The organism is Cupriavidus sp. UYPR2.512 (assembly GCF_000379565.1).
GTDB lineage: Bacteria > Pseudomonadota > Gammaproteobacteria > Burkholderiales > Burkholderiaceae > Cupriavidus.
In genome coordinates this window covers 56,272-108,926 of the sequence record NZ_KB902909.1, presented here as the reverse complement: position 1 = coordinate 108,926, position 52,655 = coordinate 56,272, and the positions used below count along the sequence as shown (strand labels likewise).

Sequence of the window (52,655 nt, the reverse complement as noted above, 5' to 3'; positions counted from 1 at the left end):
CATCGCCGCATACGTTCACGGCCAATGTGTCGCTGGTCTCGGACTACCGCTATCGCGGCATCAGCCAGACCAACCTGCGCCCGGCTATCCAGGGTGGCTTTGACTACGCCCACGAAAGCGGCTTCTACGTGGGCAACTGGAACTCCAGCATCAGCTGGCTCGAGGATGCCAACCCGGCGGTNTCGGCCCCGGTCGAGATGGATTTCTACGGCGGCTTCAAGAACACCTTCAAGGTCGCCGGCACCGAATTCAACTATGACCTGGGCGTGCTCCAGTACTACTACCCGGGCGGCTACAACAACCCGCGCCCTTACACCACGGAACTGTACGCCGGCATCGGCTGGGGCCCGGTCATGCTCAAGTACTCGCACGCGGTCACCAACCTGTTTGGCTGGGCCGACAGCAAGAACAGCTACTACGTCGACCTGAGCGCCAATGTCCCGCTGAATTTCTGGGACCTGACGCTGAACGCGCACGTCGGCTACCAGGGCGTCACGCACAACAGCGACGCCTCGTACACCGACTGGAAGATCGGCCTGACCAAGGACCTGGGCAAGGGCTTCGCGCTGGCGCTTGCCTATGTCGACACCAATGCCAAGGAAGTGGCCTATACCAGCGCCAACCGCGGACGCTACCTGGGCAAGGCCGCGGCCTGGGCCTCGATCACCAAGACTTTCTAATCATTGCCGCAGGCCGGGCGGGCAGCGCCGGCCTGCCCCGAGGAGAAATCGGATGAAACTCATCATCGCAGTCATCAAGCCGTTCAAGCTCGACGAAGTGCGCGAAGCGCTGTCGGACGTGGGCGTGTCCGGCATCACCGTGACCGAAGTGAAAGGCTTCGGCCGCCAGAAGGGCCACACCGAGCTGTACCGCGGCGCCGAATATATCGTCGACTTCCTGCCCAAGGTGAAGATCGAGGTGGCGGTGCCCGACGACGTGGTCGAACGCGCCATCGAGGCGGTCGAGAAATCGGCCCGCACCGGCAAGATCGGCGACGGCAAGATCTTCGTGGCACCGATCGAGCAGGTCATCCGCATCCGCACCGGCGAGACCGGCGGCGATGCCCTGTGACCCGAGACAGCATAAGACAAGAGGTTAATCACATGAAAACCTGGTTCAAGCGATTCCTGACGGCCGGCGCGATGGCGCTGGCCATCGGCACGGCGGGCGTGGGCATCTCCACGCCGGCCGCCGCACAGGACAAGCCGGCCGCCGAGGCATCTGCCCCGGCTGCCTCCGCTGCCCCCGCTGCAGCCGCTGCCGAAGCCTCGGCGCCGGCTGCTGCCGCTGCGCCTGCCGCGGCCGCACCGGCCGCCGCCCCCGCGGAAGCCGCCGCCGCGCCGGCCGCACCGGCGCCCAACAAGGGCGACACCGCCTGGCTGCTGGTTTCGACCGCCTTCGTGATCCTGATGACGCTGCCCGGCCTGGCGCTGTTCTACGGCGGCCTGGTGCGCTCCAAGAACATGCTGTCGGTGCTGATGCAGTGCCTGGTGATCTTCTCGCTGGTGGCGCTGCTGTGGGCGATCTACGGCTACAGCTTTGCCTTCACCGAGGGTAACGCCTTCTTCGGCGGCACCGACCGGCTCTTCATGAAGGGGCTGACGGTCGAGGCCGTGGCTGCCACCTTCAGCAAGGGCGTGGTGGTGCCGGAACTGGGCTACTTCGCCTTCCAGTGCGCCTTCGCCTGCATCACCTGCGGCCTGATCATCGGCGCTTTCGCCGAACGCGCCAAGTTCTCGGCCGTGCTGGTGTTCGTGGTGTTGTGGTTCACGTTCTCCTACATCCCGATGGCCCACATGGTCTGGTTCTGGCCGGGTCCGGACGCCTACCCCGATGCCGCTGCCGGCGCCGCCGCGACCGCCAAGTCGGGCTGGCTGTTCCAGAAGGGCGCGCTCGACTTCGCCGGCGGCACCGTGGTGCACATCAACGCGGCCGTGGCTGGCCTGGTGGGTGCGTATATGTTCGGCAAGCGCATCGGCTTTGGCCGCGAGGCGATCCGTCCGCACAGCCTGACCTTCACCATGGTCGGCGCTTCGCTGCTGTGGTTCGGCTGGTTCGGCTTCAACGCCGGCTCGGCGCTGGAAGCCAACGGCTCGGCCGCACTGGCCTTCGTCAACACGCTGCTGGCCACCTGCGCCGCCGTGCTGGCGTGGACCTTCGGCGAGTGGATCGGCAAGGGCAAGCCGTCGATGCTGGGCGGTGCCTCGGGCGCGGTCGCGGGCCTGGTGGCGATCACCCCGGCTGCCGGCTTCGTCGGCCCGATGGGCTCGATCGCGATCGGCCTGCTGGCCGGCCTGCTGTGCCTGTGGGGCGTGACCGGCCTGAAGCGCATGCTGGGCATGGACGACTCGCTGGATGTGTTCGGCGTGCACGGCGTGGGCGGCATCCTGGGTGCGCTGATGACCGGCGTGTTCGCTTCACCCAGCCTGGGTGGCACGGGCATCTACGACTACGTGGCCAACAAGGTGGCGGACGACTACTCGATCGCCGGCCAGCTGTGGATCCAGTTCGAAGGCGTGCTGACCACCGTGGTGTGGTCCGGCGTGGTCGCCTTCGTGGCCTACAAGCTGGTGGACATGCTGATCGGCCTGCGGGTGCCGGAAGACGAAGAACGCGAGGGCCTGGATATCACCTCGCACGGCGAGACCGCGTATGAAGTCTGATCGCAAAAGTGTTGTGCTGGAGAGCTGATTGGGAATCTTCTCTCAGGAGTTTTGCCCGGCCGCGTGCCGGGCTTTTTCTTGTGCCGGCATTGCACGCAAGTGCAGACATTTGATGCCCTTCGGGCGATGCCAAGAGGGCCGGCGAGGCTCCCGGCAGGGTTTCCGGGGGGCCTTGCGAAAACCCGCAAACTCAGTGCCAGAGCGGGCTAGCGGGCGATCACCCCGCGCCTCGCGCGGGTTTTTCGCAAAGTGCTTAACTCCGATCTTAAAAAGCTTCAATTGTCTTTAATGTGCTGAGAACATACATTGCCAGTGAGGCAGTTTCCTCCACCTGCAGAACGCTCCCCGTATCTGTCAGGCCATTTAAGAGCGCGGCATCGCCGCGCTTTTTTTTGCCTGTGCGGCCGGCTCTTTATTTTCGCGCCGCCCATCCCCATATCGTTATCCCTCAGGCCCGGCCGTGCATATCCTTATAAGGGGGGGTGCCAGCGCCTGGTTGGCCGTTCCTCTACAATCGGGGCGAACGATTAAGACGACGATTTATAGGATGGATATGGTCCCGCATCTCATCACCGCGCTGAACGGTCCGCTGCTCGAACTGGAAAAGAAGATCCTGGACGCCACGCCGTCCATCGAGCGCTGGTTCAGGCTGGAATGGCAGGAGCATACCCCCCCGTTCTACTGTTCGGTGGACCTGCGCAATGCCGGCTTCAAGCTGGCGCCGGTCGATACCAACCTGTTCCCGGGCGGGTTTAACAACCTGGCCCCGGAAATGCTGCCGCTGGCAGTGCAGGCGGCGATGGCGGCGATCGAGAAGATCTGCCCGGACGCCAAGAACCTGCTGCTGATCCCTGAGCGGCATACCCGCAACATGTTCTACCTGCAGAACGTGGCGCGGCTGTCGCTGATCATGCGCCAGGCGGGCCTGAACGTGCGCCTGGGCTCGCTCTCGGAGGAAATCACCGAACCGACCCCGATCGAGCTGCCCGACGGCCAGACCCTGGTGGTCGAGCCGCTGGCGCGCCTGGGCACCAAGGGCCGCCGGCTGGGCCTGAAGGACTTCGACCCCTGTTCGATCCTGCTGAACAACGACCTCTCGGCCGGCATCCCGCCGATCCTGGAAAACATCAACGAGCAGTACCTGCTGCCGCCGCTGCACGCTGGCTGGTCCACCCGCCGCAAGAGCAGCCACTTTGCCGCCTATGACGAGGTGGCCAAGAAGTTCGCCAAGCTGATCGACATCGACCAGTGGATGGTCAACCCGTACTTCGCCCGCTGCTCCGGCGTGAATTTCCACGAACGCGTGGGCGAGGAAGAACTGGCCGACGCGGTCGAGGGCGTGCTCAAGAAGGTGGCCAAGAAATACCGCGAATACGGCATCAAGGAGACCCCTTACGTGGTGGTCAAGGCCGATGCCGGCACCTACGGCATGGGCATCATGACCGTGCGCGATCCGTCCGAGGTCAAGGGCCTGAACCGGAAGGAGCGCAACAAGATGAGCGTCGTCAAGGAAGGCCTGGAGGTCAGTGACGTCATCATCCAGGAAGGCGTGCACACCTTCGAGAAGGTCAATGAAGCGGTGGCCGAGCCGGTGGTGTACATGATCGACCGCTACGTGGTTGGCGGCTTCTACCGTGTGCACACTGGACGCGGCAACGACGAGAACCTGAACGCGCCGGGCATGCATTTCGTGCCGCTGGCGTTTGCGCCCAACGGCATCCCGGACAGCCACGCCAAGCCTGGCGCCGCCGTGCCGAACCGCTTCTACATGTATGGCGTGGTGGCCCGGCTGGCGCTGCTGGCGGCGTCGCTGGAACTCGAGAAGACCGACCCGAACCCGATTATCTGAGCCGCCACCATGCGCATCCTCTTCATCACCGATCCGCTGGAGACCTTCAAGACGTACAAGGACTCCACCTACGCCATGATGACCGAGGCCGCCGCGCGCGGCCACGAGCTGTACTGGTGCCTGCAGCCGCAGTTGTCGCTGTCGGGCCGCACGGTCGAGACCGTGGCCACGCGGCTGCACCTGACTGGCGAGACCAGTGACGCCGATCACAGTGCCTGGTACCGCGAGGGCAATCGCGCACTGGAGCCGCTGTCGGCCTTCGACGCGGTGCTGATGCGCAAGGACCCGCCGTTCGACATGGAGTACGTCACCAGCACCTGGCTGCTGGAGCTGGCCGAGTCGCAGGGCGCGCGCGTGTTCAACAAGCCGCGCGCGATCCGCGACCATTCCGAGAAGCTGGCCATTGCCCAGTACCCGGAATACATCACGCCGACGCTGGTCACGCGCGACCTGGCGCGCATTCGCGACTTCCACGCCGAGCACCGCGACATCATCGTCAAGCCGCTCGACGGCATGGGCGGCATGGGCGTGTTCCGCGTCGGCGCGGACGGCATGAACCTGGCCGCGATCGTCGAGACGCTGGGCCAAGACGGCGCCCGCACGCTGATGGTTCAGCGCTATATCCCGGCGATCAAGGACGGCGATAAGCGCATCCTGCTGATCGGCGGCGTGCCGGTACCGTATTCGCTGGCGCGCGTGCCAATGGCCGGCGAAGTGCGCGGCAACCTGGCTGCCGGCGGCACCGGCCGCGCGCAGGAACTGAGCCCGCGCGACCGCGATATCGCCGAGGCACTGGCGCCGGGGCTGTGGGAGCAGGGGCTGCTGCTGGTGGGCCTGGACGTCATCGGCGACTACCTGACAGAAGTCAATGTGACGAGTCCGACCTGTTTCCAGGAGATCACCCAGCAAACCGGTTTCCATGTCGCGGCGATGTTCATCGACGCGCTGGAGCACGCCGTGGACGCTGCTGGCCGCTGAGCCTGGCTGGCAGCGGGCGCGCGGGGGCCGCCTGCTACAATCGGGGCAATCCAACGGATTCACCATCATGGCAGGCATTCTGATCATCGCGCACACCCCGCTGGCTTCGGCCCTGCGCGATTGCGCCGCCCACGTCTACTGCGGCCAGCCGCAACGGCTGGAAGCCATCGACGTCCTTCCCGATGCCGACCCCGCCGTCGTGCTGGCCGAGGCCAGGCGCCGGCTGGCGGCCATCTGCGAAGACAACGGCGCGCTGGTCCTCACCGATATCTTCGGCGCCACCCCCGCCAATATTGCCGCACGCCTGGCCGAGCCGGGCCGCGTGCGCGTGCTGGCCGGCGTCAACCTTCCGATGCTCGTGCGCGCGATCTGCTACCGGGGCGAAAAGCTCGACCAGCTTGCCACCAAGGCCCTGGCCGGCGGCTCGCAGGGTGTGCTGCAGGTCGGCACCACGACTGTCCAGAACCAAACCGCAAACCATCCCGACAAATATGCTGCAGAGGGACACCACCATCATCAATAAGCTCGGACTGCATGCCCGCGCTTCCGCCAAGCTGACCCAGCTCGCCGGCAACTTCGTCAGCCAGGTCAAGATGTCCCGCAATGGTCGCCAGGTCGACGCCAAGAGCATCATGGGCGTAATGATGCTGGCCGCCGGGATCGGCTCGACGGTGACCCTCGAGACCGAGGGCCCCGACGAGCAGGAGGCGATGGACGCGCTGCTGGCGCTGATCGCCAACCGCTTTGGTGAGGGAGAGTGAGGCCGGCAGCCTCGACCCGAATTCTTAAACGTTCCTGACGGAGCGGTACATGCCTTTCGCCTTGCACGGCATCCCGGTCTCGCGCGGCGTCGCCATCGGGCGCGCGCACCTGCTTGCGCCCGCGGCGCTGGACGTGTCGCACTACCTGGTCGATGAAGACCAGCTTGACGCCGAGGTCGAACGGCTGCGCGCCGCGCGCGCCGCGGTGCGGGCGGAACTGGTCGCGCTCAAGCGCGACCTGCCGCGCGACGCACCCGAGGAGCTGGGCGCGTTCCTGGACGTGCACGCGATGATCCTCGACGACGAGGCGCTGGCGCGCGAGCCCGAGGCCCTGATCCGGGGCCGCCGCTACAACGCAGAGTGGGCACTTACCACGCGCCTCGAAGAGCTGATGCGCCAGTTCGACGAGATCGAGGATGAATACCTGCGCGAGCGCAAGGCCGATATCCGGCAGGTGGTCGAGCGCATCCTGAAGGCGCTGGCCGGGGCCCCGGTGCTGGTGCCCGCGCCGGTGCCGGCGCTGGCCGCCGACGGCGAGGCCGCGACCGGGGTGATCGTGGTGGCCCACGATATCTCCCCGGCCGACATGCTGCAGTTCCGCCATACCATCTTCCACGGCTTCGTGACCGACATGGGCGGGCGCACCTCGCATACCGCCATCGTCGCGCGCAGCCTGGACATCCCGGCCGCGGTCGGTGTGCAGAGCGCGAGCGAGCTGATCCGCCAGGACGACTGGATTATCATCGACGGCGATGCCGGGCTGGTGATCGTCGACCCGACCGCCATCATCCTGGAAGAGTACCGCCACCGGCAGAGCGAGCGCGCGCTGGAAAAGAAGCGCCTGCAGCGGCTGCGGCATACCCCGGCGGTGACGCTGGACGGGCTGGAGATCGACCTGCTGGCCAATATCGAGATGGCCGAGGACGCCGGCGCGGCGCTGGCGGCCGGCGCGGTCGGCGTGGGCCTGTTCCGGTCCGAATTCCTGTTCATGAACCGGCGCGACGAGCTGCCGGGCGAAGACGAGCAGTTCCAGGCCTACCGCGGCGCGGTCGATGCCATGCATGGGCTGCCGGTGACCATCCGCACCATCGACATCGGCGCGGACAAGCCGCTCGATGCCCGGGGCGACGGCCGCAGCGATGACTTCGAGACCGCGCTGAACCCGGCGCTGGGCCTGCGCGCGATCCGCTGGTCGCTGTCCGAGCCGGGCATGTTCCTGACCCAGCTGCGCGCGCTGCTGCGTGCTTCGGCCTTCGGCCCGGTGCGGCTGCTGGTGCCGATGCTGGCGCACGCCAGCGAGATCGACCAGACCCTGGCGCTGATTGCCAAGGCCAAGCGCCAGCTCGACGAGCGCGGCGAGGCCTACGATCCGGGCATGAAGGTCGGCGCCATGATCGAGATCCCGGCGGCGGTGCTGCTGCTGCCGCTGTTCCTGCGCAAGATGGACTTCCTGTCCATCGGCACCAACGACCTGATCCAGTACACGCTGGCCATCGACCGCGCCGACAACGCGGTGGCGCACCTGTTCGACCCGCTGCACCCGGCGGTGCTGCAACTGGTGGCGCGCACCATCCGCGAGGCCAACCGCGCCGGCGTGCCGGTGGCCGTGTGTGGCGAAATGGCGGGCGACCCGTCCATGACCCGGCTGCTGCTGGGCATGGGGCTGCGCGAGTTCTCGATGCACCCGGCACAGCTGCTGCGGGTCAAGCAGGAGATCCTGCATGCCCACTGCGAACGGCTCGAGCCGCTGGTCGACCAGGTCCTGCAGGCCTTCGATCCGGAGGAGCAGGCGACGGCCCTGCGGCAGCTGGCACGACCCTAAAGCGATCAGGGTTTTCTGATGCAGCCAGGCGGCTGGTGCAGCACTTTCATAAGGTGGAAAGTGCCGCCCCAGCCGCGTTCTTTTTCCCTCCTGTGGCGTCTACCCGACCTCTCCAAATGTGGCTTAATGGGAATTGTTATCATTATTGATCTCTGATATTCTGACGTTCATTCGCAGTGGCATGCCGGTGCCACGCGCCTCAACGGAGGGACTTGTGTACGTCTGCATCTGCAACCAGATCACCGATCGTGAGATTCACGGTGCCGCGCACCTGGGCGTCGAGACCCTCGACGAACTGGCTGAAACGCTTGGCGTCGGCACGTGCTGTGGCCGCTGCCGCGAATGCGCGCAGCAGGTGTTGCAGGAAGGCGTGGCAGCGGTGCGCAACGTCACCGTGGCGACCCTCGCCAACATCCAGGTTGTGGAGATTTCTTCCTGTTCCGCATCGGGCCCATGTACCATAATGGACACTCGGGACCCGGCAGTCGCGAACGACCGGCGCAAGGCGCTGGTGGCCTGAACGCGCCCATGAACTGAAGATCCAGTTCACGGCGCGTTTTTGCGCTTTTCCTTTTTCACTGACTGCACGGCGCCATTGGCGCCGTTTCGTGTTTTTGCGCGGGCCCGGTGCAACAGGAGCCGCCAATGAAAGGTGACAAGAAGGTCATCCAGCATCTGAACGCCCAGCTCAAGAACGAGCTGACCGCGATCAACCAGTATTTCCTGCACGCCCGCATGTATCGCCACTGGGGCCTGAAGAAGCTCGGCGACGTGGAGTACAAGGAATCGATCGGCGAGATGAAGCACGCCGACCGCCTGATCGAGCGCATCCTGATGCTGGACGGCCTGCCCAACCTGCAGGACCTGCACAAGCTGCTGCTCGGCGAAGACACGCCCGAGATGCTCAAGTGCGACCTGAAGCTCGAGCAGACCGCGCACGGCACCGTCAAGGAAGGCATTGCCTACTGTGAATCCGTGGGCGATTATGTCAGCCGCGAAATCCTGGTCGATATCCTCACCGATACCGAGGAACATATCGAATACCTGGAAACGCAGCTGGACCTGATCGACAAGGTCGGGCTGCAGAATTACCTGCAGTCGCAGTTGGAGCCGGGCGAGCAATAAGCCGGTCTCCGGCGTGGCCGCTCTTCATGAGCGGCCCGCCCCAGCGCGCGGCGCCATTCGGCACCGCCTTGTTGCTCGCCTGTTGGCAGTAACCCTTCTCATTCCGATTCCTGTTCTTCATCCAGGCGTCCCTGGCGGGCAAAGGCTCCTGTCCCGCCACGGCGCCGCGCGGAGCTCACCCTATGACCAGTCCCATCCGCCTGACGCAGTACAGCCACGGCGCGGGCTGTGGCTGCAAGATTTCCCCGAAAGTGCTCGACGTGATCCTGGCCGGCAGCGGCGCGCAGCATCTCGACCCACGTTTGTGGGTCGGCAATGCCTCGCGCGACGATGCCGCGGTGTATGCGCTGGATCGCGCCGACGGGCAGCGCGGGGTGGTCTCCACCACCGACTTCTTCATGCCCATCGTCGACGATCCGTTCGAAGCCGCGTTCCTGGCCGAATGCCAGCGGCTCGGGCTGGCACTGGCTCCTATTGGCGAGATGGTGGCGCGTGCCGCGCTTGCCGTAGAGATTCAGTGATGCGCCCTGACACCGCCGACTTCCGCACCCTGTTCCTCAGCGGCGTGGCCATGCTGGACGTGCGCGCGCCACTGGAATTCGCGCGCGGGGCCTTCCCCGGCGCGGTCAACCTGCCGCTGATGGACGATGCCGAGCGCCACGAGGTGGGCCTGTGCTATGCGCAGAAGGGCCAGCAGGCGGCAATCGAGCTTGGCCACCAGCTGGTGTCGGGCCTGCGCAAGGCGGCGCGGATCGCAGCCTGGGCGGAGTTCGCGCGGGCGCATCCGGACGGCTACCTGTATTGCTTCCGCGGCGGACTGCGCTCGCAGCTGGTGCAGCAGTGGCTGCGAGCGGCCGGTGTCGACTATCCGCGCGTGACCGGCGGATACAAGGCGATGCGCGGCTTCCTGATTGAGACCATTGATGTGGCGACTACGCAGCAGCAGTGGTTCGTGCTTGGCGGCCTTACCGGCACCGGCAAGACCGATGTGCTGGCCGACGTGCCCGCCGCGATCGATCTCGAAGGCCATGCGCGGCACCGCGGCTCGGCGTTCGGCCGGCGCGCGCTGGCACAGCCGACGCAGATCGATTTCGAGAACGCGCTGGCCATCGATCTGCTGCGGCATATTGACGCAGGCAGCCGCGCGCTGGTGGTGGAGGACGAAGGCCGCTTCATCGGCAGCCGCAACGTGCCCAAAGTGCTCACACAGCGCATGCAGGCCAGCCCGCTGGTATGGCTGGAAGCGTCGTTCGACGAACGCGTCGAGCGCGTGCTGCGCGACTACGTGCAGGGGCTGGCGGCGGAGTTCATCGCGCGGACGGGCAGCGCGGAAGGCTTCGAAGCCTATGCCGCGCGCCTGCGCGAGGCAATGGCCGGCATTTCGCCGCGGCTGGGCGGCGAGCGCTACGGCAGGCTGTCAGCGTTGCTGGAACAGGCGCTGGCACGGCAGCTGGAGTGGGGCGAGGTGGAACTGCACCGTGGCTGGATCGAGGTGCTGCTGCGCGAGTACTACGACCCCATGTACGCATTCCAGAGCGAGCAGCGTGAGGCCCGCATCGTGTTCCGCGGCGACCGTGCCGCCGTCACCGACTGGCTGCGGGCGCACACAGTACGGCAAGCCTGAGCATCGTGCTCAGTGCCCGGCGCAGACCGGGCAATCCGGCGTGCGGGCCAGCCGCATCGTGGTCCATTCCATCGACAACGCATTGACCATCAGCAGCCGGCCCGCCAGGCTCTCGCCGACACCGGCGAGCAGCTTGAGCGCCTCGGCCGCCTGCACCGTGCCGACCATGCCGACCAGCGGCGCGAACACGCCCATGGTGGCGCAGGCCACTTCCGGCGCGGGTTCGGCCGGCGGGAACAGGCAGGCGTAGCAGGGCGCGTCGGGCTGGCGCCGGTCGAACACGCCGATCTGGCCATCGAAGCGCAGCGCCGCGCCTGACACCAGCGGCACCTTGTGGCGCACGCAGGCGGCGTTGACTGCCTGGCGCGTAGCGAAGTTGTCGCAGCAGTCGAGCACCACGCCGGCCGTGGCGACGAGCTGGTCAAGCTCTGCATCGCCCACGCGCGCGGGCACCGTCACGATCTCCAGTCCCGGGTTGATGCGCAGCATGCCTTCGCGCGCCGAATCCACCTTGGGCCGGCCCACGTTGGCGGTAGTGTGGATGATCTGGCGCTGCAGGTTGGTCAGGTCGACTTCATCGTTGTCGACCACCGTGATGCGGCCGACCCCGGCCGAGGCCAGGAAGGGCAGCGCGGCCGCGCCCAGGCCGCCGGCGCCGATTACCAGCGCATGGCCGGCCAGCAGGCGCCGCTGGCCCTCGATGCCAAGCTCGTCCAGCAGGATGTGGCGCGAATAGCGCAGCAGTTGTTCGTCGTTGAGGCCGTCATTCAGGCCGTCGTTCTGGTCGTCGTTCATGATGGCTGGCGCAGGGCTGGTGCGGCGCTTCGTGTTGCGGTGAGGGCGGCAGGGGGCAGGGCCGGGCAGGTCACGCCTGGCATTGTGCTCCAACTTGCTTTCCCATGCCGAGCGGGCGGGAATGAAAAAAGCGGCCCCGCAGGGCCGCTTCTGGTGTGGCGCCGGCCCCGGCTTCAGGGTGCCTTGCCGGTCGGCGTGCCCAGCGGCTCGCCGATCGGGGCGCTGGCCGGCGGCTGCTTGGCGGGGGCCGGTGCCGCCGGCTTGGCTGCCGGAGCGCTGGCGCCCTTGGCGCCGCTCTTGCCCGCAGGCTTCGCCGCCTTGCCGTTGTCGGCCGGCGGATTGGTTTCCAGCTTTGACTTGGAGCGCTTGACCGGCTGGCCGTTGAGCTGGGCGATGGCCTGCTGCAGCATGAAGTCGTCGGCCGAACCGAATTCCACCGGCTTCTTGCGGCGGTCCTTCTCGCGCTCTTCCGGTGACTTCTTTGCGTTATCTTCTTCCAGGCGGCGCAGCTCTTCCACGCGGCGCTGCTCGCGCTCGGTCATTTCCGGTTCTTCCGACTCCTGCTTGTTGTGCAGGTGGCGCTCGGTGTCGATCTCGCGCGTGATCAGCGCGTCGTCCGGATCGCCTTCGGGGTTCTGGTCGACCGGGATGTCCGGACGGATGCCCTTGGCCTGGATCGACTTGCCGCTCGGCGTGTAGTAGTACGCGATGGTCAGCTTGATGCCGGTGTCGTTGGTCAGCGGGCGCACGGTCTGCACCGAGCCCTTGCCGAAAGTGGTCTTGCCCATGATCTGCGCGCGGTGATGATCCTGCAGCGCGCCGGCCACGATCTCGGAGGCCGAGGCCGAGTAGGCGTTGGTCAGCACCACCATCGGGATCTTCTTGTAGATCGCGGGCAGGCCCTTGAGCGGATCATCTTCCAGCGACGACAGGCGGTAGTTGTTGTACGAGGCCTTGTACACGCGCTTGGCATCGGGCACCTGGCCGTTGGTGGACACCACCGTGGCGTCTTCCGGCAGGAAGGCCGCGGCCACGCCGACCGCGCCCTGCAGCACGCCGCCGCCGTTGTTGCGCAGGTCCAGCACCAGGCCCTTCATGTTGGGGTTCTTCTGCGCCAGCTCGGCCAGCTTGCGGGACAGGTCGGAGATGGTGCGTTCCTGGAAGCTGGTCAGGCGGAGCCAGCCGATATTGTTGTCCAGCATCTTGGCCTTGACCGACTGCACGCGGATCTCGGCGCGCGTGATCGAGACCGGGAAGGTGCGTTCCTCGCTCTTGCGGTAGATGGTCAGCGTGACCTTGGTGCCGGGCTCGCCGCGCATGCGCTTGACCGCCTGCTCCAGCGGCAGGCCGCGCACGGGCTTGTCGTCGATGCGGGTGATCAGGTCGCCCGGCTGGATGCCGGCGCGGAAGGCAGGGGTGTCCTCGATCGGGTTGATCACCTTGACCAGGCCTTCTTCCTGCGAGATCTCGATGCCCAGGCCGGCAAAGCGCCCGCGCGTGCCTTCCTGCAGTTCCTTGAAGTCTTTCTCGTCGAGGTAGGACGAATGCGGGTCGAGGCTGGCGACCATGCCCTTGATGGCTTCGGTCAGCAGCTTCTTGTCATCGACCGGCTCCACGTACTCGCGCTTGATCTGCCCGAAGATATCGGCCATCAGGCGCAACTGGTCCAGCGGCAAGGGCCCCGATGAATTCTGGGCGGTCGCCGAAATCTGCAGCGTGGCGAGCACGCCGGCGACGAGGCCGACAGAAACTAGGCTGATGTTCTTGAGCGTCTTGCGCATGAGGGCTGCCTGAACGTGTACTCGAAGTACTGGTGTACGGTAGGGAGATTATGCCGGCTGCGGCCGCCCGGCGCCGGGCGATTTGTCCGACAGTATAAGTGCGTGTGGTGAAAAGGGCCTGTCCCGTCCCTTCTCAGGGTGGGCGGCCGCACATCCGCGCGCGGCCGCCCCGGCCGGCTTCAGCGTGCCTTGCCCTGGCTGGCCACGGCCGCCAGCGAGGCGGCGATGGCGTCCTGGTCACCCAGGTAGTAGTGGCGCAGGGGGCGCAGGTCGGCGTCCAGCTCATAAACGAGCGGGGTGCCATTGGGGATATTGAGTCCGACGATATCGTCATCCGAGATCTGGTCCAGGTATTTCACCAGCGCGCGGATGCTGTTGCCATGGGCGGCAATGACCACGCGCTTGCCGGATTGGATGTCGGGGGCAATGGATTCGTTCCACAGCGGCATCACGCGGGCCACGGTGTCCTTCAGGCACTCGGTCAGCGGAATCTCGTTGCGCGGCACATTGGCGTAGCGCGGATCGTCGTACGAGGAACGCGGATCAGTGGGTTCCAGCGCGGGCGGCGGCGTGTCATAGCTGCGGCGCCACACCAGCACCTGCTCGTCGCCGAACTTGGCGGCGGTTTCTGCCTTGTTCAGGCCGGCCAGCGCGCCGTAGTGGCGCTCGTTCAGGCGCCATTCGTTGCGCACGGGGACCCACATCAGGTCCATTTCATCCTGCACGTGCCACAGCGTGCGGATGGCGCGCTTGAGCACCGAGGTATAGGCCACGTCAAAGCCCAGGCCGGCATCCTTGAGCAGCTTGCCGGCCTGGCGCGCCTGGTCGGCGCCGGTTTCAGTCAGGTCGACATCGACCCAGCCGGTAAAGCGGTTTTCAAGGTTCCACGTGGATTCGCCGTGGCGGATGAGGACAAGCTTATACATGCTGCTGCTTCCAGAGAGTAAGTAACCTGCATGCGTCCGCGCCGTCACCTGGAGGGGGCCGATGGGTTCCTTGTGGACATCCCATGTCTCAGACAGGCGACAATGGCGGATGGCCATGCGACGGCAGGGCCTGGACGCCAAACCGCGTATTTTATAATGCCGCCGACCCAACCTACCGGAATGCCAACGTGAATTTCTTCGCCGACTACAACAACCTCGCTCTGATCGCCCTTGCCGTGGTCTCGGGCGGCCTGCTGGCCTGGCCCGCGATCTCGCGCAGCACCGGCGGCAAGACCGTCAATACGGCCGCCGCGACCCAGCTGATCAACAAGCGCGGCGCGGTCGTGGTCGACATCCGCGAGCCCGCCGAGTATGCCAAGGGTCACCTGCCGCAAGCCAAGAGCGCGCCGCTGGCCGATTTGGCCTCGCGCGCGGCCGGCCTTGCAAAGGACAAGGCTGCCCCCATCATTGTCGTATGCCAGACCGGCCAGCGCTCGGGCAAGGCCCAGGCAGCGTTGAAGGAAGCCGGTTACAGTGAGATCTACGCGCTCGAGGGCGGCATCGCCGCCTGGCAGCAGGCAGGCCTGCCGCTGGTGAAGTAATCTCGGGCGGCGCCGCCGTATCCGTCACAGCGCGCGCCCCCGGCCAGGCCGGCGCGCGCGCATTGCATTCAAGGAGAACCCGCATGGCCCGTGTCGTCATGTACAGCACCGTGGTGTGCCCGTATTGCCTGATGGCTGAACGCCTGCTCAAGTCCAAGGGCGTGGAAATGATCGAGAAGATCCTGATCGACCGCGAACCCGGCAAGCGTGAAGAAATGATGGCCCGTACCGGTCGCCGCACCGTGCCGCAGATCTACATCGACGAGACCCACGTGGGCGGCTTCGACGACCTCTCGGCGCTGGACCGCCAGGGCGGCCTGGTGCCGCTGCTGGCCGCCTGAGCCGGTTGCGCCGGCGCTGGCCCGGAATCCTCTGATTCCGGGCCGGGCTGGTTCCGGCACACCCCAGGCGCGGGTGAATTCGCCACCCGCGTCATGTACCATATGCGTTTTCCAACCGGGCACCGGCCAGCCTTGCAAGGGCTGCAGCCGCCGCGCCCGATGCACATCCAGCCCATCCTCCCGGAAGCCTTTCATGAGCGACCAGCAAAACACCCAGCAGGACGATCAACCCTTCTTCAACATCCAGCGCGTCTACCTGAAGGACATGTCGCTGGAGCAGCCCAATTCGCCTGGCATCTTCCTGGAATCGGAAGCCCCGTCGGTGGAAGTGCAGGTCAACGTCGGCGCTTCGCAGCTGCAGGAAGGGATCTTCGAAGTGGTGGTGACGGGCACCGTGACGACCAAGGTACAGGACAAGGTTGCCTTCCTGGTGGAAGCGCACCAGGCCGGCATCTTCGACATCCGCAACGTGCCGGTGGAGCAGCTGGACCCGCTGCTGGGCATCGCCTGCCCGACCATCCTGTACCCGTACCTGCGCGGCAATATCGCTGACGTGATCACCCGCGCCGGCTTCCAGGCCATCCACCTGTCGGAAATCAACTTCCAGGCGCTGTATGAGCAACGCCTGCAGGCCGCCATGGAAGAAGGCCAGGGTGCCGAAGGCGGCAACAGCGGCATCGTGATGCCCGACGGCAGCCAGGCCCGCCACTGATCCGGGCGTCCGGACCATGCACGGAAACGGGGCTGCGGCCCCGTTTTGCCTTTGGGCTACCATCGATTGCGTCCATCCTCGGATCGAGCTGCCATGAAACTGACTTTCCTCGGTGCCGGTGCCTGGGGCACCGCCCTCGCCAGCCATGCCGCGGCCACCAATGACGTGGTGCTGTGGGGGCGCGACACCGCACAACTCGCGGCCATAGCGGCCACGCGTGAGAACGCCGCCTACCTGCCCGGCGTGACGCTGTCCGGGCGGCTCGCGGTGCAGGCGGATTTCGAGCAGGCCGTGGCGCATGCCGCCGACGATCCCGACGGCATCGTGGTGGTGGCAACGCCGGTGGCGGGCTTGCGCGAGATGACGCGCCGGCTGGCCGCGCGCGGCGCCAGGCCGGTGTCGATGCTGTGGTTGTGCAAGGGCTTCGAGTCCGGCACCCACCTGCTGCCGCATCAGATGGTGCGCGCCGAACTCGATGCCGCCGGGCGCACCGGGGGCTTTGCCTACGGCGTGCTGACCGGCCCCAGCTTCGCGCGCGAGGTGGCGCTGGGGCTGCCGTGCGCGCTGACCGTGGCGGGCAACGAGCCGTCGCTGGCAGAGCGCGCGCAGGCGGCCTTCCACCACCATGCGATGCGCATCTACGGCAGCGACGACCTGACCGGCGTGGAAGTCGGCGGTGCGGTCAAGAACGTGCTGGCCATCGCCACCGGCGCCAGCGACGGGCTGGGCCTGGGCCTGAACGCGCGCGCCGCGCTGGTGACGCGCGGGCTGGCCGAGATGACGCGTCTGGGGTTGGCGCTGGGCGGCCGGGTCGAGACCTTCATGGGCCTGGCCGGCGTGGGCGACCTGATCCTGACCGCCACCGGCGACCTGTCGCGCAACCGCAAGGTCGGCCAGCAGCTGGCGGCGGGGCAGAGCCTGGAGCAGATCCTGGCCGGGCTGGGCCACGTCGCCGAAGGCGTGCGCTGCGCCCAGGCGGTGGCCGAGCTGGCCGCCACGCACGGCGTCGAAATGCCGATCGCCCGCGCGGTCTGCGCGGTACTGTTCGACGGGCTGAGCGCCGCCGATGCCGTGGCGCAGCTGCTGCAGCGCGACGCGCGCGACGAATAACAACCATACCCACCTTCTGATCCTCTGCACCGCATGCCCACACGACGACAAGCGCTGATCGCGCTGGCTGCTGCCTGCGCCGCCGTCACTGCCGGCAGCGTCTTCGCCCAACCCTGGCCCGCGCGGCCGATCCGCATGGTGGTGCCGTTCCCGCCGGGCTCGTCGCCCGACCTGATCGCGCGCATCGTGACCGAAAAGCTGGCCGCCGCGCTGGGCCAGCCGGTGCTGGTGGAAAACCGTCCCGGCGCCGGCGGCAATATCGGCACCGGCATGGTGGCGCGCGCCGCCCCCGATGGCTATACGCTGCTGTTCACCATCAACGGCCCGCTGGTGACCGCGCCGACGCTGTCGCGCAATCTGAACTACGACCCGTTCCGGCAACTGGCGCCGGTCACGCTGGTGGCGACCTCGCCCAACGTGCTGGTGGTGGATGCACGCCTGCCGGTGCACAACCTGCGCGAGTTCGTTGCGCTGGCACGGTCCAGGCCGGCTGAGTTGAACTATGGCTCGCCCGGCAACGGCAGCGCCTCGCACCTGGCGATGGAGCAACTGAAGGCGATGGCGGGCATCGATCTGCAGCACGTGCCGTACCCCGGCTTCCCGCAGATCACCACGGCGATGGTGGGCGGGCAGGTGCAGGCGGGCTTCATGGTGCCGGCGATCGCGATGCCGCAGGTCAACGCGGGCAAGCTGCGCGTGCTGGCCGTGACCACGACGGGGCGCACGGCGGTGTTGCCGTCGGTGCCGACGGTGGCGGAATCCGGCTACCCGGGCTTCGAGGCGATTTCCTGGCAGGCGGTGCTGGCGCCGGCGGGCACGCCGCAGGCTGTGATCGACCGGCTCTACCGCGAGCTGGTAGCGATCATCGGCAGCGCCGATGTGCGCGACAAGATGCGCGCGCAATATTTCGTGCCGGCCGGCACCGCGCCTGCCTCGCTGCGGCAGACCATGGTGAGCGAGAAGGCACGCTGGGACAAAGTGATCCGCGCCGCCGGCGTGCAGCCCGAGTAGGCGCTCGCCGGTCGGCTCAGCTGCCGCCTTCGAACCCGTTCTGGCGCCACGCCTCGAACACCACCACGGCGACCGTGTTCGACAGGTTCAGGCTGCGGTTGTCGGGCCGCATCGGCAGACGGATGCGCTGCGCGGGCGGGAACCAGTCGCGCCGCTCCGGGGATAGCCCGCGCGTTTCGGAGCCGAACACGAACCAGTCCCCGGGCCGGAACGCCACCTGGCCGAACGGCGTCGAGCCGCGCGTGGTCAGCGCGAACATGCGCGCCGGGTCGGGCTGCTCGCTGGCCATCAGCGCGTCCCAGCTTTCATGCACGCGCATGGTGGCGTACTCGTGGTAATCCAGTCCCGCGCGGCGCATGCGCGCATCTTCCAGCGGAAAACCCAGGGGCTTGACCAGGTGCAGCTGCGCGCCGGTGTTGGCGCACAGGCGGATCACATTGCCGGTATTGGGCGGGATTTCCGGTTCGACCAGGACGACGTTGAACATGATGCGGGAGGATGGCGGGCGCGCGGCGCCCTTCGTCAGAAGGTGCGCAGCTTACCGCGCGCACCCGCCACTGTCATCCGGCTGCTACGGCGTGCGCAGCGCGACGATCACGCTGACGCAGGCTGCGCCATGCGCCTTGAGCACGCTGGCGGCCTCGTGCAGGGTGGCGCCGGAGGTCATCACATCGTCCACCAGCGCCACGTGCAGGCCGTCCAGCCGCGCGGCGCGCGTCAGCCTGAAGGCGCCGCGCAGGTTCACCTGCCGGGCGGCCAGGTCCAGCGCACGCTGGCTGCCGGTGTCGCGCTGGCGCTGTAGCAGCACCGGGTCGGCGCGCAGGCCCAGGTGGCGCGCCAGCGGCCGCGCGATTTCCCAGGCCTGGTTGAAGCCGCGCGCGGCCAGCCGCTGCGGTGACAGGGGGACTGGGGCGATCAGGTCGGGCGGCGCCTGCCGGGCGCCGGCCCAGGCCCCCGGCAGCCCCGCGGCCAGCCGGGCCGCGAGCCAGCCCGCCAGTGGCAGCGCGTGGCCGAACTTGAGCGCCAGCACCAGCTGGTCCTGGGGCGACGCGTAGTCGCCCAGCGTGTGGGCGTGATCGAAGGCCGGGGGCGATGCCGCGCAGGCCGGGCAGTGGAAGTGGCGCCCCAGCGCCAGCGCGCAGGCGGGGCAGCGCCGCACCGCGGGCAGCAGGTCGGCGGCGCAGTCTGTGCAGACCACCTGCCGCTGCACCGCCCCGCACAGCGCGCAGGCACTTGGCAGCAGCAGCTCGCGGGCGCCGGCCAGCACCTTGCCGGCGGCGCCGGCAGCCAGCGCGGCGCGCGCGTATACTTGCCGTCCGGCCGCACCCCATCGGGCGCGGCGGCCGTGTTCATCCGGCGCCCGGGCTTGATCCTGTATCTGTCCTCGCGCCGGTTCCTGGTTCTCTTGCTGCCCTGTCTGCCCGTGTCCCTGCATGCCGCTGATTCCCCCGATGCCTTCCTGCCGCCCGCGCGCCTGACCCGGCTCGCCTTCGACCGGCGCAGCCGCGGCTTCGGCCAGCTGGACTTCTTGCTGGGCGAGATCGGCCGCCGCATGCAGGAGCGCATGGAAGTGATCCGCCTGGCGCCGCAGCGCGCGCTGGATATCGGCTGCGGCCACGGCCAGGGCCTGGCCGGGCTGCGCGCGCGCTTTCCGGATGCGCAGATCGCTGGCCTGGATATCTCCGGTGCGATGCTGGCCGAGGCCGGCCAGCGCGACCCGCAGCGCCGGCCCGGCTGGATCGGCCGCATGCTGGGCAAGCGGCCGCTCTTTGACCTGGTCCAGGGCGATCTTGCCACACTGCCCTTTGCGCCCGCGAGCTTCGACCTGCTGTGGTCCAACCTGGCGCTGCACTGGCATCCGGAGCCGCACCGCGTGTTCCCCGAGTGGCACCGCGTGGCGCGCGACGAAGGGCTGGTGCTGTTCTCGCTGTTCGGTCCGGACACCCTGAAAGAGCTGCGCGCGGCCTTTGCCGAAGTCGACCATGCACACCATACGTTGCGCTTTGTCGACATGCACGATATCGGCGACATGCTGGTGCACAGCGGCTGGTCCACCCCGGTGATGGACATGGAGACGCTGACCGTGACCTACGAGTCCCCCGCCACGCTGCTGCGCGAGGTGCAGGCCTTCGGCGGCCTGCGCGGACCGGCCGGGGCGCTGCCGCAGGGCCTGCGCGGCCGCGGCTGGTACCAGGCGCTGGCGCAGGCCCTGGAGCGGCGGCGCAACGCCGATGGTGTGATCCCGCTGACCTTCGAGATCGTCTACGGCCACGCCTGGAAGCTGGCCCCGCGTGGCGGCCAGGCGGTCGACGCCCAGGGCCGCGCGGTGGTGCCGCTGGACCAGATCGGCCGTGCAAGGCCGCGTCGGACAAGTTAAAACAGAGTTAACTTGCGCCGGTGCGGGATTGCCGCAAACATAGCGTCGGCGCGGCGGGCAGGGCGATGGCGGGGCTCTTCCCTATGCACAGATTCAAGCGGCGCGCAAGCCGTCCGGTCAAGGCGCGCCCTTGTCCGTGTATGGGAAGCGCCCTATAATGCGCCAGTTTGTCGCAGTGGTCCCCTGGCACAAGAACGTCCTGGTTTTGCACTTGCACTGTGCGGCCCGGACGCCATCGTCCCGGGTGTGCATCCGATGCAGAGTGGTTGGCGATGCAAGACTTGGGTATCGCATTCCAGACGGCAGGTGGTGACTCCGGCGGAAATCTCGACGGACCTCTCCCCGCGCCCCACGACTGGCTGATGAAGCGGAATTGCTCGCTGAGTCCACGCCAGGTCGGCTGGTTTTACCTCTCGATCCTCACGGTTTCGCTTGCCATCGCGTTGTTTTTTGCGTGGCAAGGGTCCTGGCTCGTGCTGCCGTTCGCGAGCATCGAGCTGATGGGGCTGGGCATCGCACTGCTGGTGTATGCGCGCCATGCGACAGACTATGAGCGCGTCAGCATCACCGACGGCACGCTGGTCGTGGAGACAGCCAGCGCCGGACGGGTGACGCGCCAGGAATTCAATCCGCGCTGGGTGCGGATCGAACTGGGTGAATCGTTCCGCGCGCTGGTGACGCTGCGCTCGGGCGGGCGTGAGGTACAGGTGGGGTGTCACGTGGACCCGTACCGGCGACGCAAGTTCGCGCAGGAGCTCGCAGCGGCCTTGCGCCGCCTCTGAGAGGCGGCGGGAGCGGCGGCGGGGACAGATTTGAATCTGTAAATTGGGTAGATAACAAATGAAAATGTGGAAGAAGGCATCCGCAGTTTGTCTGGCCGGCGCGTCCCTGCTTGCCAGCCAGGCGGCGTCCGCGGTCAGCGACATGCCCGGCGGCCCCGCCGTGCGCCAGCTCAACCTGACCGAGCCGGTTACCAAGATCGCCGAACAGATTCACTGGCTGAACTGGATGATGCTGATCATGTGCACCGTGATCTTCATCGCGGTATTCAGCGTGATGTTCTATTCCGTCTTCAAGCACCGCAAGTCCAAGGGTGCCAAGCCTGCTGCCTTCCATGAGAGCATCACGGTCGAAGTGATCTGGACCATCGTCCCGTTCATCATCGTGATTGCGATGGCCCTGCCGGCGACCAAGACCGTTGTGGCGATGAAGGACACCACCAACTCCGACATCACCATCAAGGCCACCGGCTACCAGTGGAAGTGGGGCTATGACTACCTGAAGGGCGAAGGCGAAGGCATTTCCTTCGTGTCGACCCTGACCACCCCGCGCGAGCAGATCAACAACGAGCAGCCCAAGTCGAACACCTACCTGATGGAGGTGGACAACGAGCTGGTCGTGCCGGTCAACAAGAAGATCCGCGTCGTCACCACTGCCAACGACGTGATCCACGCCTGGATGATCCCGGCCTTCGGCGTCAAGCAGGATGCGATCCCCGGCTTTGTGCGCGACGCCTGGTTCAAGGCCGAGAAGATCGGCGTGTACCGTGGCCAGTGCGCCGAGCTGTGCGGCAAGGAACACGCCTTCATGCCGATCGTGGTGCGCGTGGTGTCCGACGCCGACTACACCAAGTGGGTCGACGGCAAGAAAAAGGAACTGGCGGCCAAGGCCGACGACCCCAACAAGACCCGGACCCTGGACGAGTCGAAGGTGCGCGGCGAGAAGATCTACGCCGCCAACTGCGCGGTCTGCCACCAGCCCAACGGCAAGGGCGGCGGTGCCTTCCCGGCACTGGACGGCTCCAAAGTCGTGAACGGCCCGAAGGCCGGCCAGATGCACATCCTGCTGGAAGGCAAGGGCGGCATGCCGTCGTGGAAGCAGCTCTCGGACACCGAGCTGGCCGCGGTCATGACCTATACGCGCAACGCCTGGAGCAACAAGACGGGTGAAGTGATCCAGCCGGGCGACTTCGTGGGTGCCCGCGCGGGCAAGTTCCCCGAAGGCGGCGGCGCGGCCGGCGGCGAAGCGCCGAAGGCCGAAGCCAAGCCGGCCGACAAGGCTGACAAGCAGGCCAGCCTCGCGGGCAACCGCGTCGCGGGCTGACCCGCTGAAGACAGAACAGGATTAGAGGAGCATTTGCGATGAGTACTGCTACCCCGGACGCGCTCGCCCATCCGCACGATCACGCGCATGACGACCACGCGCACGACCACCCGCATGGCTGGCGCCGCTGGCTGTTCGCCACCAACCACAAGGACATCGGTACGCTGTACCTGCTGTTCTCGTTCATCATGCTGCTGTCGGGCGGCGTGCTGGCACTGCTGATCCGCCTGGAGCTGTTCGAGCCGGGCCTGCAGTTCTTCCGCCCCGAACTGTTCAACCAGTTCACCACCATGCACGGCCTGGTGATGGTGTTCGGCGCGATCATGCCGGCCTTCGTCGGCTTCGCCAACTGGATGATCCCGCTGCAGATCGGCGCCTCCGACATGGCGTTCGCGCGCATGAACAACTTCAGCTTCTGGCTGTTGCCGCCAGCCGCGCTGCTGCTGGCCGGCTCGTTCCTGGTCCCGGGCGGCGCCACCGCCGCCGGCTGGACCCTGTACGCGCCGCTGTCGGTGCAGATGGGCCCGGGCATGGACATGGCCATCTTCGCGATGCACATCATGGGTGCGTCGTCGATCATGGGCTCGATCAACATCATCGTGACCATCCTCAACATGCGCGCCCCTGGCATGACGCTGATGAAGATGCCGATGTTCTGCTGGACCTGGCTGATCACCGCCTACCTGCTGATCGCCGTGATGCCCGTGCTGGCCGGCGCCATCACCATGGTGCTGACCGACCGCCACTTCGGCACGAGCTTCTTCTCGGCCGCCGGTGGTGGTGATCCGGTGATGTACCAGCATATCTTCTGGTTCTTCGGCCACCCCGAGGTGTACATCATGATCCTGCCGGCGTTCGGGATCGTCTCGCAGGTGGTGCCGGCGTTTGCCCGCAAGCGCCTGTTCGGCTACAGCTCGATGGTGTATGCCACCGCCTCGATCGCCATCCTGTCGTTCATCGTGTGGGCCCACCACATGTTCACGACCGGCATGCCGGTGACCGGCCAGCTGTTCTTCATGTACGCGACCATGCTGATCGCGGTGCCCACGGCCGTGAAGATCTTCAACTGGATCGCCACCATGTGGCGCGGCTCGATGACCTTCGAGACCCCGATGCTGTTCTCGATCGGCTTCATCTTCGTGTTCACCATCGGCGGCTTCACCGGCCTGATGCCGGCCGTGGCCCCGATCGACATCCAGCTGCAGGACACCTACTTCATCGTGGCGCACTTCCACTATGTGCTGGTGGCCGGCTCGTTGTTCGCGCTGTTCGCGGGCTTCTACTACTGGGGTCCGAAGTGGAGCGGTTTCATGTACAACGAAACCCGCGGCCAGATCCACTTCTGGGGCTCGATCATCTTCTTCAACGTCACCTTCTTCCCGATGCACTTCCTGGGCCTGGCCGGCATGCCGCGACGCTACGCCGACTACCCGACCCAGTTCGCGGACTTCAACGCGATCGCGTCGATCGGCGCGCTGGGCTTCGGCCTGATGCAGGTGTACTTCTTCTTCTTCGTGGTGCTGCCGTCGTACCGCGGTGGCGAGAAGGCCGCCGACAAGCCCTGGGATGGCGCCGAGGGCCTGGAGTGGACCGTGCCGTCGCCGGCACCGTTCCACACCTTTGAAGTTCCCCCGCAGGTCCGCTAAGGCGCGGCCAGCGTAATCAGGCAGCGGGAGGCGGCAGCGTCCGCCTCCCGCGCCGGCAGGTAACAGAAGCAGCTATGCAGTCTCCAGACAAAAGCCCGTCACGCCCGGACCAGAAGGCCGCCAACCGGCGCCTTGGCCTGATCCTGCTGTCGATCGTGGTGGTTTTCTTTCTGGGGTTCTTCGCCAAGATGATGTTTCTTGGCTGAGGCGGCAGGGTAGCGAGATGAGCATCGACCAGCAGGCTGGCAGGGAAGCGGAGAAGCGATTCAACCGCGGCATGATGCTGCGCCTGGTCGTGATCGTGGCCGTGATGTTCGGCTTCGGCTATGCACTGGTGCCGCTGTACAAGAAGATCTGCGAGATCACCGGCATCAACGTGATCACCACGCGCGAGCTGCACGGCGCGGCGAAGAACACGCAGGTCGACAAGAGCCGCACCATCACGGTGGAGTTCGACTCCAACGCGCGAGGGCCCTTCGCCTTCCGGCCGGTGAAGAACAGCATGGAAGTGCATCCGGGCGAGATGGCAACGATCGTCTATGAGGTGGCCAACGGGCAGCCGCGCGATATCTCGGCGCAGGCCATCCCGAGCTACGCGCCCAAGCAGGCGACCCAGTATTTCATGAAGCTGGAGTGCTTCTGCTTCAAGCAGCAGACGCTCAAGGCGAAAGAGGCGCGCGAGATGCCGGTGGTGTTCGTGATCGATCCCGCGCTGCCCAAGGATGTGAAGAATATTACGCTGTCGTACACCTTCTTCGAGGTGGGTGCGCCGGTGGCGCAGGCGCCTGAGGGCCAGCTGGCGCCGCAGCCGGCACTGGCCGGCAAGGGCATCTGAGGCGGCCGCGGTGCATGCAGGGGCTGAGGAGGACGGGCGATGGATGAGATGAAGGACGCGGTCAAGCGCAAGATGTCATTCGGGCAGACCATGCGCGCGGTGCTGTGGTCGTTCATCGGCCTGCGCAAGGGCGCTGAGCACGAGCGCGACATGGCCCGGCTGAACCCGGTGCATGTGGTGATTGCCGGAGTGATCGCGGCGGCCATCTTCATCGCGGTGCTGGTGGTCATCGTACGCACCGTGGTGGGACAGGCGGCGGGATAGCAGGGCAGGAAGGGTAGACAACAAAAGCAGTCGCAGAACAAAGCAACCGCGGCGGCGGGGCTGGCCCAGAGGAGGGGGCGGCCCGCAGTGCCAAAGCGCGGATCACGAATACTGAATCAAAGACTCTGAGCTGGAGATAAAAGAATGAGTGCGAATCGCGCAAACGCTCCGTACTACTTCGTACCGGGCCCGTCGCGCCACCCAGTCACGGCAAGCTTCGGCCTGCTGTTGACGGGCGCGGGCGCCGCCGGTTGGGTAAACGGGCAGCCCTGGGCGCCGTACATGTGCGGCTTCGGCCTGCTGTGGTTCCTGTTTGTGCTCAAGAGCTGGTTTGGCGACGCCATCAGCGAGTCCGAAGGCGGCATGTACGGCAAGAACATCGACCTGTCGTACCGCTGGTCGATGGGCTGGTTCATCTTCTCCGAAGTAATGTTCTTCGCGGCCTTCTTCGGCGCGCTGTTCTACGCCCGCACCATCGCCATGCCGTGGCTGGGCGACCTGAACAACAAGATCCTGTGGCCCGACTTTGCCGCCGTGTGGCCCAACACCGGCCCGGCCGGCGTGGTGGACAGCTTCCAGACCATGGGTCCGTGGCCAATCCCGACCATCAACACCGCGCTGCTGCTGATGTCCGGCCTGACGCTGACCTGGGCGCACCACGCGCTGCTGGCCGGCAAGCGCAGCCAGCTGATCCAGGGCCTGGTGCTGACCATCCTGCTGGGCGCCATCTTCATGTGCTTCCAGGCGTACGAGTACATGCACGCCTACTCGGAACTGAACCTGAAGCTGAGCTCGGGCATCTACGGCTCGACCTTCTTCCTGCTGACCGGCTTCCATGGCTTCCACGTGACCATGGGCGCGATCATGCTGACCGTGGTGCTGGTCCGCGTGCTGAAGGGCCACTTCACGCCGGACCACCACTTTGCATTCGAAGGCGCTGCCTGGTACTGGCACTTTGTTGACGTGGTGTGGCTGTTCCTCTACGTCGTGGTGTACTGGCTGTAAATCCGGCTGCCGTACCCGCCGGCGCGCCCTTCGGGGGCGCCGGCGCCAACGCAAAAGAGAAACGCCGCAGGAGGTTGTCCAGCCTGCGGCGTTTGTCTTTTGCGAGCCTGCTGCCCGCGTCCTGGCGTTCAGGGCGCCATGCGGATGCCCGTGCTGTGGATCCAGCCCATCCAGTTCGAGAACAGGATGAACAGGAACAGCGCCACCGAGAAACCGACGCGCAGCATCAGCGAGCGCATCATGTTGGGCGTTGTGCCGCGGTCGCGCATCATGAAGTACAGGGCGGAGGCCAGGCTGGCGATGATCAGGATGAAGGCAACGATGATGACAAAGCGCATGGCGGGGCAGGTCGGGGCAAAGAGCGGTGGAGAAACCCATTATCGCACCGGCCCGCGTTGTGGTCCCGCCTGCCGATGACAGTGCGCCGCTTTTTCAGCCCGCTGCCGCTGGCCGCCGCACTGGTGGTGATCGCCGTGACCTGCGCGCTGGGCAACTGGCAGCTCAACCGCGCGCACGACAAAGAGGCGCGCGCGGCGCGGCTGCAGGCGCTGTCGGCGCAGCCGCCGGTGGTGCTGGGCACGGCCCCGCTGCCGCAAGCCGTGACCGACCGCACGGTCCACGTGACCGGGCGCTTTGACACGGCCCGCACCGTATTGCTGGATAATCGCCCCCACGGCAATGGCAGCAGCCCCGGGGATAGCCGCGCCGGCTTCCTGGTGCTGACGCCGCTACGGATTTCAGCCACCTCGCCGGCGCCCGCAGGTAGTGCCGGCGCCACGCGGGCGGTGCTGGTGCTGCGCGGCTGGCTGCCGCGCGATGCCCGGGACCGCACCCGGATTGCGCCGTTCCCCACGCCCGAGGGCGAGGTCACGATCGAAGGCACGGCACTGGCGGCCGTGCCGCGTGTCTTTAGCCTGGGCCAGGACGCCGCCGGCAGCAAGATCCGCCAGAACCTGGACATCGCTGCCTATGCCGCCGAAACCGGCCTGGCGCTGCACCCGCTGGTGCTGGAGCAGCGCAGCGATACCGGCGATGGCCTGGCGCGCGACTGGGCCCCGGCCGACCTGGGCGCGGACCGGCACTACGGCTATGCCTTCCAGTGGTTCGGGCTGGCCGCGCTGACGGTGGTGCTGGTGGTTGTGCTGGGCTGGCGCCGCGCGCGCCGGGTGGCGGCACCGTAACTCGAATGAACCGGGCGCATGCGCTCGCTGAAGACAAAGGACAGACGTAATCCATGGCACAGCAAGACTCCGCCCCGGCCGCCGCGGCCTCGCCGCCGGATACCCGTATCGATGCGCGCACGCGCCGCGGCCGCCTGCAGATGCTGATGCTGTTGCTGGTGTGCGCGTCGCCGGTGATTGCCTCTTACTTCACCTACTACGTCATCAAGCCGCGCGGCGGCGCCACCAACTATGGCGCGCTGGTCGACCCGCAGCGGCCGATGCCGCCGGTGCGCGTCACCGACGAGCAGGGCCGGGCCGTGCCGCTGGAGCAGTTCCGCGGCAAGTGGCTGCTGGTGAGCGCCGATCCGTCCGCCTGCGACGAGGCCTGCGCGAAGAAGCTCTTCACCATCCGCCAGATCCGTGCCGGCCAGGGCCAGGACCGCGAACGCATCGTGCCGGTGTGGCTGGTGACCGACGACGGCAACATCGACGAGCGCCTGACCGCCGCCTATAACGAGCCCTACGCCGGTGTGCGCTTCCTGCGCATCGACCGCCAGGCCGCGCAGCAGTGGCTGCCGGCCGAACCCGGCAAGCGCGCCGAGGACACCCTGTTCCTGGTCGACCCGCTGGGCAACCTGATGATGCGTTTCCCGCAGGACCCGGACCCCAAGAAGATGAGCGGCGACCTGAAGAAGCTGCTCAAGGTCTCACGCATCGGCTAAAGGGGACGGCATGCTGCTGCAACTGGCCATCATCGGCATCCTGGTCGCGCTGTTCCCGCTGTCCTACGTGCTGGTGAAAGGGGACCGCAACAAGTACCGCAAGCTCGCCTGGATCACGGCGTTCCTGACGCTGGACCTGATCATGTTCGGCAGCTTCACGCGCCTGACCGACTCCGGCCTGGGCTGCCCGGACTGGCCCGGCTGCTACGGGCACTCCAACCCGCACGCCGCGATGGAGCCGATCCGCGCGGCCGAGACCGCGCTGCCCAGTGGCCCGGTAACGCTGGCCAAGGCGTGGATCGAGATGATCCACCGTTACTTCGCCATGGCGGTCGGGGTGCTGATCATCACGCTGATGGTGCTGGCGTGGGTCAAGCGGCGCGAGTTGAAGCAGTCGCCGTGGTTCGCCACCGGGGTGCTGCTGCTGGTGTGCGTGCAGGGGGCGTTCGGCGCCTTCACCGTGACCCTGAAGCTGCAGCCCGTCATCGTGGTCACGCACCTGATGCTGGGCATGGCCCTGCTGGCCGTGCTGATCCAGCTGGGCTCGCGCAACGATCCGCCGCACCCGGTCGCGGCGCAGGCCGCGCGGCTGCGCTGGCCGGTGCGCATCGGCCTGCTGCTGCTGGTGATCCAGATCTTCCTGGGGGGTTGGGTCAGCACCAACTACGCGGTGCTGGCCTGTACCGACTTCCCGCTGTGCAACGGCCAGCTGGTGCCCGAGATGGATTTCCGCCACGGCTTCACGCTGTGGCGCCAGCTGGGCATGACCGCCGACGGCGATTACATCCCGCATGCGGCGCTGGTGGCGATCCATTGGGTGCACCGCGGCTTTGCCTTGGTCGTGCTCGGCTACCTGGCCTGGCTCGGCCTGCGCGCGCGCCGGCTTGAAGGGCTCGCGCGCGCGGCCGGCTGGCTGCTGGCCGCGCTGGTGCTGCAACTGGCCACCGGGATGTCCAATATCGTGTTCGACTGGCCGCTGGTGGCGGCGGTTGCGCACAATGGCGGCGCTGCGCTGCTCCTGCTGCTGCTGGTCCGCCTCCACTACAATACAGGGCTCGCAGGGCTCACGATGCGGGCCGCCGGCGCCCCCGCTGCCGTGCCGAACGCCGCCCGCGCCACATGAAAGACAAGATCCCTTCCGTGGTTACCGCTACCCACCCCCATTCGCTGGGCAAGTTGAGCCGGATACGGCACCTTGCCCGACAATATGCCGCCCTGACCAAGCCGCGCGTGACGCAGCTGGCCGTGTTCTGCGCCATCATCGGCATGTTCCTGGCTACGCCCGGCATGGTGCCGTGGCGCGTGCTGATCGGCGGCGCCGCCGGCATCTGGCTGCTGGCCGGTGCGGCCTTTGCCATCAATTGCCTGGTCGAGCAGAAGATCGACGCGCTGATGCGCCGCACCGCGTGGCGCCCGTCGGCCACCGGCGAGATCACCACGCCGCAGACCCTGGTGTTCTCCGCCATCCTGGGCGGCGCCGGCATGTGGCTGCTGCATGTCTACGCCAATGACCTGACGATGTGGCTGACCTTTGCCACCTTCCTCGGCTACGCGGTGGTCTACACCATCCTGCTCAAGCCAGCCACGCCGCAGAACATCGTGATCGGCGGGCTGTCCGGGGCGATGCCGCCGGCGCTGGGCTGGGCCGCGGTGGCGGGCGAGGTGCCGGCCGAAGCCTGGTTCCTGGTGCTGATCATCTTCACCTGGACCCCGCCGCACTTCTGGGCCCTGGCGCTCTACCGCCGCGCCGACTACGCCAAGTCCGGCCTGCCGATGCTGCCGGTCACGCACGGCGAGCGCTATACGCTGCTGCATATCCTGCTGTACACGCTGATCATGATCGCCGCGACGCTGCTGCCCTTTGTCTACGGCATGAGCGGCTATATCTACCTGGCGGCCGCGCTGGCGCTGGGCGCGGGTTTCCTTGCCTACGCCTGGAAGATGTACCGCAACTATTCAGACGAGCTGGCGCAGCGCACCTTCCGCTTTTCGATCCTGTACCTGTCGCTGCTGTTCGCCGCGCTGCTGGTCGATCACTATTTCAAGTTCGTGCCGCAGGTCTGACCGGTGGCCCACCGGCTGCGGCATCTTGTCGCGGCCGGCGCAGCGTGGCGGTACGATCGGCGATACTGCGTGATGTCGCCGCCCTCCGGTGCCGCTGTTTCCTCCCACCCCTGACCGGTTTCCGCCGCATGTCCCGCCTAAGCCCCGCCTCCGGCCTGTTCGCCGCCTTCCGCCGCTTTTCCCTGCTGGCCGCGCTTGCGCTGGCCGTGGCTGCCTGCGGGCAGCAGAAGGCCTCGTTCCGCAATGTCGACATCACCGGCGCGGCGGACTTCGGCAAGGACTTCTCGCTGGCCGACCATCACGGCAAGGTGCGCACCATTGCCGACTTCAAAGGCAAGGCGGTGGTGATGTTCTTCGGCTACACCCACTGCCCGGACGTGTGCCCGACAACGATGGCCGAACTGAAGGCGGTGATGGAGAAACTGGGCCCGGACGCCGACCGCGTGCAGGTGCTGTTCGTCACGGTCGACCCGGAACGCGACACGCAGGCGCTGCTGGCCCAGTACGTGCCGGCCTTCGATGCGCGCTTCCTGGGGCTGCGCCCGGCCGACGAAGCCGCACTGCAGAAGGTGACCAAGGACTTCAAGGTGTTCTACGCCAAGGTGCCGGGCAGCTCCCCGGGCAACTACACGGTGGACCACTCCGCGGGCAGCTATGTGTTCGACCCGGAGGGCAAGCTGCGGCTGTTCATCCGTCACGGCCAGGGTCCGGATCCGATCGCGCACGACCTGAAACAGCTGCTGTCGTGATGTGAAAGCGAGGGGAGGGGTGCGGCATAACGTCGCACCCGGCCTCTCGCGGGCAACAAAAAGGCCGGTCCAGTGGACCGGCCTTTTGCATGGCTGGACGCGCGGATCAGGCGAACGCCTGCAGCGCCCCCTTCATCTTCTTCATGGCCGCGGCTTCAATCTGGCGGATGCGCTCGGCCGAGACGCCGAACTCGTCAGCCAGCTCATGCAGCGTGGCGCCGCCCGAGCCGTCGTCCTCGACGTGCAGCCAGCGCGCCTCGATGATGCGGCGGCTGCGTTCGTCCAGCTTGGCCAGCGCTTCTTCCAGGCCTTCGACCTGCATGCGGTCGTGGCGCTTGGCCTCCAGCACGCGGGTGGGCTCGTTGTGGTTGTCCGCCAGGTAGGCGATGGGGGCGAATTCCTCTTCGCCGTCGTCGATCTGGCCTTCCAGCGCCAGGTCGCCGCCCGACAGGCGGGTTTCCATCTCCATCACTTCTTCGGGCTTGACGTTCAGCTCGCGCGCCACGGCCTCGATCTGCTCCGGCGTGAACGTGTGCGCGCCCTGCTTGTGGCTGCGCAGGTTGAAGAACAGCTTGCGCTGGGCCTTGGTGGTGGCCACCTTGACCATGCGCCAGTTCTTCAGCACGTATTCGTGGATCTCGGCCTTGATCCAGTGCATCGCGTACGACACCAGGCGCACGCCTTGTTCGGGGTCGAAGCGCTTCACGGCCTTCATCAGGCCGATATTGCCTTCCTGGATCAGGTCGGCGTGCGGCAGGCCGTAGCCCAGGTACTGGCGGGCGATCGACACCACCAGGCGCAGGTGGGACATCACCATCTGGCGGGCCGCATCAACGGAATCGTGGTCGCGGAGCTCGCGCGCCAGGCGCTGCTCTTCCTCCGCGGTCAGCAGCGGAATCCGGTGGACAGCCTGGATATAGCTGTCGAGGTTGCCAACGGTGGCCGGGAAGGTCAGCGCAAAGCTGCCCGTGCTCCGGGGTGCCGTTGGCAGACGGTTATTCAGGGTTTGGTCGGCAGACAAGACTGCGTTCACTCAATGGCTCCTTTCGCATCCGGCGGTTCGGTTGCCGGGGTGCCGCGCCGTTTGGGGCGGTGGCACTGCAACACATATTAGCACTCAGGCCGGGTGAGTGCTAATTGGAGCCCCGATGGCCGTGATAGTTCCTCTCGATTGCTCTCGCAGATAGCATAGCTACTTACCACCTTGAGCGGCGGGAAAGATACCCACGGTTCGGCGCACTGGATATTAGAGCGGTGCGGGGCATTGGGGTTCTGTCCGCTGCTGCAATGATTTGTTGCATCAGCGGCTACACTCGACCAAGCTGCGGCGCGCTGGCATGCTTGCGAGCCTCTCTCATTCCACCGGAGGAGTTATGTCTGCTATCGAACACTTGCTCAAGCCGCATGTGCGCGACCTTGGCGATTTTACCGTGCGCCGGTTGTTGCCCGCCGCCGCGACCCAGACCGTCGGGCCGTTCATCTTCTTCGACCATATGGGGCCGGTGCAGCTGCCGCCGGGTGGCGGCGCTGATGTGCGTCCGCACCCACATATCGGGCTGGCCACCGTCACCTACCTGTTCGAAGGCGAGATCATCCACCGCGACAGCCTGGGCAGCGACCAGGCGATCCGCCCGGGCGACGTCAACTGGATGACCGCCGGGCGTGGCATCGTGCACTCGGAACGCTCGCCCGAGCATGTGCGCCCCGCCGGTGCCCGCCTGCATGGCATCCAGACCTGGGTGGCACTGCCGCAGGAGCATGAGGGTGCCGAGCCGTCGTTCTTCCATCATCCCGCCGCCACGCTGCCGCGGATCGAGCGGCCGGGCGTGCGCATGGTGGTGATTGCGGGCGATGCCTTTGGCCAGATCTCTCCGGTCAAGGTCTTCAGCCGCACCCTGTATGTGGCGATCGAGCTGGATGCGGGCGCGAGCGTGGAGATCCCGGCCGATCATGCCGAGCGTGGCATCTATCCGGTGGATGGCGCGGTGGCGCTCGACGGCGAGCCGCTGCCGGCCGAGCACATGGTGGTGCTCACGCCGGGCCAGCCCGCGACGCTGACGGCCACGGCGCCGTCGCGCGTGATGCTGCTGGGCGGCGACCCGACCGACGGGCACCGCTTTATCTACTGGAATTTCGTTGCCAGCAGCAAGGTGGCGATCGAAGCCGCCGCCCAGCGCTGGGAGGACGATCAGTTCCCGCACGTGCCGGGCGAGACCGAGCGCATCCCGCTGCCCCCGCGCAAGGCCTGACAGCGGTCCCGGGGCTGCTCAGACCGGACTGGCCCAGATCACGCGGGTGCCTTGCCGCAGGCATTCGCGGATGGCCTCGACCTGGATCGCAAGCGGTGCCGGCACCGGCACCGCGCCGTCCAGCACGCGCCGGATCCAGGCCACGGTCTGGCCGGCGTCGCTGCCGGGCGGCAGTTCAGGTACTTCGGCCAGCGAACCCACGGCCGGATCGACCAGCGTCTGCTGGTGGCCTTCATGCAGCCAGTCGATGCGGCTGGTGCGGCGCGCATCGGCCACCACTTCGCCCTCGGTGCCGCGTGCCAGCAGCACGTTGGCGGGCTCATGCGAGAAGTAGTCGGTCAGCGTCTCGCGGTATTCAGGGTGGGTGTAGCTGTACAGCCGCAACCCTTCAGCGGGCGAATGCTCGCCCACTGGCTGCAGCATCTTGGCCACCGTATGCGCCGAATTGCGCAGGCCGATCACGGTGCGCCGCTCCAGCAGCTGCGACAGCCCGGGCGACAGCACATCCACGGGCAGCACCGCCAGCGGCCCGAGGCCGCTGCCCTCGCGCAGCCGTGCCGAGGCCTCGTCGGTAGTCGCGCACAAGGGCACGCCCAGCGCCTCGAACAGCGTCATGCTGGTCACGCGGCCATTGAACAGCCGCGTGCCGTGCACCAGCACGGGAACATCTTCGCGCGCCAGCAGCAGCGCCAGCAGCGGCACCAGGTTGGGTTGCTTGCGCGCGCCGTTGTAGCTGGGGATTACCACCACCTGCCGGTCAGGCGGCGCCGGCAGTGGCTGGCAGTGCGCATGGGCGGCTTCCAGCATGCCTGCCAGTTCGTGCGGGGCCTCGCCCTTGATGCGATAGGCCATCAGGATGGCGCCAAGCTCCAGGTCGGAGACGCGCCCGGCCAGCATGGCGCCGAACAAGGCCTGCGCGTCTTCGCGGGGCAGCGCCCGCGCGCCGTTGACGCCGCGGCCAATCTCCTTGATATAGCGGGCAGCAGGGAAGGACGTGGCTGGCGTGGTCATGGCGGCGTGGGGGTAGTCTGTTCTGGGTTCATGATAGCGGAGCCAGGCCGCCGCGCCCACCGCCGCCGGTCACCGCCCATTGCCTCCTGAGGACACTACGCGGCTTCCTGCAGCGCCGGGTTGCGCTGCTTGCGGTAGAGGAAGTCCAGCACCGCGGTGCGGCAGGCGTGGTAGGCCTTGTCGTCGGCCAGCGCGACGCGGTCGCGCGGGCGCGGCAGGCCCACCTTCAGGATCTCGCCGATGGTCGCGGCCGGGCCGTTGGTCATCATGACGATGCGGTCGGCCAGCAGCACGGCCTCGTCGACGTCGTGGGTCACCATCACCACGGTGCTGCGGGTACGCGCCACGATCTTGATCAGCTCGTCCTGCAGGTGCGCGCGCGTGAGCGCATCGAGCGCGCCGAAAGGCTCGTCCATCAACAGCACCTTGGGCGACATCGCCAGCGCGCGGGCAATGCCCACACGCTGCTTCATGCCGCCGGAGATTTCATGCGGATACTTGTTCTCGGCGTGCGTCAGGCCCACCAGCGCCAGCGTGTCGTGCGTGCGCGCCTTGAGCTGCGGCTTGCTCTCGCTGGCGGCGAAGACGCGCTCCACGCCCAGGTAGACGTTTTCGAAGCACGTCAGCCACGGCAGCAGCGAATGGTTCTGGAACACCACCGCGCGCTCCGGCCCCGGTCCGGCGATCTCGCGCCCGGCGCAGATCAGCGCGCCGGTGGTGGGCGTGGCCAGTCCCGCGACCAGGTTCAGCAGCGTGGACTTGCCGCAGCCGGAATGGCCGATCAGCGTGATGAACTCGCCCTCGGCGATATGCAGGTTGATATCGCGCAGGGCGACGAACGGGCCCTTGCGGGTCTTGAAGGTCTGGCCGACGTTTTCGATGCTGACGAACTTGTCCATGGCGATTCTCCCCGCGTATCAGTTGGTGCCGTAGCTGAAGCGCCGGGCCAGCGCCAGCAGCGCGTGCTCGAGCAGCAGCCCGATGATGCCGATCACGAAGATCGCGATCACGATGTGCTCGACCTTCAGGTTGTTCCATTCGTCCCAAAGCCAGAAGCCGATGCCGGTGCCGCCGGTCAGCATCTCGGCCGCGACGATCACCAGCCACGCGGTGCCGATCGACAGCCGCACGCCGGTCAGCATGTAGGGCAGCACCGCGGGGAACAGCACCCGCGTGAACACCTTCCATTCCGACAGGTCCAGCACGCGTGCCACGTTCAGGTAGTCCTGCGGCACGCGCGTGACGCCCACCGCGGTGTTGATCACCATCGGCCAGATCGAGCAGATAAAGATCGCCCAGATCGCGGCCGGGTTGGCGGCCTTGAACAGCAGCAGGCCGATCGGCAGCCACGCCAGCGGCGAGACCGGGCGCAGCAGGCTGATCACCGGCGCGGTCATCGCATTCAGGAAGGCAAAGCGCCCGATCAGGAAGCCGGCCGGGATGCCGACCAGCGCGGCCAGGCCGAAGCCCGCCGCGACGCGCGCCAGCGATGCCAGCACGTTCCAGCCGATGCCCTGGTCATTGGGCCCGTTGCGGTAGAACGGGTCGGCAAACAGCGGCACCGCGGCGTTCCATGTGGCCTGCGGCGTGGGGATGGCCGGGATCATCGTGGCGATGCCGTGCCAGGCCAGCACGAACAGGGCAAAGCCCAGCACCGGCGGCACGGCCTTGAGCACCAGCGCGGCGACTGCCTCGCGGCGTTGCGCGCGCCGGGCCTGCGCGGCGATTTCCTGTTCGCGCCGGCGGGCCCGCTCCTTGATGTCGGGGTCGGCGGGGGTGGCTATGGTTGCACCATCGGGCGTGGGGTGGGCAATGGCATTCACGTCTGGCTCCTTTCGTCAGGGGCACTGCGGATCAGTGGGGAAGGCTTGTGTCAGGCCTTGATCTTGAAACCATCGGCGTAGGCCTTGGGGTCCTTGCCGTCCCAGACCACGCCGTCGATCAGCTTGGCGCTGCGCATGTCGCTCTTGGGCAGCGGCACTTGCGCCGCCGTGGCGGCCTGCTTGTAGACGTCGATGCGGTTGACCTGCTTCGCCACCGCGAGATAGTCCGGATGTTCCTTCAGCAAGCCCCAGCGCTTGTGCTGCGTCAGGAACCACATGCCATCGGACAGGTACGGGTAGTTGGCGCTGCCGTCCTGGTAGAACTTCATCGCGTCCGGGTCGTCCCAGGTCTTGCCCAGGCCATTGGTGTAGCGGCCCAGCATGCGATCCAGGATGATGTCCATGTCGGTGTTGACGTAGGACTTGGCGGCAATGGTCTCGGCGGTCTTGCGGCGGTTGGAGGCCGACGCATCAATGAACTTCGATGCCTCCAGCACCGCGGCCACCATCGCGCGCGCGGTGTTGGGATACTTCTGCACGAATTCGGCGGTGGTGCCCAGGGTCTTCTCGGGGTGGCTCTTCCAGATGGCCTGCGTGGTCTCGGCGGTGAAGCCGATCTTGTCGGCGATGGCGCGCGCGCCCCAGGGCTCGCCCACGCAGAAGCCGTCCATATTGCCCACGCGCATATTGGCCACCATCTGCGGCGGCGGCACCGTGATCGCCTTGGCGTCCTGCATCGGGTTGATGCCGTTGGCCGCCAGCCAGTAGTACAGCCACATCGCATGCGTGCCGGTGGGGAAGGTCTGGGCGAAGGTGTAGTCGCGCTTCTCCTTCATCATCAGCGCCTTCAGGCTGGCGCCGTCCTTGACGCCTTTCTCGGCGAGCTTGGACGACAGCGTGATGGCTTGGCCGTTGTGGTTCAGGTTCATCAGCACGGCCATGTCCTTCTTCGGGCCGCCGATGCCCAGCTGCACGCCGTAGATCAGGCCGTACAGCACGTGCGCCGCGTCCAGCTCGCCATTGACCAGCTTGTCGCGCACGCCGGCCCATGAGGCTTCCTTGGTCGGCGTGATCTTGATGCCGTACTTCTTGTCCAGCCCGAGGGTGGCGGCCATCACCACCGAGGCGCAGTCGGTCAGCGGGATAAAGCCGATGCGCACGTCAGTCTTCTCTGGCGCGTCCGAGCCCGCAGCCCACGCACCAGCGCGCACCAGCGGATCGACCAGCGTCATCACGCTGGCGCCGGCGATGGTGGCCAGCACGCGGCGGCGGCCGCTGCTGGCCGGCACGGCGTCGGCAGCGGCGTCGGAAACGTGGACGGCTGCGTGCAGCGGCTTGGCAATCCTGAGGCGAGAGGGCATTGCATGGCTCCAAGAAAAAAGGCGTCCCTGCCGCGACCGGCTTCGCCAGAAGACCGGTGCGGCACAGGGACGCCGTTGTCCGTGGCGTGGCACAGCCCGCGTTGGCCGTGCCCGCCGAAATTGTTGGTCGGCCGCCGTTGGCCGATACCTGCATTACGCAAGGCGTGTGCCAGCCTGTGCAGTGCAGCATTCGTGGGCGGATTTGTGACGGATCGGGAGGAAATGGCCGGATGCGGTGCGCGCGCGGCAGCCGCTGCCGCATTCGCGGGAGAAGGGGAGGGAGGTGACGCAGCGCGGCAGCGCCAGGAACGTGCATTGCACCAGTCGTGTGCGGCAGCGCACCACGGCTGGCAGGCGGGAGCGGCTCAGCCCATCACGTCGATCACGCGCTGGGCCGCGTCCACCAGCTTCAGGCCGCGCTCCATCGCCATGCTGCGCAGGCGCTTGTAGGCCTCGTCCTCGCTGAGGCCGCGCGCCTGCATCAGCAGCCCCTTGGCGCGCTCGACCACCTTGCGCTCGGCCAGCTTGAGCCGGGTGGCATCGAGCTCGGCGCGCAGCTGCTGGTCCAGTTCAAAGCGCGCGTAGGCCACGTCGAGCACGGTCTTGACGCGCTCGGCGCGCAGGCCGTCGACGATATAGGCGGTGATCCCAGCCGTCAGCGCTGCCTTGATGCGCTGGCTGTCGTCGTTATCGGTGAACAGCACGATCGGGCGCGGCGCATGCTGGGTCGAGACGCAGACATGCTCGATGGTGTCGCGCGCGGCGGATTCAGACGCGATGATCAGCATGTCGGGTTGGGTGGCCGTGATCACATCCGGCAGGCGCAGGTCGGCATCGACGATCTGGATCTCGGTAAAGCCGGCGCTCACCAGCCCGCCGCGGATGGTTTCGACGTTCAGCGGGTCGGCGTCATGCGGGTCGCGCACGAGCAGGATCCGCAACACCCGGCCGCCGGCAGTCGGCGGGGCAAGTGCGGCGGGCGTGGGCGATGGGGGCGGGTGGTGTCGTGTCATGGCTAGGCTCTGTTGCAGTGCGCCATGCAAGATTCGCGCCGGGTAAGTATCCGGTCATCTGCGCCAGTCCGGTGCGGTGGCGCTGCGAGGATGCCTGGATTCATTGTATGCGGTCGTCCGCAGAGCCAACTCTCGCGGTGTATCCTGTTGCCCTGCTGCGCCGGGCGCGTCTGCTGGCGACGCCGCGCATGGCTGCATCCCGCAACCCCGCATCCCGCGCCGCAGCACCGATCAGAACAAATCTGGAGAGATGCATGACCGAATTCGTGTTCGCCCCGCCCGCGCCCGTTGGCGTGCCGGTGCGCGGCAGCAACGCTAGCTTCCCGGTCCGGCGCGTGTACTGCGTCGGCCGCAACTATGCTGCCCACGCCCGTGAAATGGGCTCGGACCCCGACCGCGAGCCGCCGTTCTTCTTCTGCAAGCCGTCCGACGCGGTCAGCTACGTCGCCGACGGCAGCGAAGGCGCCTTCCCGTACCCGCCGGGCACCAGCAACTGCCACTATGAAGTGGAGCTGGTGGTGGCGATCGGCAAGGGCGGCCGCGACATCCCGGTCGACCAGGCAGCCGGCCACGTGTTTGGCTACGCCGTAGGTCTGGACATGACCCGCCGCGACCTGCAGAACGAATCGAAGAAGACCGGTCGCCCCTGGGAGACCGGCAAGGCCTTCGACCAGTCCGCGCCGATCGGCCCGATCGTGCCGGTGTCGGCCATCGGCCATCCGGAGAAGGGCGCGGTGACGCTGGCGGTCAACGGCGTGGAGAAGCAGCGCGGCGACCTGTCCGACCTGATCTGGTCTGTGCCGGAGATGGTGTCGTACCTGTCGAAGCTGTTCGAGCTGCAGCCGGGCGACCTGATCTTCAGCGGCACGCCCGAAGGCGTGGGCCCCGTGGTCAAGGGCGATGTCATGCAGTGCCACGTCGGCGGCGTGGGCGATCTCACCATCAAGGTAGTCTGATCCGATGCTCAAGCTCTACAGCTATTTCCGCAGCTCGGCCTCGTTCCGCGTGCGCATCGCGCTGGAGCTCAAGGGGCTGTCCTATGACTATGTGCCGGTGCACCTGCTCAAGGAAGGCGGCCAGCAGCTCAAGCCAGAGTTCCGCGCCGTGAATCCAGACGGCCTGGTGCCTGCGCTGGCCGACGGCGAGCATGTGCTGCAGCAATCGCTGGCGATCGTCGAATACCTGGATGAGGTCCATCCCGAGCCGAAGCTGCTGCCCGGCACGGCGCTGGACCGCGCCTACGTGCGCGGACTGGCCCAGGAGATCGCGTGCGAGATCCACCCGCTGAACAACCTGCGCGTGCTGAAGTACCTGAAGCACACCGTGGGCGTGACCGACGAGGTCAAGGACGCGTGGTACCACCACTGGATCGAGCTGGGCTTTGCGTCGCTGCAGGCCAACCTGGAGCGCGGCGGCAAGGCCGGGCGCTTCTGCTTTGGCGACACCCCCACGCTGGCCGATATCTGCCTGGTGCCGCAGGTGTTCAACGCGCAGCGCTTCAATATCGACCTGGCCCGCTACCCGGCGATCGCGAAGATCTATGAGGCCTGCATGGCACTGCCGGCCTTCCAGAAGGCACAGCCGAAGTCGCAGCCTGACGCGGAATAAGCATTCGCAGGCCTGCAAAGCAAAACGCCCCGGCAGTGCCGGGGCGTTTTGCTTTGCGCGGGTTGCCGGGCCTTACCCCAGCAGCGCGTCGGCGAACTCGTCCGCCTTGAACGGCTGCAGGTCCTCCACCTTCTCTCCAACGCCGATGAAGTAGACCGGCACCGGGCGCTGGCGCGCGATCGCCGCCAGGATACCGCCCTTGGCGGTGCCGTCGAGCTTGGTCACGATCAGCCCGGTCAGGCCCAGCGCGTCGTCGAAGGCGCGGGTTTGCTGCAAGGCGTTCTGGCCGGTATTGGCGTCGATCACCAGCAGCACCTCGTGCGGCGCGCTCGGCATGGCCTTGCTGATCACGCGCTTGACCTTCTTGAGCTCTTCCATCAGGTGCAGCTGCGTCGGCAGGCGGCCGGCGGTGTCGGCCATGACGATGTCGAGGCCGCGCGCCTTGGCCGCATTGACGGCGTCGAAGATCACCGCCGCCGGGTCGCCGCTTTCCTGCGCCACCACGGTGACGTTGTTGCGCTCGCCCCAGATTGTCAGCTGCTCGCGCGCGGCCGCGCGGAAGGTGTCGCCGGCGGCCAGCAGCACCTTCTGGTCATAGCGCTGGAAGTGCTTGCACAGCTTGCCGATGCTGGTGGTCTTGCCGGCGCCGTTGACGCCCGCGATCATCATCACCATCGGCTGCTCGCGGCCCAGCGCCATGGTCTTTTCCAGCGGGCGCAGCAGCTGGGTCAGCAGTTCGCGCAGTGCCGCCTTGACGCCTTCGGCGGTCTCGATGCGCTCGGCCTTGACGCGCTTGCGCAGCTCGCCCAGCAGGTATTCGGTGGCTTCGACGCCGGCATCGGCCATCAACAGCGCGGTTTCCAGTTCCTCGAACAGGGCCTCGTCGACCTTGACGCCGACGAACAGCGTGCCGATGTTGCGGCTGGTCTTGGACAAGCCGGTACGCAGCCGCTGCATCCAGCCCTGCCTGGCTTCCACGCTGGGCGCGGGCGGCGGCACCAGCTCGAGCGCCTCGGCCGGTGCCGCGGCGGGCGCCGGGGCAGGGGGTGGCACCTGGGCCGGGACCGGCACCGGGGCTGGCACCGGAGCGGGGGCCGGGACGGGTGCCGGCGCGGGCGCCGGGGTGGGTGCAGGCGTCGCGACCGGAGCGGGGGCCGGGGCTGGCGCCTCGACGGGCGCGGGCTCGGCCTTGCGCTTCTTCCAGAAACTAAACATGGGGGAATGGGGTCAATACCGTGGCCGTTACCCTGGCGGCAACCAATGCCAGCAGGCAACCGGTTAATAATCAAGGGGTTACGCAGGTATCGCGATGGCTGGGGAGAAACCGTTGTGGTCCCGGCCGGCGATTGCGTATAGTTCGCTACATGGCAGATTCATGCGCGCAGCCTTGCGCACGTGAGTCGATCGGCAAAATTCTAGCAGACGGGGTCGCATGAACCATTGCGCTGTCCTGACCGCAGCGGGCGCCGAAGGTGCCCAAACGCGCATCCAACGCCTTTCACCACACTCAGAACCGCTTCCCTCCCGCGCCGCGCATCTTGCCCGGCATGTCATTCCCGCGCTGCTGCTGGCCTTGCTGCCCTGGTCGATGCCGGCGGGCGCGCAGGGCGTGGTCGCGTCGCCCATGCCCGGCATGCAGACCGCCCCGGTGGGCGCCACCGTCCAGGACACGACCGAATACCGCCTGTCCAACGGGCTGAGGCTGATCGTCAAGGAAGACCACCGCGCGCCCACAGTCGCGCACCAGATCTGGTATCGCGTGGGCGGCATCGATGAGGTCAGCGGCACCACCGGCGTGGCCCACATGCTCGAGCACATGATGTTCAAGGGCACGCCCAAGGTCGGCGTGGGTGAATTCTCCAAGCAGGTGGCCGCGCTGGGCGGGCGTGAGAACGCCATGACCAACCGCGACTTCACCATGTATTACCAGCAGATCGGCAAGCAGTACCTGCCGAGGATGATGGAGCTGGAGGCCGACCGCATGGCCAACCTCATCATCACCAAGGACGAGTTCGAACGCGAGATGAAGGTGGTGATGGAAGAACGCCGCCTGCGCACCGACGACTCCGCGCGCGGCACCGTCTACGAGCAACTGCTGGCCACCGTCTACACCGCGGCCGCGTACCGCCACCCGGTGATCGGCTGGATGGACGACCTGGTCAATATGCGCGTGGACGACGTCAAGGCGTGGTACCGCCACTGGTACGTGCCCAACAACGCCATGGTGATTGTCACCGGCGACGTCAAGGCCGAGGAAGTGCGCGCCCTGGCCGAGCGCTATTACGGCAAGATCAAGCCGCGCACGCTGCCGCTGCGCAAGGACCAGGAAGAGCCGGCGCAAAAGGGCATCAAGCGTATCTGGGTCAAGGCGCCGGCCGAGAACCAGTACATGGTGATGGCTTACAAGGTGCCGCGCCTGCGCGATATCGAGAAGGACGTCGACCCCTACGCGCTGGAGGTGCTGTCGGCCGTGCTCAACGGCTACGACAACGCGCGCCTGACGCGCGAACTGGTGCGCGAGCAGCGCCTGGCCGACGACGTCAACGTCGGCTACGACAGCATCAACCGCGGCGAGTCGCTGTTCGTGCTCGACGGCACGCCGGCTGCGGGCCACAACACCGACGAGATCGAGCGCGCGCTGCGCGCCGAGGTCCAGCGCATCGCCAAGGAAGGCGTATCGCCAGAGGAGCTCAAACGCGTCAAGGCGCAGGTGGTGGCCGGCCAGATCTACAAGCGTGATTCGGTGTTCGGGCAGGGCATGGAAATCGGTGTGTCCGAGATCTCGGATATCTCCTGGCGCCAGATCGACCGCATGCTCGACAAGATCAAGGCTGTCACGCCGGCGCAGGTACAGGCCGTCGCCGCGAAGTATTTCAACGACGACAACCTGACCGTGGCCACCCTTGTGCCGCAGCCGATCGATCCGAACAAGCCCAAGGCCCAGGCCCCCTCGGGCCTGCGCCACTGAGGAAAGGCGATGACTCAGTACGTCCCCACCCCGCAGCGTGCGCTGCGCAAACTGGCCGGCGCCGCATTGGGCGCCGTCGTCCTCCTGGCTGCGCAGCTGGCGCAGGCCGCGATTCCGATCGAGCACTGGACTGCGTCCACCGGCGCCAAGGTGTTCTTCGTGCACAGCCCGTCGATCCCGATGCTCGACGTCAATATCGACTTCGACGCCGGCAGCCGCTATGACCCGCCGGGCAAGGCCGGGCTGGCCACGCTGACCGCCGCGCTGCTGGACAAGGGCGCCGCGGCGCTGGCGGGCCAGCCGGCGCGCGATGAAGCAAAGATCGCCGATGGCTTTGCCGATACCGGTGCCGCCTTCGGCGGCGCTGCCGGCGGCGATCGCGGCGGCATCGGGCTGCGCACGCTGACCGCGCAGCCGGAGCTGGACCAGTCGGTCGCGCTGGCCGCGCAGCTGATCAAGGCGCCGACCTACCCGGACGCCGTGGTCGGGCGCGAGAAGCAGCGCCTGATCACAGCCATCCGCGAAGCCGACGCCAAGCCCGGCGTGATCGCCGACAAGGCGCTGGCCAAGGCCATGTATCCTGACCACCCCTACGGCGTGGCCGCGACCCCGGACAGCGTGGCGTCGATCACGCGCGACGACATCGTCAGGTTCTGGCGCGACAACTACAGCGCGCAGCGCGCGGTGGTGACGCTGATCGGCGCGGTCGACCGCAAGCAGGCCGAAGCCATTGCCGAGCAGCTCACGGGCGGGCTGCCGCCCGGCAGCGCGGCGCCGGCCATGCCGCAGGTGCGCCTGAACATTGCGCCGAGCGAGCAGCGCATGCCGCATCCGGCACAGCAGTCCAGCGTGGCCATCGGCCAGCCGGCCATTGCCCGCGGCGATCCCGATTACTTTGCGCTGCTGGTGGGCAATTACGTGCTGGGCGGCGGTGGCTTCAGCTCGCGCCTGACTGACGAGGTGCGCGAGAAGCGCGGCCTGACCTACGGCGTGGACAGCTACTTCGCGCCGTCCAAGCAGCCGGGTCCGTTCGGCATCAGCCTGCAGACCAAGAAGGCGCAGACCGACGAAGCGCTGGCGCTGGTGCGCCAGGTGCTGGCGCGCTTTGTCGCCGAGGGCCCGACCGAGAAAGAGTTGCGCGCGGCCAAGGACAATCTCATCAACGGTTTCCCGCTGCGCATCGACAACAACCGCAAGCTGCTGACCAACGTCGCCAACATCGGCTGGTACGGGCTGCCGCTGGATTACCTGGACACCTGGACCGCCAAGATTGGCAAGGTCACGCGCGAGCAGGTCAGGGCCGCTTTCCAGCGCCATGTGCGCCCGGACAATATGGCGACGGTGATCGTCGGCGGCCCGGTCGCAGCGCCTGCGACCGCCGCCAGGCAGTGATGCCAGCACCGCTTGGGGCCGTCATGGGCGCCGGGACTCCGGCGCGTGCGGCGAACCGGCCCGCAGGCTCTACAATCACGGGATGAATTCGCGTTCCCGATTGCCATCGCCCGCCACCGGCGGGCGACCCGCCTCTCCTGCCGCTGCCAGCGGCGGGCGTTCCCCCGTTTCCGCGGCGCCTCGCCAGGCACCGTCCCAGGTCCGCATCATCGGCGGCCGCTGGAAGCGCACCTTGCTGCCCGTTCCCGACGCCCAGGGCCTGCGCCCCACGCCCGACCGCGTGCGCGAGACGCTCTTCAACTGGCTCGGCCAGGACCTGTCCGGGCTGGAGTGCCTGGACCTGTTCGCCGGCTCCGGCGCGCTCGGCTTCGAGGCCGCCTCGCGCGGCGCCGCCGCGGTCACGCTGGTCGAGTCCAATGCGCGCGTGGCCAAGCAGCTGCGCGACAACCAGTACCGGCTCGACGCGGCCCAGGTGCGCGTGATGCAGGGCGATGCCTTTGCCATTGCCGCGCAGTTGCCCGATGCCACCTTCGACGTGGTTTTCCTGGATCCTCCCTTCGCCGAGGACTGGATCGGGCCGGCGCTGGAGCATGCGGCGCGGCTGTCACGGCCCGGCGGCGCAGTCTATGTCGAGACTGACCATGCGCTGACCGGCGCCGACGCGCCGGTGCCGGCATCGCTTGAAATCGTCCGCCATGCGCGCGCGGGCGCGGTGCATTTCCACCTGCTCCAGCATCGCGTGCCGGGCAACGGCGCTGCCTGATGCACCAGCCTGGTGCGATTGTCGGGGTGCGCCTGTTCCACATTCAGGAAGGGCGCCTTCCTCAATGGGAAACGGGTTCCTAGCTGCACTGCGGCAAAACGGTGCGCCGGGCGACTTCCAAGTGGCGCATTTGGGGTTACACTACGCCGCTGTCACAACGCTCGCGACGCAGCACCCACGCCGGTTCCGGCCGGCGCAAGAGGCGGCCCATGGCCGGCAGCGGGCAGATCAAGGAGGAAGTATGGTCATCGCGGTCTATCCCGGCACGTTCGATCCAATGACCCGGGGACACGAGGATCTCGTCCGCCGTGCGTCGAACATCTTCGACGAACTGGTGGTCGGCGTGGCGCACAGCCCCAACAAGCGCCCGTTCTTTGCGCTCGAAGAGCGCATCAGCATTGCCCGTGAAGTGCTCGGGCATTATCCCAATGTGCGCGTCGAAGGCTTTTCCGGCCTGCTCAAGGACTTTGTGCGCAACAACAATGCGCGCGTGATCGTGCGCGGCCTGCGCGCGGTGTCCGACTTCGAGTACGAATTCCAGATGGCAGGCATGAACCGCTACCTGCTGCCCGACGTGGAAACCATGTTCCTGACGCCGTCGGACCAGTACCAGTTCATCTCCGGCACCTTCGTGCGCGAGATCGCGGTGCTGGGCGGAGACGTCAGCAAGTTCGTGTTCCCGTCGGTGGAACGCTGGCTGCAAGAGAAAATCGGCAAACCAGAATAAAATAGCAATTCAGATACGTCGAGTCGCGGCCAGTCGGGCGCGGGCGTGTCCGCAGGAAGGAAACACCATGGCGCTACTGATCACCGACGACTGCATCAACTGCGACGTTTGTGAACCCGAGTGCCCGAACGAAGCCATTTCGATGGGGCCCGAGATCTATGAAATCGACCCCAACAAGTGCACCGAGTGTGTCGGGCACTTCGACGAGCCGCAATGCCAGCAGGTCTGCCCGGTTGCCTGTATCCCCAAGGATCCGAACCGCGTCGAAACGCATGAGGTCCTGATGCAGCGCTACCGGCTGCTGACGGCCGCCAAGCACGCGGCCTGATCTGCAGCTTCAGCCAGGCAAAAAAAGCCCCCGGCACCGCAAGGTGACGGGGGTTTAACTTTTCCCCAGTTACTGCTGGTACTACCTACAACACTGCGCGGTCACGCACCCATCGGCTTGCCGTCGCTACGGCGCACCACGATGGTGGACGAGCGCGGCAGCTTGGCCGCGTCCGGCCACTTGCCGGTGGGGTGCTGGATATTGATGAAGCAGGTGGTCAGGTCCGGCGTGTAGGCAATGCCGGTGATCTCGCAGCCGGTCGGGCCTGCCAGGAAACGCTTGGACTGCCCCGTCGGCGAGATGTTGTACATGCTGTTGTTGCCGAACGTGCCGGTATAGGCGGCGCTGGTGCTGGAGTCGGTCTGCACCCACAGGCGGCCCCTGGGGTCGACGCGCAGGCCGTCCGGGCTGGAAAAGGTGTCGCCGATGATGTTGCCCTTGAGGTTGTCGGTGGCCAGCGACGGGTCGCCCGCCTGCAGCAGGATGCTCCACGTGAAGGTCGTTGCCAGCGGCGAATTGCCGGCCTCGTTCCACTTGACGATATGGCCGTGCAGGTTGCTCTTGCGCGGGTTGGCGGCATCGGTCTGCTGGCGCCCGCTGTTGTTGGTCAGCGTGCAATAGAGCGTGTTGTCCGGTGCGGCCGTGATCCACTCGGGGCGGTCCATCAATGTGCCGCCGGCCACGCGCGCGGCGGACTTGGTGTTGATCAGCACATCCGCCTGGCTGGCGAAGTCGACCGTGGTCGGCGCCGGCGACACCGCCGACTGGGTCCAGTTGCCCGGATCCGATGCGCCGACGGTCAGGCCGTTCTTGCCCTGGGTCAGCTCGATCCATTGGCCGCTGCCGTCGGCGTTGAACTTCGCCACGTAGAGCGTGCCGCTGTCCAGCAGGTTGGCGTTGGCGGCGCGGTTGTTCGGATCGAACGCCTTGCTCGGGATGAACTTGTAGATGCAGCCCGGGGTGCCGTCGTCGCCCATGTAGAAGGCGACGTTGTTGCTGGCATCGGTCAGGAAGGCGACGTTCTCATGGTCGAAGCGGCCCATCGCGGTGCGCTTGGCCGGCGCGCCCAGCGTGCCGTAGGGGTCGACCTCCACCACCCAGCCGTAGCCGTTTTCGGCCTGGATCGGGTCGATGTAGTTGTCCGTGCTTTCTTCGCAGGTCAGGTAGGTGCCCCACGGCGTATGGCCGCTCGAGCAGTTGTTGAGCATGCCGACCACGGTCGAGCCCACCACCGATGCGGCCGGCCCGCCCACGCGGTACAGCGTGTTGCCGGTGTAGCGCTTGTTGTAGATCGAGTCGCGCTTGACTTGCCACTTGCCGCTGGCGGCCAGTTCCACCTCGATCACCGAGATGCCCACCGCCGAAAGGGCGATGCGCTTCTGCTCCGGGCTCGCGGTGGCGGCATTGTAAGCGGTCGGGAACAGGATGTTGTAGTCCGGCAGCTCGTGGTTGATCGCGAGCAGGCCGCCCTTCTGCGGATCGATGCCCGGCAGCGCAAAGTAGTGCATGCCGTCGTGGTTGCCGCCGGCCTGGCGCTCGGTTTCGGCCGAGGACTGGAAGGCGCCGGCATAGCCGGTGGCGCCGGCTTCGACCGGGTCTCCGGCGGAGAACAGCACGTCGACGCTGTAGCCGTTGGGCACGACCACGGTATCGGCGGTCGACTTGGCGATCGGCTCGAAGGTGACGTCGTAGCTCGGGGCGACCGCGGCGGGCGCCGGGGCCGGAGCGGGTGCGGGGGCCGGTGCCGGTGCCGGTGCGGGATCGTCATCGCCGCCACAGGCCGCCAGCAGGCCGCTGCCAAACGCCGAGGCCAGCGACAGGCCCAGGCCGCCGCGCAGCACCCGGCGGCGGGCCGGGTTGGCGGCTACGATGTCTTCGAGCATCTGGCCGGGCACGTCAACATCGGGCTTGGCGGCGCGGCTGGCGGCACGCGCTTCGTCGGTCAGGTACGACATGGGCTTTCCTCCTGTGGGTTGTCATGCGCATCGGCCACCATGCGATACCGACGCGATTCGAAACCACGGAATGTAGGTGCTGCCCATGGCACTTTGATGACAGCATGTCTGCAACAGCAGTCTTTAGTGCCGCCCAACGACGACGGGCCGCAAATGCGGCCCGTTCCATGCTGCTGTCCCAGGAGTGTGGCTGTGCGCCGTTGGCTGTCTCAGCGCGTGGTATGCAACTGCGCCATGGCGCGTTCGGCATCGCCGCGCGCCAGCAGGCCGAGCGGGTCGATGCAGCGGTCGATGGCGGCATCGATGGCTTCCTGCTCCTCGCGCCGCGGTGGCTTGAGCACGAAGTTGACCACGTCCTCGCGGCCCGCGCCGGCGCCGCCGGGTGCGTTGCGCGGATGGCCCACGCCCAGGCGCAGGCGCCAGTAGTCCTGCGTGGACAGATGGGCCGAGATGTCCTTGAGCCCATTGTGGCCGCCCGCGCCGCCGCCGCGCTTGAGCTTGGCTGCGCCTGCGGGCAGGTCCATCTCGTCGTGCGCGACCACGATCTCGTCGGGGAGGACCTTGTAGAAGCGCGCGAGCGACACCACGGCCAGGCCGGAGCGGTTCATGAAGGTCGACGGCTTGAGCAGCCAGATGTCCAGGTCCCACAGCCGCGCACGCGCGGCCAGGCCGTGGAAGCGGCCTTCCACGCGCATCGTGGCGCCGCCCATGCGGGCCAGCTGGTCCACCAGCCAGAAGCCGGCGTTGTGTCGGGTGGCCTCGTATTCCGCACCGGGATTGCCGAGGCCGACGATGAGCTTGATCATGCGTTTGACTGGGTCGTTGGCGCGCAAGGCTGCACCACAAGCGCCAAGGATACCGAAAAACCGGCAGACGGCTGCCGGGCGAAAAAAAACCGCCGCAAGAAGCGGCGGTTTCTTCGTGGCGCGGCCGGCAGGCCGCAACCGCTGCTGCAGCTTAGGCAGCCGGCGTTTCGCCAGCGGCTTCGCCACCTTCGGCAGCTTCCGACACGGCACCAGCCGGTTGCGAGACGCTGGCGATGGCCGGGTTGTCGTCACCGTGGGTGATCACGGTCACGCCCTTCGGCAGCTTGATGTCCGACAGGTGGACGGTCTGGTTCAGCTCGACGGCGGCCAGGTCCACTTCGATGAACTCGGGCAGGTCGGCCGGCAGGCACGACACTTCCAGGTCGTTCAGGATGTGGTTGACGATGCCGTGGCCCAGCTTCACGCCAGGAGCGGTTTCCTGGTTCATGAAGTGCAGGGGCACCTTGACGTGGATCTTGTCGTTGGCCGACACGCGCTGGAAATCGACGTGCAGCACCAGCGGCTTGAACGGGTGCATCTGGAATGCGCGCAGCAGGGCCTGTTCCGACTTGCCAGCGACTTCCAGTTCCAGGATCGACGAGTGGAACGCTTCCTTCTTCAGGGCGTGCCACAGCGCGTTGTGATCCAGTTCGATCATCTTCGGCTCGGCGGCGCCGCCGTAGATGATGCCGGGGGTCTTGCCCGAATTGCGCAGGCGGCGGCTCGCACCCGTTCCCTGTACGCTACGCTCGAAAGCGACAACTTTCATGATGACTCCAAAAAGTAAGAAGGCTGTCCGCGACCAGACAGCCTCGTTGCGGCGCAAACTGAAAAATATGCGCCGGTCAGGTCACGTTGATCGCTAAAAAACGGCGATCAACGCAGTAAAGCCCTAAATTCTATCAGGAACCCGCGAACAGCGACATGATCGAGTCGCCCTTGACGATGCGCGTGAAGGTCTCGGCCAGCAGCGGCGCGGTCGAGAGCTGGCGGATCTTGGTGCATTTGGCGGCTTCTTCGGACAGCGGGATGGTGTCGCACACCACCACTTCGTCCAGCGCCGAGTCCGCGATGCGGGCGGCCGCGCCACCCGACAGCACCGGGTGCGTGCAGTAGGCGAAGACCTTCAGCGCGCCGCGCTCCTTCAGCACCTGGGCGGCCTTGCACAGCGTGCCGCCGGTGTCGATCATGTCATCCATGATGACGCAGTTGCGGCCGTCGACTTCACCGATGATGTTCATCACCTCGGCCACGTTGGCCTTGGGACGACGCTTGTCGATGATCGCCAGGTCGCAGTTCAGTTCCTTGGCCAGTGCGCGGGCACGGACCACGCCGCCGACGTCCGGCGACACCACCAGCAGGTCGCCGTAGTTCTTCTCGCGCAGGTCGCCCAGCAGTACCGGCGAAGCGTAGATGTTGTCGACGGGAATATCGAAGAAGCCCTGGATCTGGTCGGCGTGCAGGTCCATCGTCAGCACGCGCTCGACACCGGCGACTTCCAGCATGTTGGCCACAACCTTGGCCGAGATCGCGACGCGCGCCGAACGCGGGCGGCGATCCTGGCGGGCATAGCCGAAGTAGGGCATGGCGGCGGTGATGCTGCGTGCCGAAGCGCGCTTGAGCGCGTCGACCATCACCATCAGTTCCATCAGGTTGTCGTTGGTCGGCGCGCAGGTGGACTGCAGCACGATGACGTGCTTGCCGCGAACGTTTTCCTGGATGTCAACTTGAACTTCGCCGTCGGAGAAACGGCCAACCAACGCCTTGCCCAGCGGAATGCCGAGGTGCTGTACGACAGCCTCCGCGAGTTTGGGGTTGGCGTTGCCGGTAAATACCATCAAGCCTTCGCTGCTCATTCGGGGCACCTGTCTTGCTGCTGGGGGAGCTTGGCGTCACCGGCAAAGCCGGTGACTGATACAGAGGGTCCGTAAGGACACTATAGGAATGTAATGGCAGGGGAAGAAGGATTCGAACCTTCGAATGCCGGAATCAAAATCCGGTGCCTTGACCAACTTGGCGACTCCCCTACACAACCGGGCCGTTCTTCGTGGTACCAGACTACCGTACCGCGCCGAACGAAAACTTGCTACGCGAGCGCTGCGAGCGGATGACGTGCCAGACTGCGCACACACCTGCCATCCCATTCGGGGGGCAACCTTTCCAAAACCTGCTGCGCTGTTGCTGCGTCGGAAAAACGCGCAAACACGCAGGCTCCGGAACCGGTCATCCTGGCATGTTGATTGTGTTGCTTCAGCCATGCCAGGGCTCGGGCGACTTCGCCGAACTTCGCTGTTGCTATCGGTTCCAGGTCGTTGCGACCGAAATCGAATTTGTTTGTGCGAGCAGCGAAGACCGCAATTATGGAGAGCGGCGTATCCCTTGTCAAGCACTCGTCCGAAAAAATTTCAGCGGTGGGGACATGCTGCTTCGGGTGGATGACCACGAACCAGCTGTCGGGCAACTCGACTGGCGTCAGGTCCTCGCCGATGCCCTGTGCAAAGGCGTTCTGGCCAAACACGAACACTGGCACGTCGGCGCCCAGCGCCAGGCCGATGCGCATCAGTTCGGCACGCGCAAGTCCCAGTCCCCACAGGTGATTCAGCGCCAGCAGCGTGGTGGCCGCATCGGACGAGCCGCCACCGATGCCGCCGCCCATCGGCAGCACCTTGTCGATGGCGATATCGGCGCCGAACGCGGTGCCGGTGGCGGCCTGCAAGGCGCGCGCGGCGCGCACCACCAGGTCGGTCTCGGCCGGCACGCCGGGCACGTCGGTGACGCGCGCGACCACGCCGTCGTCGCGCCGGCGGAAATGCAGGGTGTCGCACCAGTCGACCAGCTGGAACACGGTCTGCAGCGTGTGGTAGCCGTCGGCGCGGCGGCCGGTCACGTGCAGGAACAGGTTGAGCTTCGCTGGCGCGGGGCAGTCGCGCAGTTCGGGCGGGGGCAGGGGTTGGCTGCGATGCATGGCGTGGTTCACGGCGTCTGGGGATCGATCACAAGGCGCACCGACAGCGGATTGCTGCCGGCGTCGCGCGCCAGGTCGATGCGGCGTGGCACCTGGGCGGCCGCGTCCTGCCAGGCGACGTAGCGCACGGTCCAGCCGTTCTGCGCCAGCGTGGCCAGCCGGCCCTGCTCGTCGCGCGTGGTGCGCGCGGGCGCGCCCTGCGTGGCGCGGCCGTGCAGCCAGTCGCGCATGCCTGCCACGGGCAGCGCAAAGCCAAGCGCTTCTTCCATCAGGGTGTCGACCTCAGGCGCGTTGCGCGGCGGCTGGTTGGGCAGGTCCAGCGTGGCGCCGGACGGCGTGGCGGTCACCACGGCCAGGGTCTGGCCAAGCGGGGACACCAGGTCCAGCCGCACGTTGCGGCCCTGCTCTTCCCAGCGGAAGCTTCCCTGCACGCCTTCGTCGCGCCCGTAGCGCACGTAGTTGGCGGAGAAGCGGCCGGTGTATTGCTGGCTGGCGGCGGCCTGGTCGCCATCAAAGCTGCGCGACGGTGCCACGCTGGCACACGCCTGCAGCAGCAGCGGGGCGCCAAGGCAGAAGAGCGCCAGGCGTCGGGATTGATTCATGGGCTTGATCGTGAGAACGGCGGCGCGGCGGCGGCCGCCGGCTGACGGGAATCCGC

General features: G+C 66.9%; 56 protein-coding genes, 1 tRNA gene and 1 pseudogene. 38 read left to right on the top strand and 20 right to left on the bottom strand.

Annotation, left to right across the window (positions count from 1 at the left end):
* From A3A5_RS0110550 to mnmH, 12 genes and pseudogenes are all read left to right on the top strand, one after another.
* Positions 1-680 (top strand): TorF family putative porin (locus A3A5_RS0110550; RefSeq protein ID WP_018310546.1); only part of this gene is annotated, 680 nt, incomplete at its 5' end.
* Positions 681-732: 52 nt separating this feature from the next.
* Entirely contained in the window at positions 733-1,071 is a 339-nt protein-coding gene (locus A3A5_RS0110545; RefSeq protein ID WP_010814843.1) for a P-II family nitrogen regulator, read from the top strand.
* A 32-nt stretch (positions 1,072-1,103) separates the two neighbouring features.
* Positions 1,104-2,663, top strand: coding sequence for an ammonium transporter (locus A3A5_RS0110540; protein WP_018310545.1), 1,560 nt, complete (start codon positions 1,104-1,106; stop codon positions 2,661-2,663).
* A gap of 553 nt (positions 2,664-3,216) precedes the next feature.
* Complete coding sequence (gene gshA, locus A3A5_RS0110535) at positions 3,217-4,512, top strand: glutamate--cysteine ligase (RefSeq protein WP_018310544.1); 1,296 nt, start codon at positions 3,217-3,219, stop codon at positions 4,510-4,512.
* A gap of 9 nt (positions 4,513-4,521) precedes the next feature.
* Positions 4,522-5,490 (top strand): glutathione synthase, encoded by a 969-nt coding sequence (gene gshB, locus A3A5_RS0110530; RefSeq protein ID WP_018310543.1) that lies wholly within the window; start codon positions 4,522-4,524, stop codon positions 5,488-5,490.
* Positions 5,491-5,557: 67 nt separating this feature from the next.
* Positions 5,558-6,013 carry a PTS sugar transporter subunit IIA gene (locus tag A3A5_RS0110525; RefSeq protein ID WP_013955422.1) on the top strand — a complete coding sequence of 152 codons (456 nt, stop codon included), beginning with the start codon at positions 5,558-5,560 and terminating at the stop codon, positions 6,011-6,013.
* The gene (locus A3A5_RS0110520) at positions 5,982-6,251 is read left to right on the top strand and encodes an HPr family phosphocarrier protein (RefSeq protein WP_018310542.1); all 270 of its coding nucleotides are present in this window, start codon (positions 5,982-5,984) and stop codon (positions 6,249-6,251) included. Before A3A5_RS0110525 ends, A3A5_RS0110520 begins: the two co-directional genes overlap by 32 nt.
* A 49-nt stretch (positions 6,252-6,300) precedes the next feature.
* A complete protein-coding gene (gene ptsP / locus A3A5_RS0110515; protein WP_018310541.1) occupies positions 6,301-8,073 on the top strand; it encodes a phosphoenolpyruvate--protein phosphotransferase in 1,773 nt (590 codons plus the stop codon).
* Between the two features lie 214 nt (positions 8,074-8,287).
* The gene (locus A3A5_RS0110510) at positions 8,288-8,593 is read left to right on the top strand and encodes a (2Fe-2S)-binding protein (RefSeq protein ID WP_018310540.1); all 306 of its coding nucleotides are present in this window, start codon (positions 8,288-8,290) and stop codon (positions 8,591-8,593) included.
* 125 nt (positions 8,594-8,718) lie between these two features.
* Positions 8,719-9,198 carry a bacterioferritin gene (gene bfr, locus A3A5_RS0110505; protein WP_018310539.1) on the top strand — a complete coding sequence of 160 codons (480 nt, stop codon included), beginning with the start codon at positions 8,719-8,721 and terminating at the stop codon, positions 9,196-9,198.
* A 182-nt stretch (positions 9,199-9,380) separates the two neighbouring features.
* Positions 9,381-9,624, top strand: a pseudogene (locus tag A3A5_RS0110500) (hypothetical protein); the annotation flags it as partial.
* Positions 9,625-9,718: 94 nt separating this feature from the next.
* Positions 9,719-10,822, top strand: a complete 1,104-nt coding sequence (gene mnmH / locus A3A5_RS0110495; protein ID WP_020508585.1) for a tRNA 2-selenouridine(34) synthase MnmH — start codon at positions 9,719-9,721, stop codon at positions 10,820-10,822.
* Positions 10,823-10,831: 9 nt separating this feature from the next.
* On the opposite strand, the gene A3A5_RS0110490 is transcribed toward mnmH, so the two are convergent.
* The 3 genes from A3A5_RS0110490 to gpmA form a co-directional block, all read right to left on the bottom strand.
* On the bottom strand, positions 10,832-11,617 hold the full coding sequence (locus A3A5_RS0110490) for a molybdopterin-synthase adenylyltransferase MoeB (RefSeq protein WP_018310535.1): 786 nt from the start codon (positions 11,615-11,617) through the stop codon (positions 10,832-10,834).
* Between the two features lie 173 nt (positions 11,618-11,790).
* Positions 11,791-13,398, bottom strand: a complete 1,608-nt coding sequence (locus A3A5_RS0110485; protein ID WP_018310534.1) for a S41 family peptidase — start codon at positions 13,396-13,398, stop codon at positions 11,791-11,793.
* 179 nt (positions 13,399-13,577) lie between these two features.
* The gene (gene gpmA / locus A3A5_RS0110480; protein WP_018310533.1) at positions 13,578-14,324 is read right to left on the bottom strand and encodes a 2,3-diphosphoglycerate-dependent phosphoglycerate mutase; all 747 of its coding nucleotides are present in this window, start codon (positions 14,322-14,324) and stop codon (positions 13,578-13,580) included.
* Positions 14,325-14,512: 188 nt separating this feature from the next.
* On the opposite strand from gpmA, the gene A3A5_RS0110475 reads away from it, so the two are divergent.
* From A3A5_RS0110475 to A3A5_RS0110455, 5 genes are all read left to right on the top strand, one after another.
* Positions 14,513-14,926 (top strand): rhodanese-like domain-containing protein, encoded by a 414-nt coding sequence (locus A3A5_RS0110475; protein WP_018310532.1) that lies wholly within the window; start codon positions 14,513-14,515, stop codon positions 14,924-14,926.
* An 83-nt stretch (positions 14,927-15,009) separates the two neighbouring features.
* Positions 15,010-15,267: a glutaredoxin 3 gene (grxC, locus tag A3A5_RS0110470; protein ID WP_013955430.1), complete on the top strand. Its 258-nt coding sequence runs from the start codon at positions 15,010-15,012 to the stop codon at positions 15,265-15,267.
* Between the two features lie 193 nt (positions 15,268-15,460).
* Positions 15,461-15,979, top strand: coding sequence for a protein-export chaperone SecB (secB, locus tag A3A5_RS0110465; protein ID WP_018310531.1), 519 nt, complete (start codon positions 15,461-15,463; stop codon positions 15,977-15,979).
* A 93-nt stretch (positions 15,980-16,072) separates the two neighbouring features.
* Positions 16,073-17,089, top strand: coding sequence for an NAD(P)H-dependent glycerol-3-phosphate dehydrogenase (locus tag A3A5_RS0110460; protein ID WP_018310530.1), 1,017 nt, complete (start codon positions 16,073-16,075; stop codon positions 17,087-17,089).
* A 33-nt stretch (positions 17,090-17,122) separates the two neighbouring features.
* Positions 17,123-18,100 carry a tripartite tricarboxylate transporter substrate binding protein gene (locus A3A5_RS0110455; RefSeq protein WP_018310529.1) on the top strand — a complete coding sequence of 326 codons (978 nt, stop codon included), beginning with the start codon at positions 17,123-17,125 and terminating at the stop codon, positions 18,098-18,100.
* A gap of 16 nt (positions 18,101-18,116) precedes the next feature.
* On the opposite strand, the gene trmL is transcribed toward A3A5_RS0110455, so the two are convergent.
* Positions 18,117-18,587, bottom strand: a complete 471-nt coding sequence (trmL, locus tag A3A5_RS0110450) for a tRNA (uridine(34)/cytosine(34)/5-carboxymethylaminomethyluridine(34)-2'-O)-methyltransferase TrmL (RefSeq protein WP_018310528.1) — start codon at positions 18,585-18,587, stop codon at positions 18,117-18,119.
* A gap of 84 nt (positions 18,588-18,671) precedes the next feature.
* On the bottom strand, positions 18,672-19,535 hold the full coding sequence (locus tag A3A5_RS0110445) for a ComF family protein (RefSeq protein ID WP_198293125.1): 864 nt from the start codon (positions 19,533-19,535) through the stop codon (positions 18,672-18,674).
* On the opposite strand from A3A5_RS0110445, the gene A3A5_RS0110440 reads away from it, so the two are divergent.
* The 8 genes from A3A5_RS0110440 (at position 19,524) to A3A5_RS0110405 (ending at position 26,330) form a co-directional block, all read left to right on the top strand.
* Positions 19,524-20,477, top strand: coding sequence for a methyltransferase domain-containing protein (locus tag A3A5_RS0110440; RefSeq protein ID WP_198293124.1), 954 nt, complete (start codon positions 19,524-19,526; stop codon positions 20,475-20,477). The two genes, A3A5_RS0110445 and A3A5_RS0110440, sit on opposite strands and share 12 nt — an antisense overlap.
* Positions 20,478-20,749: 272 nt before the next feature.
* Positions 20,750-21,259: a DUF2244 domain-containing protein gene (locus tag A3A5_RS0110435; protein ID WP_026200649.1), complete on the top strand. Its 510-nt coding sequence runs from the start codon at positions 20,750-20,752 to the stop codon at positions 21,257-21,259.
* 58 nt (positions 21,260-21,317) lie between these two features.
* Complete coding sequence (gene coxB, locus A3A5_RS0110430; protein WP_026200648.1) at positions 21,318-22,580, top strand: cytochrome c oxidase subunit II; 1,263 nt, start codon at positions 21,318-21,320, stop codon at positions 22,578-22,580.
* Positions 22,581-22,618: 38 nt separating this feature from the next.
* Complete coding sequence (ctaD, locus tag A3A5_RS0110425) at positions 22,619-24,226, top strand: cytochrome c oxidase subunit I (RefSeq protein WP_018310523.1); 1,608 nt, start codon at positions 22,619-22,621, stop codon at positions 24,224-24,226.
* A 74-nt stretch (positions 24,227-24,300) separates the two neighbouring features.
* Positions 24,301-24,432, top strand: coding sequence for a cytochrome oxidase small assembly protein (locus A3A5_RS44620; protein WP_010814819.1), 132 nt, complete (start codon positions 24,301-24,303; stop codon positions 24,430-24,432).
* A 17-nt stretch (positions 24,433-24,449) separates the two neighbouring features.
* Complete coding sequence (locus A3A5_RS0110415; RefSeq protein ID WP_018310522.1) at positions 24,450-25,061, top strand: cytochrome c oxidase assembly protein; 612 nt, start codon at positions 24,450-24,452, stop codon at positions 25,059-25,061.
* A 39-nt stretch (positions 25,062-25,100) separates the two neighbouring features.
* Positions 25,101-25,325 carry a DUF2970 domain-containing protein gene (locus tag A3A5_RS0110410; RefSeq protein ID WP_018310521.1) on the top strand — a complete coding sequence of 75 codons (225 nt, stop codon included), beginning with the start codon at positions 25,101-25,103 and terminating at the stop codon, positions 25,323-25,325.
* Between the two features lie 144 nt (positions 25,326-25,469).
* Complete coding sequence (locus tag A3A5_RS0110405; RefSeq protein WP_018310520.1) at positions 25,470-26,330, top strand: cytochrome c oxidase subunit 3; 861 nt, start codon at positions 25,470-25,472, stop codon at positions 26,328-26,330.
* A 128-nt stretch (positions 26,331-26,458) separates the two neighbouring features.
* On the opposite strand, the gene A3A5_RS0110400 is transcribed toward A3A5_RS0110405, so the two are convergent.
* Entirely contained in the window at positions 26,459-26,668 is a 210-nt protein-coding gene (locus A3A5_RS0110400; protein WP_018310519.1) for a twin transmembrane helix small protein, read from the bottom strand.
* A 75-nt stretch (positions 26,669-26,743) separates the two neighbouring features.
* Here A3A5_RS0110400 and A3A5_RS0110395 point away from each other — a divergent pair, with 75 nt between their 5' ends.
* The 5 genes from A3A5_RS0110395 (at position 26,744) to A3A5_RS0110375 (ending at position 31,028) form a co-directional block, all read left to right on the top strand.
* Positions 26,744-27,511, top strand: a complete 768-nt coding sequence (locus A3A5_RS0110395; protein ID WP_026200647.1) for an SURF1 family protein — start codon at positions 26,744-26,746, stop codon at positions 27,509-27,511.
* Between the two features lie 53 nt (positions 27,512-27,564).
* Positions 27,565-28,215: a cytochrome c oxidase subunit I gene (locus tag A3A5_RS0110390; protein ID WP_018310517.1), complete on the top strand. Its 651-nt coding sequence runs from the start codon at positions 27,565-27,567 to the stop codon at positions 28,213-28,215.
* A 10-nt stretch (positions 28,216-28,225) separates the two neighbouring features.
* Entirely contained in the window at positions 28,226-29,338 is a 1,113-nt protein-coding gene (locus A3A5_RS0110385; protein WP_018310516.1) for a heme A synthase, read from the top strand.
* The gene (gene cyoE, locus A3A5_RS0110380) at positions 29,335-30,279 is read left to right on the top strand and encodes a heme o synthase (RefSeq protein ID WP_018310515.1); all 945 of its coding nucleotides are present in this window, start codon (positions 29,335-29,337) and stop codon (positions 30,277-30,279) included. The genes A3A5_RS0110385 and cyoE overlap by 4 nt, the downstream gene beginning before the upstream one ends.
* A 128-nt stretch (positions 30,280-30,407) precedes the next feature.
* A complete protein-coding gene (locus A3A5_RS0110375; protein ID WP_018310514.1) occupies positions 30,408-31,028 on the top strand; it encodes an SCO family protein in 621 nt (206 codons plus the stop codon).
* Between the two features lie 106 nt (positions 31,029-31,134).
* On the opposite strand, the gene rpoH is transcribed toward A3A5_RS0110375, so the two are convergent.
* A complete protein-coding gene (gene rpoH, locus A3A5_RS0110370; RefSeq protein WP_026200646.1) occupies positions 31,135-32,061 on the bottom strand; it encodes an RNA polymerase sigma factor RpoH in 927 nt (308 codons plus the stop codon).
* Between the two features lie 340 nt (positions 32,062-32,401).
* Between rpoH and A3A5_RS0110365 the strand changes: the two genes are divergently transcribed.
* The gene (locus tag A3A5_RS0110365) at positions 32,402-33,277 is read left to right on the top strand and encodes a pirin family protein (RefSeq protein ID WP_018310512.1); all 876 of its coding nucleotides are present in this window, start codon (positions 32,402-32,404) and stop codon (positions 33,275-33,277) included.
* 18 nt (positions 33,278-33,295) lie between these two features.
* Here A3A5_RS0110365 and ybiB read toward each other — a convergent pair whose 3' ends face one another.
* From ybiB to A3A5_RS0110340, 5 genes are all read right to left on the bottom strand, one after another.
* Positions 33,296-34,288 (bottom strand): DNA-binding protein YbiB, encoded by a 993-nt coding sequence (gene ybiB / locus A3A5_RS0110360; RefSeq protein WP_018310511.1) that lies wholly within the window; start codon positions 34,286-34,288, stop codon positions 33,296-33,298.
* A 95-nt stretch (positions 34,289-34,383) separates the two neighbouring features.
* The gene (locus tag A3A5_RS0110355) at positions 34,384-35,187 is read right to left on the bottom strand and encodes an ABC transporter ATP-binding protein (RefSeq protein ID WP_018310510.1); all 804 of its coding nucleotides are present in this window, start codon (positions 35,185-35,187) and stop codon (positions 34,384-34,386) included.
* Positions 35,188-35,205: 18 nt separating this feature from the next.
* Entirely contained in the window at positions 35,206-36,111 is a 906-nt protein-coding gene (gene ntrB / locus A3A5_RS0110350) for a nitrate ABC transporter permease (protein WP_018310509.1), read from the bottom strand.
* A gap of 50 nt (positions 36,112-36,161) precedes the next feature.
* Entirely contained in the window at positions 36,162-37,472 is a 1,311-nt protein-coding gene (locus A3A5_RS0110345; RefSeq protein ID WP_018310508.1) for a CmpA/NrtA family ABC transporter substrate-binding protein, read from the bottom strand.
* 365 nt (positions 37,473-37,837) lie between these two features.
* Positions 37,838-38,485 (bottom strand): ANTAR domain-containing response regulator, encoded by a 648-nt coding sequence (locus tag A3A5_RS0110340; RefSeq protein ID WP_026200645.1) that lies wholly within the window; start codon positions 38,483-38,485, stop codon positions 37,838-37,840.
* A gap of 254 nt (positions 38,486-38,739) precedes the next feature.
* On the opposite strand from A3A5_RS0110340, the gene A3A5_RS0110335 reads away from it, so the two are divergent.
* Positions 38,740-39,441, top strand: coding sequence for a fumarylacetoacetate hydrolase family protein (locus A3A5_RS0110335; protein ID WP_018310506.1), 702 nt, complete (start codon positions 38,740-38,742; stop codon positions 39,439-39,441).
* Positions 39,442-39,445: 4 nt separating this feature from the next.
* Positions 39,446-40,093 (top strand): maleylacetoacetate isomerase, encoded by a 648-nt coding sequence (gene maiA / locus A3A5_RS0110330; protein ID WP_018310505.1) that lies wholly within the window; start codon positions 39,446-39,448, stop codon positions 40,091-40,093.
* 72 nt (positions 40,094-40,165) lie between these two features.
* Here the strand turns inward: maiA and ftsY are convergent, their stop codons facing one another.
* Positions 40,166-41,308 (bottom strand): signal recognition particle-docking protein FtsY, encoded by a 1,143-nt coding sequence (gene ftsY / locus A3A5_RS0110325; protein ID WP_026200644.1) that lies wholly within the window; start codon positions 41,306-41,308, stop codon positions 40,166-40,168.
* Between the two features lie 217 nt (positions 41,309-41,525).
* On the opposite strand from ftsY, the gene A3A5_RS0110320 reads away from it, so the two are divergent.
* From A3A5_RS0110320 to A3A5_RS0110300, 5 genes are all read left to right on the top strand, one after another.
* Entirely contained in the window at positions 41,526-43,061 is a 1,536-nt protein-coding gene (locus A3A5_RS0110320) for a pitrilysin family protein (RefSeq protein WP_018310503.1), read from the top strand.
* Positions 43,062-43,070: 9 nt separating this feature from the next.
* Complete coding sequence (locus A3A5_RS0110315) at positions 43,071-44,453, top strand: pitrilysin family protein (protein WP_018310502.1); 1,383 nt, start codon at positions 43,071-43,073, stop codon at positions 44,451-44,453.
* An 82-nt stretch (positions 44,454-44,535) separates the two neighbouring features.
* Positions 44,536-45,216: a 16S rRNA (guanine(966)-N(2))-methyltransferase RsmD gene (rsmD, locus tag A3A5_RS0110310; RefSeq protein WP_026200643.1), complete on the top strand. Its 681-nt coding sequence runs from the start codon at positions 44,536-44,538 to the stop codon at positions 45,214-45,216.
* Positions 45,217-45,457: 241 nt separating this feature from the next.
* On the top strand, positions 45,458-45,943 hold the full coding sequence (gene coaD / locus A3A5_RS0110305; RefSeq protein WP_018310500.1) for a pantetheine-phosphate adenylyltransferase: 486 nt from the start codon (positions 45,458-45,460) through the stop codon (positions 45,941-45,943).
* A 67-nt stretch (positions 45,944-46,010) separates the two neighbouring features.
* The gene (locus A3A5_RS0110300) at positions 46,011-46,271 is read left to right on the top strand and encodes a YfhL family 4Fe-4S dicluster ferredoxin (RefSeq protein ID WP_011296529.1); all 261 of its coding nucleotides are present in this window, start codon (positions 46,011-46,013) and stop codon (positions 46,269-46,271) included.
* Positions 46,272-46,372: 101 nt separating this feature from the next.
* On the opposite strand, the gene A3A5_RS0110295 is transcribed toward A3A5_RS0110300, so the two are convergent.
* The 7 genes from A3A5_RS0110295 to lolB all read right to left on the bottom strand — a co-directional run bounded on the left by A3A5_RS0110295 (position 46,373) and on the right by lolB (position 52,599).
* Positions 46,373-48,226, bottom strand: coding sequence for a PhoX family phosphatase (locus A3A5_RS0110295; protein WP_018310499.1), 1,854 nt, complete (start codon positions 48,224-48,226; stop codon positions 46,373-46,375).
* Positions 48,227-48,435: 209 nt separating this feature from the next.
* On the bottom strand, positions 48,436-49,032 hold the full coding sequence (gene pth, locus A3A5_RS0110290; protein ID WP_018310498.1) for an aminoacyl-tRNA hydrolase: 597 nt from the start codon (positions 49,030-49,032) through the stop codon (positions 48,436-48,438).
* Positions 49,033-49,183: 151 nt separating this feature from the next.
* Positions 49,184-49,801 (bottom strand): 50S ribosomal protein L25/general stress protein Ctc, encoded by a 618-nt coding sequence (locus A3A5_RS0110285; protein WP_018310497.1) that lies wholly within the window; start codon positions 49,799-49,801, stop codon positions 49,184-49,186.
* Positions 49,802-49,934: 133 nt separating this feature from the next.
* Positions 49,935-50,888: a ribose-phosphate pyrophosphokinase gene (locus A3A5_RS0110280; RefSeq protein WP_010814374.1), complete on the bottom strand. Its 954-nt coding sequence runs from the start codon at positions 50,886-50,888 to the stop codon at positions 49,935-49,937.
* A 94-nt stretch (positions 50,889-50,982) separates the two neighbouring features.
* Positions 50,983-51,059: transfer RNA gene (locus tag A3A5_RS0110275), tRNA-Gln, on the bottom strand.
* 59 nt (positions 51,060-51,118) lie between these two features.
* Positions 51,119-51,997, bottom strand: coding sequence for a 4-(cytidine 5'-diphospho)-2-C-methyl-D-erythritol kinase (ispE, locus tag A3A5_RS0110270; RefSeq protein ID WP_018310496.1), 879 nt, complete (start codon positions 51,995-51,997; stop codon positions 51,119-51,121).
* Between the two features lie 8 nt (positions 51,998-52,005).
* Positions 52,006-52,599: a lipoprotein insertase outer membrane protein LolB gene (lolB, locus tag A3A5_RS0110265; RefSeq protein WP_018310495.1), complete on the bottom strand. Its 594-nt coding sequence runs from the start codon at positions 52,597-52,599 to the stop codon at positions 52,006-52,008.
* Positions 52,600-52,655: the final 56 nt, after the last annotated feature.

What these genes read in the sequence shown, in the direction of transcription:
- A3A5_RS0110280 (WP_010814374.1), bottom strand. Translation starts at nt 50,888, where the DNA reads ATGAGCAGCGAAGGCTTGATGGTATTTACCGGCAACGCCAACCCCAAA.
- ispE (WP_018310496.1), bottom strand. Translation starts at nt 51,997, where the DNA reads ATGCATCGCAGCCAACCCCTGCCCCCGCCCGAACTGCGCGACTGCCCC.
- A3A5_RS0110315 (WP_018310502.1), top strand. Translation starts at nt 43,071, where the DNA reads ATGACTCAGTACGTCCCCACCCCGCAGCGTGCGCTGCGCAAACTGGCC.
- ctaD (WP_018310523.1), top strand. Translation starts at nt 22,619, where the DNA reads ATGAGTACTGCTACCCCGGACGCGCTCGCCCATCCGCACGATCACGCG.
- mnmH (WP_020508585.1), top strand. Translation starts at nt 9,719, where the DNA reads ATGCGCCCTGACACCGCCGACTTCCGCACCCTGTTCCTCAGCGGCGTG.
- pth (WP_018310498.1), bottom strand. Translation starts at nt 49,032, where the DNA reads ATGATCAAGCTCATCGTCGGCCTCGGCAATCCCGGTGCGGAATACGAG.
- A3A5_RS0110485 (WP_018310534.1), bottom strand. Translation starts at nt 13,398, where the DNA reads ATGCGCAAGACGCTCAAGAACATCAGCCTAGTTTCTGTCGGCCTCGTC.
- A3A5_RS0110435 (WP_026200649.1), top strand. Translation starts at nt 20,750, where the DNA reads ATGCAAGACTTGGGTATCGCATTCCAGACGGCAGGTGGTGACTCCGGC.
- A3A5_RS0110545 (WP_010814843.1), top strand. Translation starts at nt 733, where the DNA reads ATGAAACTCATCATCGCAGTCATCAAGCCGTTCAAGCTCGACGAAGTG.
- A3A5_RS44620 (WP_010814819.1), top strand. Translation starts at nt 24,301, where the DNA reads ATGCAGTCTCCAGACAAAAGCCCGTCACGCCCGGACCAGAAGGCCGCC.
- lolB (WP_018310495.1), bottom strand. Translation starts at nt 52,599, where the DNA reads ATGAATCAATCCCGACGCCTGGCGCTCTTCTGCCTTGGCGCCCCGCTG.
- A3A5_RS0110385 (WP_018310516.1), top strand. Translation starts at nt 28,226, where the DNA reads ATGCTGCTGCAACTGGCCATCATCGGCATCCTGGTCGCGCTGTTCCCG.
- A3A5_RS0110445 (WP_198293125.1), bottom strand. Translation starts at nt 19,535, where the DNA reads ATGCAGGGACACGGGCAGACAGGGCAGCAAGAGAACCAGGAACCGGCG.
- gshB (WP_018310543.1), top strand. Translation starts at nt 4,522, where the DNA reads ATGCGCATCCTCTTCATCACCGATCCGCTGGAGACCTTCAAGACGTAC.
- A3A5_RS0110460 (WP_018310530.1), top strand. Translation starts at nt 16,073, where the DNA reads ATGAAACTGACTTTCCTCGGTGCCGGTGCCTGGGGCACCGCCCTCGCC.
- A3A5_RS0110405 (WP_018310520.1), top strand. Translation starts at nt 25,470, where the DNA reads ATGAGTGCGAATCGCGCAAACGCTCCGTACTACTTCGTACCGGGCCCG.
- A3A5_RS0110395 (WP_026200647.1), top strand. Translation starts at nt 26,744, where the DNA reads ATGACAGTGCGCCGCTTTTTCAGCCCGCTGCCGCTGGCCGCCGCACTG.
- trmL (WP_018310528.1), bottom strand. Translation starts at nt 18,587, where the DNA reads ATGTTCAACGTCGTCCTGGTCGAACCGGAAATCCCGCCCAATACCGGC.
- ptsP (WP_018310541.1), top strand. Translation starts at nt 6,301, where the DNA reads ATGCCTTTCGCCTTGCACGGCATCCCGGTCTCGCGCGGCGTCGCCATC.
- ybiB (WP_018310511.1), bottom strand. Translation starts at nt 34,288, where the DNA reads ATGACCACGCCAGCCACGTCCTTCCCTGCTGCCCGCTATATCAAGGAG.
- A3A5_RS0110355 (WP_018310510.1), bottom strand. Translation starts at nt 35,187, where the DNA reads ATGGACAAGTTCGTCAGCATCGAAAACGTCGGCCAGACCTTCAAGACC.
- A3A5_RS0110375 (WP_018310514.1), top strand. Translation starts at nt 30,408, where the DNA reads ATGTCCCGCCTAAGCCCCGCCTCCGGCCTGTTCGCCGCCTTCCGCCGC.
- A3A5_RS0110320 (WP_018310503.1), top strand. Translation starts at nt 41,526, where the DNA reads ATGAACCATTGCGCTGTCCTGACCGCAGCGGGCGCCGAAGGTGCCCAA.
- A3A5_RS0110300 (WP_011296529.1), top strand. Translation starts at nt 46,011, where the DNA reads ATGGCGCTACTGATCACCGACGACTGCATCAACTGCGACGTTTGTGAA.
- A3A5_RS0110390 (WP_018310517.1), top strand. Translation starts at nt 27,565, where the DNA reads ATGGCACAGCAAGACTCCGCCCCGGCCGCCGCGGCCTCGCCGCCGGAT.
- A3A5_RS0110400 (WP_018310519.1), bottom strand. Translation starts at nt 26,668, where the DNA reads ATGCGCTTTGTCATCATCGTTGCCTTCATCCTGATCATCGCCAGCCTG.
- A3A5_RS0110455 (WP_018310529.1), top strand. Translation starts at nt 17,123, where the DNA reads ATGCCCACACGACGACAAGCGCTGATCGCGCTGGCTGCTGCCTGCGCC.
- bfr (WP_018310539.1), top strand. Translation starts at nt 8,719, where the DNA reads ATGAAAGGTGACAAGAAGGTCATCCAGCATCTGAACGCCCAGCTCAAG.
- coaD (WP_018310500.1), top strand. Translation starts at nt 45,458, where the DNA reads ATGGTCATCGCGGTCTATCCCGGCACGTTCGATCCAATGACCCGGGGA.
- grxC (WP_013955430.1), top strand. Translation starts at nt 15,010, where the DNA reads ATGGCCCGTGTCGTCATGTACAGCACCGTGGTGTGCCCGTATTGCCTG.
- A3A5_RS0110365 (WP_018310512.1), top strand. Translation starts at nt 32,402, where the DNA reads ATGTCTGCTATCGAACACTTGCTCAAGCCGCATGTGCGCGACCTTGGC.
- coxB (WP_026200648.1), top strand. Translation starts at nt 21,318, where the DNA reads ATGAAAATGTGGAAGAAGGCATCCGCAGTTTGTCTGGCCGGCGCGTCC.
- A3A5_RS0110335 (WP_018310506.1), top strand. Translation starts at nt 38,740, where the DNA reads ATGACCGAATTCGTGTTCGCCCCGCCCGCGCCCGTTGGCGTGCCGGTG.
- gshA (WP_018310544.1), top strand. Translation starts at nt 3,217, where the DNA reads ATGGTCCCGCATCTCATCACCGCGCTGAACGGTCCGCTGCTCGAACTG.
- A3A5_RS0110345 (WP_018310508.1), bottom strand. Translation starts at nt 37,472, where the DNA reads ATGCCCTCTCGCCTCAGGATTGCCAAGCCGCTGCACGCAGCCGTCCAC.
- ftsY (WP_026200644.1), bottom strand. Translation starts at nt 41,308, where the DNA reads ATGTTTAGTTTCTGGAAGAAGCGCAAGGCCGAGCCCGCGCCCGTCGAG.
- gpmA (WP_018310533.1), bottom strand. Translation starts at nt 14,324, where the DNA reads ATGTATAAGCTTGTCCTCATCCGCCACGGCGAATCCACGTGGAACCTT.
- A3A5_RS0110340 (WP_026200645.1), bottom strand. Translation starts at nt 38,485, where the DNA reads ATGACACGACACCACCCGCCCCCATCGCCCACGCCCGCCGCACTTGCC.
- A3A5_RS0110415 (WP_018310522.1), top strand. Translation starts at nt 24,450, where the DNA reads ATGAGCATCGACCAGCAGGCTGGCAGGGAAGCGGAGAAGCGATTCAAC.
- cyoE (WP_018310515.1), top strand. Translation starts at nt 29,335, where the DNA reads ATGAAAGACAAGATCCCTTCCGTGGTTACCGCTACCCACCCCCATTCG.
- A3A5_RS0110410 (WP_018310521.1), top strand. Translation starts at nt 25,101, where the DNA reads ATGGATGAGATGAAGGACGCGGTCAAGCGCAAGATGTCATTCGGGCAG.
- A3A5_RS0110540 (WP_018310545.1), top strand. Translation starts at nt 1,104, where the DNA reads ATGAAAACCTGGTTCAAGCGATTCCTGACGGCCGGCGCGATGGCGCTG.
- A3A5_RS0110285 (WP_018310497.1), bottom strand. Translation starts at nt 49,801, where the DNA reads ATGAAAGTTGTCGCTTTCGAGCGTAGCGTACAGGGAACGGGTGCGAGC.
- A3A5_RS0110525 (WP_013955422.1), top strand. Translation starts at nt 5,558, where the DNA reads ATGGCAGGCATTCTGATCATCGCGCACACCCCGCTGGCTTCGGCCCTG.
- rsmD (WP_026200643.1), top strand. Translation starts at nt 44,536, where the DNA reads ATGAATTCGCGTTCCCGATTGCCATCGCCCGCCACCGGCGGGCGACCC.
- secB (WP_018310531.1), top strand. Translation starts at nt 15,461, where the DNA reads ATGAGCGACCAGCAAAACACCCAGCAGGACGATCAACCCTTCTTCAAC.
- A3A5_RS0110520 (WP_018310542.1), top strand. Translation starts at nt 5,982, where the DNA reads ATGCTGCAGAGGGACACCACCATCATCAATAAGCTCGGACTGCATGCC.
- A3A5_RS0110295 (WP_018310499.1), bottom strand. Translation starts at nt 48,226, where the DNA reads ATGTCGTACCTGACCGACGAAGCGCGTGCCGCCAGCCGCGCCGCCAAG.
- A3A5_RS0110490 (WP_018310535.1), bottom strand. Translation starts at nt 11,617, where the DNA reads ATGAACGACGACCAGAACGACGGCCTGAATGACGGCCTCAACGACGAA.
- maiA (WP_018310505.1), top strand. Translation starts at nt 39,446, where the DNA reads ATGCTCAAGCTCTACAGCTATTTCCGCAGCTCGGCCTCGTTCCGCGTG.